This is a genomic window from Mitsuaria sp. BK037 (genome assembly GCF_014193045.1).
Lineage (GTDB): Bacteria > Pseudomonadota > Gammaproteobacteria > Burkholderiales > Burkholderiaceae_C > Roseateles.
This window is the reverse complement of the sequence record NZ_JACHYS010000004.1, coordinates 453,009-507,819: the sequence shown is the minus strand read 5'-3', so window position 1 is coordinate 507,819 and position 54,811 is coordinate 453,009. Positions and strand designations below refer to the sequence as shown.

The following is a 54,811-nucleotide window of genomic DNA, read 5'->3' as shown; positions in this document are numbered from 1 at the left end:
AACAGATCCATCGCGACCCAGTCCGGCGGCGTGGTGCCGTCGGCGAGCACGAGGATCTCGCTCGGCCCCGCGATCATGTCGATGCCGACCTGGCCGAAGACATGTTTCTTCGCGCTGGCGACGTAGGCGTTGCCCGGTCCGGTGATCTTGTCCACGCGCGGCACGGTGGCCGTGCCGTAGGCCAGCGCCGCCACCGCCTGCGCGCCGCCGATGGTGAAGGCGCGGTGTACGCCCGCCACGTAGGCCGCCGCCAGCACCAGCGGATTCTTCTCGCCGCGCGGCGTGGGCACGACCATCACGATCTCGGGCACGCCGGCGACCTGCGCCGGGATCGCGTTCATCAGCACGCTCGACGGATACGCGGCCTTGCCGCCCGGCACGTAGATGCCGACACGATCCAGCGGCGTGACCTTCTGGCCCAGCAGCGTGCCGTCCTCGTCGCGATAGCTCCAGCTCTCGCCACAGGCCTGCTTCTGGCGCTCGTGATAGCGGCGCACCCGCTCGGCGGCCTGGGTCAGGGCTTTCGCCTGCTCCGCGGGCAGGCCGTCGAAGGCGGCCCGCAGCTCCTCGCGCGTCAGCTCCAGCGCGCCGAGCGTCGCGGCGTCCAGGTGGTCGAAGCGGGCGGTGTACGCCAGCACCGCGGCATCGCCACGGGCGCGCACGTCGGCCAGGATCTCGGCGACGCGCGACTCGATCGCGGCGTCGGTCTCGGCGGACCAGTGCAGCACGCGCTGGAATTGCGCGTCGAAGTCGGCGTCGGTGGTGACGAGGGTGCGAAGTTGAAGGGCTGGGCTCATGGCGGGGCTCCGGGCAGGCGTCGGGGGCGGTCGGTCGGACGATCGATCAGGCGGTCGATCAGGCGTTCGGGATGGCCGACCCGATCGCGTCGATCAGCGGCTTGAGCGCCTCGCGCTTGAGCTTGAGCGCCGCCTGGTTGACGACCAGGCGCGAGGAGATGTCCATGATCCGCTCCACCTCGACCAGCCGGTTGGCCTTGAGCGTGCTGCCGGTGGACACCAGGTCGACGATGGCGTCGGCCAGCCCGGTCAGCGGCGCCAGCTCCATCGAGCCGTAGAGCTTGATGAGGTCCACGTGCACGCCCTTGTCGGCGAAGTGCTGGCGCGCGATCGAGGTGTACTTGGTCGCCACACGCAGCCGCGAGCCCTGGTGCACGGCGTTCTCGTAGTCGAAGTCGTCCCGCACCGCGACGCTCATGCGGCACTGCGCGATGCGCAGGTCCAGCGGCTGGTAGAGGCCTTGGCCGCCGTGCTCGATCAGCACGTCGCGGCCGGCCACGCCCAGGTCGGCGCCGCCGTACTCGACGTAGGTCGGCACGTCGGTCGCGCGCACGAGCACCACGCGCACCTCGGCCTGGTTGGTCGGGAGGATCAGCTTGCGGGAGCTGTCCGGGTCTTCCAGCACGGAGATGCCCGCGGCCGCCAGCAGCGGCAGGGTCTCTTCGAAGATGCGGCCCTTGGAAAGTGCCAGGGTGATCATGCGGTGTCCTCGGTGAACGCGCGCTCCACGCGGAAGCGCTTCGGGCTGTTCAGCGGGACGGCAGCGGGTTCACCGGACGGGCCACACCGCCACCCGCCTCGCAGCCGGGTGGCTTTCAGTGATGGTGATGCGCGCTGCCTTGCTGCGCGAACTCGGCGGGGGTCAGCGTCTTCATCGACAGCGCGTGGATCTGCTCGCGCATGCGATCGCCCAGTGCCTGGTACACGCGCTGGTGGCGCTTGATCCGGCTCAGGCCCTCGAACTCGGCCGACACGATCGTCGCGAAGAAATGGCGTCCATCGCCCTCGACCTGGAGCTCGCTGCAAGCGAGACCCTGGGCGATGTAGCTCTGGACTTCTGCGGGGGTCGGATCGGCCATGATGGGGCGGGATTCTACTCGGGCGCCTCGCGCGGGCGCTTTCGTGCTTGGAGAGGCCCGGCTTGCGAGGGCCGGGCCGGCGCGGTCGTCGCGACGGTTCAGTGGCGGATCTTGTAGCCGCGGCGCAGCAGCTCCAGCGCGACGGCGGCCACCGCGGCGAAGGCGATCGCCACGACGCCCAGGCTCACCCACGGCGAGGCGTCGCTGACGCCGAAGAAGCCGTGGCGGAAGCCGTCGATCATGTAGAAGAACGGGTTCAGGTGGCTGACGCCCTGCCAGAACGCGGGCAGCGAATGCACCGAATAGAACACGCCCGACAGGAAGGTCATCGGCATCACGATGAAGTTCTGGAAAGCGGCCATCTGGTCGAACTTCTCCGCCCACAGGCCGGCGATCAGGCCGAGCGAGCCCATCAGCCCCGCGCCCAGGATCGCGAAGGCCAGCACCCACAGCGGCTTGGCCATGCCCGGCGGCGCGAACCACACGGTGGCGACGAACACGCCCGCGCCGACCATCAGCCCGCGGATCACCGACGCCCCGACGTAGGCCAGGAACCAGGCCCAGTGCGACAGCGGCGTGACCAGCAGGAACACCAGGTTGCCGGTGATCTTGCTCTGGATCAGCGAGGAGCTGCTGTTGGCGAACGCGTTCTGCAGCACGCTCATCATCACCAGGCCCGGGATCAGGAAGCTGGTGTAGCCCACGGTGCCGTAGACCTTGACGTGGTCCTCCAGCACGTGGCCGAAGACCAGCAGGTAGAGCACCGCGGTCAGCACCGGCGCGCCCACGGTCTGGAAGCCGACCTTCCAGAAGCGCAGCACCTCCTTGTAGAAGAGCGGACGGGCGCCCTCGAGGCGGATCGGGAAATGGCTGGCGCTCATGCGCGGCCCCCTTGCATGATTTCCAGGAAGACGTCCTCGAGGTCGGCGCGGCCGATCTCCAGGTCCTCGATGGGCACGGCGGCCTGGCGCAGCGTGGCCAGGATCTGCTCGACCTCGGCCGCGTCGTGCGCGGTGAGCTGGACGATGCGGCCGGTGACGCGGGCGCGCTCGGCCAGCGCCAGCGGCAGCGCGGAGTCGGTCTTGAACTGCAGCATCGTCGAGGCGGTGCCGGCGAGCAGCTCGGAGGTGCGGTTCAGCGCGACGATCCGGCCCTGCTTGAGCATCGCGATGCGGTGGCACAGCGCCTCCGCCTCCTCGAGGTAATGCGTCGTGAGCAGGACGGTGTGGCCCTCGCGGTTCAGGCGCGCGATGAACTGCCACAGCGTCTGGCGCAGCTCGACGTCGACGCCGGCGGTGGGCTCGTCCAGCACGATGACCGGCGGCCGGTGCACCAGCGCCTGCGCCACCAGCACGCGGCGCTTCATGCCGCCGGAGAGCTGGCGCATGTTGTTGTGGGCCTTGTCGGCCAGGCCGAGGTTGAGCAGCAGCTCGTCGATCCAGTCGTCGTTGTGGCGCACGCCGAAGTAGCCGGACTGGATGCGCAGCGTCTCGCGCACGCTGAAGAACGGGTCGAAGACCAGTTCCTGCGGCACGATGCCCAGCTTCTTGCGGGCCTCGGCGTAGTCGTCGACGACGTCATGGCCCAGCACCGACACCTGCCCGCCGCTGGCGCGCGACAGGCCGGCCAGGATGCTGATCAGGCTGGTCTTGCCGGCGCCGTTGGGGCCGAGCAGGCCGAAGAACTCACCGGGCTGGATGTCGAAGCTGACGCCGTCCAGCGCGCGGAACTGGCCGGCCCGGTAGGTCTTGCTGACATTGCTGAATCGCAGGGCGGGCGGACCGCCGGCCGGCGCGGGCATGGCGGCCGGCTGTTGTTGGGGGCTTGCGGGCATGGGCGCGGATTGTAGGGAGCGGGGCCGTCCCGTGCCCGCCTGGGGTCATGACAGAATGCGCCCACCTCCCCCCACCACGCCCACGGGCCCATGGCCACCAAGAAGCCGCGCCGCACCGCCGAACGCATCCTCGAAGTCACGCTGGACCTCTTCAATCGCTTCGGCGAGCCGAACGTCTCGACCACGCTGATTTCGGCGGAGCTCGGCATCTCGCCCGGCAACCTGTACTACCACTACCCGGCCAAGGACGAGTTGATCAACGCGCTGTTCAACCGCTACGACAAGTCGCTGTCGGAGCTGCTGGGCGCGGTGGGCAATGTGCGGAACGTGGAGGATGCCTGGCTGTTCTTCCACATGCTGTTCGAGCTGATCTGGCAGCACCGCTTCCTGTACCGCGACCTCAACGACCTGCTGTCCAAGAACCGCAAGCTGGAGACGCACTTCCAGCATGTGCTGGAGCAGAAGACGCAGGCGATGGTGGGCCTGCTGGGCGGGCTGCAGGCCAGCGGCGCGCTGACCATGCAGGTGCGCGAGGCCGTGCCCACCGCCAACGCGATGGTGGTGCTGCTGAGCTACTGGCTGAGCTACGAATACGTGCGCGATCCGCGCAACGCGCTGGAGCCCGACCGCGCCGGCGAGGCGCTGATGCGCGGCGCCTTCCACGTGCTGGGGCTGCTGCTGCCCTACCTGGAGCCGACCTCGCGGGACCATCTGTTCCAGCTGGCGGGCAAGTACCAGGCGCCCGCGGACGGCACGGCCTGACCCCCGGGAGGCGCCCTTGCGCTTTGGCGGACTAGCATCCGGTCCCGCGGCGGTCCTCCGAGGAAACCCTGGCATCGTGCGCAGCCGGCCCCCCTGGTCGCGGTTGGCGTCGAAAAACGACACCCTATAAATTAGGGATATCGCATTCAACGACCTCTAGGGACCGACTCCATGACGCGCATCCTGATCTCCGCCGCCCTGCTGGCCCTGGCCGCCCCGATGGCGCATGCCACCGCCGAGAACGCCGACGCCAAGGCCCTGCGCGCCGAGTGCGCCAGCCAGCACGCGGTGCGCTTCGAGCAGCCGGCCGCCGCCAACGAGTACCGCTTCGTCTACAACCGCGGCGAGTACCGCGGCGAGGCCACCTCCGGCCAGCCCGTCGCCTGCGCCCAGACGCAGTACGCCGAGTACCTGGCCAGCGCCGACCCGGTCAAGGTGATGTCCGCCTACCCGACCGCCGCCGGCCGTCCGCAGCCGGCGAAGAAGGCCGCCAAATAAGGCGTCCTGCCCCAGCGACGAACGCCGCCCCCGGGCGGCGTTCTGCATGGCGCGGACGGCGGGCCGGCGCTCAGTCCTTCGTCTCCCACGGGAGCATCAGCGCCAGCGTGAGCAGGTGCTGGAACTCGGGCTCGAAGTGGGCCACGATGGCCTGCGGATCGGGGCACAGGCCGGCGTCGGCGATGAGGCCAAACTGCACTTGGCCGGCGTAGGTCAGGATGCTGATGCCCAGGCTCATGTCGCCGGCCTGCGGCGCCCAGAACATGACGCGCTCGACCGCCGAGTCGCACAGCCGCAGCGTCTGCGCCGGGCCCGGCACGTGGGTCATCAGCGCCGTCGCCTTGCGCGACAGGGTCTTGAGCATCGCCCGCTGCGCCGCCTTCTCGACCGTGCCGGAGGTCGCCATCAGCCCCAGCGACAGCGCCGGCTGCAGGCTGTTCTTGAGCGCCTGCGTCTGCGCGTGCACCGCGTAGAGCCGCTTGACCGGATTCGTGATGCCCACCGGCATCGGCAGCGGCACCATGCCGAAGCGGTTGCCCAGTTGCCAGGCCGTCTCCAGCGGCCGCAGGTTGACCGGCACCAGCGCGCGGATCTCCTGGCCCTCGGTGTCGTCGCCGTGGCCGCGCAGATAGAGCCCGATCGCGCCGGCGACGCAGCTCAGCAGCACGTCGTTCACCGACACGTTCATCGACTTGCCCACCGCCTTGACGGCGTCCAGCGCCAGCGGCGCACCCCAGGCCACCCGCTTGGCGCGGCCGGCCTTGCCCTTGAGGCGGGTCTTGGCGTCATCGGGCGCCTCGGTCAGCGCCGCCGCGTCCTCCAGCACCTGGCGGCCGAGCCGCTCGGCCGGCGAGGCGGCCGCGGCGCCCGAGCGGTCCGAGCCGGCGCGTTCCTGGATCTCGCGCACCGTCCAGGCATGGATCGGCTTGACCATCGCGTCGGCGAGCCATTCGGGCTCGGCCTCGTCGGCGCTCGCGACCGAGCCGGCCTTCGCTTTCGCCGCCTTCGCCGTCTTCCCCGCCGGGGCCTTCTTCGGTCCCGCCACGGCCTGCGCCGGCGGCGCCGCGCCGCCATCGGTGATCGACAGCAGCACCGCGATCAGCGCGATGCCGTCGGCGATGCAGTGATGCACGCGCGCGATCAGCGCGCTGCTGCCGTCGTAATGCTCGATCAGGTGCAGCTGCCACAGCGGCCGCGACGGATCGAGCGGCTCGGCGGCCAGCTCGGCCAGGCGGTCCTGCAGCGCGCCTTCCAGCGGTCGGCCGCGGCGGCGCGGCAGCGTCTCGGGCACCACGTGGCGGGCGATGTCGACCTCGGCGTCCTCCACCCACCAGGCGCTGTCGCCGGTTTCGACGACGCGCTGCCGGAAGCGCGGGAAGCGCAGCAGCCGCTCGGCGACGCGGCGACGCAGGTCCTCGAGCGCGATGGTCGGCTTCAGCAGCAGCACCCCGTGGATGATCATGCGGTTGGCCTCGGTGTCCAGGCGCAGCCAGGCGGTGTCGACCTTGGACATCGGCTCCGCGTCACGCGGGAGGCCGGCAGGCTTCGCGGCCCTCGCGGACGACGCCGACCGCGCGGGCGGTGCGGCCGTCTTCGACGGCGTGGACTTGGCGCTCCGGCGGGAGGGCGACGGGCGCGACGCGGCGGAAGTGGGCAATGCGGTCTCCTGGCGGAAGGGGTTCTGGCGGCGGGCGATGCGCTCCCGATGATGCGTCATCTAGAGAGGCGGCCCCAGTCCGCGCCGGGAGGTGGGCTGGGTAACATCGCGGCCGTCCGTCCCGATTGTCGCCAACGGGACGCCCTGCTCATCGCCATGGGAGACACACATGAGCCTCAAGGACCAGTTCGACGCGGCCGTCGCCGATTCCAAGACCCTGCCCGAGCGGCCGGACAACCAGACCCTGCTGAAGCTGTACGCGCTGTTCAAGCAGGCCACCGCCGGGGATGTCGAGGGCGATCGCCCCGGCATGACGGACTTCGTCAACCGCGCCAAGTGGGACGCCTGGAAGACGCTGGAAGGCAAGACCAGCGACGAGGCGATGCAGGACTACATCGACCTGGTCGAAGGCCTGAAGTAAGCCGCTCTCCAAGCGGCTTCGGCCTCAGCGGGACAGCGCCGCCCGGCGCTCGTCCTTGGGAAGCTTGGCCAGTCGCTGGACTTCCGCGTAGAAGCGCGGCCAGTCCCCGTCCAGGCGCTCGAACAACCGGAGGAAGTCCGGCACCAGGTCCGTGTAGCTGCCCTGGATCGCCAGCGCCGGCGTGTTCAGGCCCGAGACCCAGCGATCGAAGCGCGTGTCACCGCCCCAGCGGTCCCGCTTCATCGCCTCGTAGTCGGCGCGCAGCCGCGCGAAGGCCGCGGCCTTGCCGGCGCGCTTCTCGTCGTCGCTGGCGGTGCTGCGGAAGACCTCGCGCAACTGCTCGCGCGTCGCCTTGAGCAGCGCCTGGACCTCGTCCTGCCGGCGGCGCGACTGCTCGTCCTCGCGCAATGCGTCCGGGCGGTCCTTCAGCCAGCGCGCGACGCCGATCTGCTCGACCGCGGTCGCGAAGCTCTCGTTGAAAGTGGTGTCGTCATTCGCGTAGGCCACCTGGTGCGCGAGCTCGTGGAAGATCATCCGCGCAAGCTGCCCCTCCGGATACCGGATGAAGGTGTTGAGCAGCGGATCGCCGCCCAGCCAGTTGCTCCAGCCCAGCGAGGAATAGGCCGGCACGCCATACACGTAGGGCTCGTAGCCGTCCTGGCGCAGCTGCTGCGCGAGCGCGCGCGCGGCCTGCGGATCGAAGTAGCCGCGGTAGCCGGCGCAGCCCATGATCGGGTAGCACCAGGTCTTGAGCTGCAGGCTCAGCTCCGGCGTCGCGACGACGTTCCACACCGCAGCGCCGCGCTTGAGGTCGGCGTAGCGGCGGTAGCTGTCGTTGTCCGGCAGCTTCAGCTCCGACGACGCATAGGCGCGCAGCGCCTGCGACAGCACCAGCTGCTGGCGGACTTCCGGATCCAGGTCGGGCTGCGCGAGCCAGTCGTCGACCGGCTTGGCCGCGCGCACCAGCGACAGATGGCCCGACAGCGACTGCCCGTAATAGGACAACTGCGCGCAACCGCCCAGCGCGAACAGCGCCAGCAGCAGCGGCGCGAGGCACAGCGCCTTCAGTCCGCGAGGGATCCGCGTCGCGATCGGCGTCGTGATCCGCGTCGTCATCGGCGTCGCCGTCCGTGCGCGGCGCTCAGGCCGCGGCGACCTCGACCAGGCAGTCGTAGAAGCACGGCGCGCGGCCCATGTCGGTGAGCCGCTGGTGCGTCACCTCGTTGACATTGCGGCCGTCGGCGCCGAGCTTGCGCCACCAGATGCCCAGTCCGTGCACGACGCCCTCGCGCGCGCGAGCGCTGACGTCCAGCCGGCAGGCATAGCTGCCGCGGTCGTTGAAGACCCGCACCAGCTGTCCATCGGCCAGGCCGCGCGCGGCGGCGTCACCGGCGCTCATCTCGAGCACCTGCTCGCCTTCGATGTCGCGCAGGCTCTTCACGTTCACGAAGGTGCTGTTCAGGTGGTTGCGCGCCGGCGGCGAGATCATCGCCAGCGGGTACCGCGCCGCCAGCGCCGGCGCGCTGGACCGGCTCTCGTAGTTGGCCACGTAGTCCGCCCCGCGCGCATCGGCCTTGCCGCTGGCCGACGGGAAGCCGCCCTCGGCGAACGGCGCCTCCTTGAGCGGCAGCTTGAACCAGCCGCGCTCGCGCAGCTGGGCCAGGTCGATGTCGTCGCGGAAGGCCTGGCGCAGCAGCGCCTCGTCGTCGTCGTGGAAGGCGGGCTCGTCGAAGCCCATGGCCGCGGCGAGCTCGCGGAAGATCCGCGTGTTGGACCGCGACTCGCCCAGCGGCGCGACCGCCGGCTCGTTGACCAGCACGTCGGTGTGGCCGTAGCTGGTGTGGATGTCCAGGTGCTCGAGCTGCGTGGTCGCCGGCAGCACGTAGTCGGCCAGGTCGGCGGTATCGGTCAGGAAGTGCTCCAGCACCACGGTGAACAGGTCGGGCCGCTGGAAGCCCGCCACCACCTTGGGCGACTCCGGCGCCACCGCCACCGGGTTGCTGTTGTAGACGACCAGCGCCTCGATGCGCGGCCCGAAGTCGGGCGAGGCCTCGCGCAGCAGGTCGTCGCCGATGGTGCTCATGTTGATCGTGCGGGAGGGCCGGCCGGCGCGCAGCTCGGGACGCTCCAGCGCCGGGTTCTTGAAGGGCGCGAACCAGCCCGAGCTCGACAGCAGCAGCCCGCCCGCGCGATAGCGCCAGGCGCCGGTCAGGCAGGGCAGCAGCGCGATCAGGCGCACCGCGTTGCCGCCGCCGCGCACGCGCTGCATGCCGTAGTTCAGCCGGATCGCCGCCGGCGCCAGCGTCGCGTAGTCGCGCGCCAGGCCGCGCACCTCCTCCGCGGTCAGGCCGCATTCGGCGGCCGTGCGCTCGGGGGGCCAGGCCAGCGCCTTCGCGCGCAGTTCCTCCCAGCCGTCGACATGCCGGGCGATGTAGTCGTGGTCCAGCCAGTCCTGGGCGATCAGCTCGTGCATCAGGCCCAGCGCCAGCGCGCCGTCGGTGCCGGGCAGCAGCGCCAGGTGCTGGTGGCACTTGTCCGCGGTCTCGGTCTTGCGCGGGTCGATGCAGATCAGCTTCGCGCCCTCGCGCTTGGCCTGGTTCGCGAAGGTCCAGAAATGCAGGTTGGAGGCGATCGAGTTGCTGCCCCAGATGAGGATCAGCTTCGATTCGGCGAAGTGCGGCAGGTGCATGCCGACCTTGTGCCCGTAGGTGGTCGTCAGCGCCGCGCCGCCGGCCGAGGCGCAGATCGTGCGGTCCAGGCAGGACGCGCCGAGCCGGTTGAAGAAGCGATCCGCCATGGCCTCGCCCTGCAGCAGGCCCATGGTGCCGGCATAGCTGTAGGGGAGGATGGCCTGCGGGTCGCGCGCCGCGATCGCCTTCAGGCGGCCGGCGATCTCGGCGATCGCCTGGTCCCAGCCGATGCGCTCGAAGCGCGGCGGCTCGTGCTTGGCGTTGACGCGCTTGAGCGGGTGCAGCACGCGCTCCGCGTGGTAGGTCCGCTCCGGGTAGCGCGAGACCTTGGTGCACAGCGCGCCGTGGGTGCTGGGATGGTCCGGCTGGCCCTGCACCTTGACGACCTTGCCGTCCTCGACGGTGATGCGCAGGGCGCAGGTGTCGGGGCAGTCGTGCGGGCAGGCGCCCTTCACCACCCGCGACGGCGGTGCGGGCGTCCGGGCGAGGGCCGGATCGTCGTGGTGATGGGCCGGTGGCGGAAGATTCACGGTCGGTTCTTGGAGAGCGGGCGAGGAACGTCAACTATTGCACAGGCGCCACACGCTTGCGCTTTCTTACCGAACATGGTGACGACGCTTGGCGCACGAACCGCTAAGCTCGCTTGCTGGGGGCCGAAATAGGTCGTGTCGAGCCTCCTGGCGTCAGTCGCTCAGGCGGGCGCCACAACATCTATCGCACCCCCTGGGAGCTTCTCTTGGATCGCCGCCAACTCCTCGCCTCCGCCAGCGCCCTGGGCGCGCTCGCCACCCTGCCCATCCCGACGGCCGTCCGCGCGCAAGGCAAACGCCTCGTGCTGGGCCAGTCGGCGCCGCTGACCGGCGCGGCCTCGCAGTTGGGCCTGCAGATGCAGGCCGGCGCGAAGCTCTTCTTCGACGCGCAGAACGCCGCCGGCGGCATCAACGGCACCCTGATCGAGCTGCGCACGCTGGACGACGGCTACGAGCCGGACCGCTGCAAGGCCAACACCGAGAAACTGATCGCCGACGACGTCTTCGCGCTGTTCGGCTACGTCGGCACGCCGACCTCGCTGGCTGCGCTGCCGCTGGTCAACCAGGCCAAGATCCCGTTCGTGGCGCCCTTCACCGGCGCCGAGGCGCTGCGCGATCCCTTCAGCCCCTGGGTCTATCACGTGCGCGCCTCGTATTACGACGAGACCGCCCTGATCGTGAAGCAGCTGGCCCACCTGGGCTTGATGCGGATCTCCGTCTTCCACCAGAACGACGCCTACGGCAAGGCCGGCCTGGACGGCGTGCTGCGCGCGATGAAGCCGCTGTCGATCCAGCCGCTGGCCACCTCCACCGTCGAGCGCAACAGCGTCGACGTCGCCAAGGCGGTCAAGGACCTGGTGCAGAACGGCGCGCCACCCGAGGCCATCGTCATGATCAGCGCCTACAAGAGCTGCGCCGCCTTCATCCGCGCCGCGCGCAAGGCCGGCTACGGCGGCGTGTTCTACAACGTCTCCTTCGTCGGCACCCAGGCGCTGCTGGAGGAACTGGGCAAGGACGCGATGGGCGTGGTGGTCAGCCAGGTCATGCCCTACCCGTTCGGCACCCAGGTCGGCGTGGTCCATGAATACCAGCAGGCCGCCACCAAGGCCGGCCAGAAGTTCAACTACACCGCCATCGAGGGCTACATCGGCGCCAAGGTCATCAGCGAGGGCATCCGCCGCGCGACCCGCCCGACCCGCGAGGGCCTGGTCGCCGGGCTGGACAGCCTGCAGAACTACAACCTCGGCGGCTTCAACGTCAACTTCCGGCCCAACAAGCATGTCGGCTCGAGCTTCGTCGAGATGACCCTGCTGACCAGCGATGGACGCGTGAAGCGTTGATCCGGCCTTGATCCGGCAGTGACGCGGCGCTGATCGCCCGGACGGGCGCGGCGGCGTCGGGCACCTTCGCGGTGCGGCGGGTACACTGGCCCGACACAGCGGCGCCGCCCTGAGCGGCGCCGCGGCCTTTCTGGCTCGCGGCAAGCCCGACGCGCTGTCGCGATGACATCGGAGTGCCCGCCCATGAAGCTGATCGAACCCATCCTGGCCGACGCGCCGGCCATCGCCAAGCTGCGACGAGACCTGCACGCGCATCCCGAACTCTGTTTCCATGAAGACCGCACCTCGGACGTGGTCGCGAAAGCGCTGACCGACTGGGGCATCGAGGTCCACCGCGGCCTGGGCAAGACCGGCGTGGTCGGCATCATCCCCGGCCGCGACGGCGGCAGGAGCGGCCGCACGCTAGGCCTGCGCGCCGACATCGACGCGCTGCCCATCACCGAGCACAACACCTTCGCGCACGCCAGCAAGCACCCCGGCAAGATGCATGCGTGCGGCCATGACGGCCACACCGCGATGCTGCTGGCCGCGGCCAAGCACCTGGCCGCGCATCGCGACTTCGACGGCACCGTCTATGTCGTCTTCCAGCCCGCCGAGGAGGGCGGCGGCGGCGCCCGCGAGATGATCAAGGACGGCCTGTTCCGCAAGTTCCCGATGGAGGCCATGTTCGGCGTCCACAACTGGCCGGGCATGGCCGCCGGGCAGTTCGCGCTCAAGACCGGACCGGTCTTCGCCTCGAGCAACGAATTCAAGATCGTGATCAAGGGCAAGGGCGCGCACGGCGCGATGCCGCACCTGGGCACCGACCCGGTGGTCGTGGCCGCGCACCTGGTGCAGGCCTTCCAGACCATCATCACCCGCAACAAGCGGCCGATCGACGCGGGCGTGATCTCGGTGACGATGATCCACGCCGGCGAGGCGACCAACGTGATCCCCGAGCGCTGCGAGCTGCAGGGCACGGTGCGGACCTTCACGCTGGAGACGCTGGACCTGATCGAGCGCCGCATGCGGCAACTGACCGAGGCCACGGGCACCGCCTTCGAGGTCGAGTGCGAGTTCAGCTTCCACCGCAACTACCCGCCGACGATCAACCACCCGGCCGAGACCGAATTCGCCCGCGGCGTGCTGACCGAGATGCTGGGCGCGGCCAATGTGCAGGAGTTCGAGCCCACGATGGGCGCCGAGGACTTCAGCTACTACCTGCAGGAAGTGCCGGGCTGCTACTTCCTGATCGGCAACGGCGACGGCAGCCACCGCGAGGGCGGCCACGGCCTGGGGCCCTGCATGCTGCACAACCCGAGCTACGACTTCAACGACGAGCTGATCCCGCTGGGCGGCTCGATGTGGGTCCGGCTGGTCGACGCGTGGTTCAAGCGGCCGCGCCCGGCCCAGGCCTGAGGGCCGCCGCCGCGCCCCGCTCCCCCTCCGACTCCAGCCCCACGCCCGATGACCGCCCCGATCGCGCCCGACCAAGAGAAGACCGTCCGCGAGGACACCCAGCGCTGGCTGCAGCGGGCCGTGATCGGCCTGAACCTGTGCCCGTTCGCCAAGAGCGTGGAGGTCAACCAGCGCCTGCGCACGGTGGTCAGCGCGGCGCACACGCCGGAGGAACTGCTCAAGGACCTGGCGCGCGAGCTGCTGGCGCTCAACCGCGCCGATCCAGAGGAGACGGAAACGACGCTGCTGGTCCATCCGTGGGTGCTCAACGACTTCCTGGACTTCAACGACTTCCTGGGCGCGGCCGACGCGCTGGTCGAGGACCTGGACCTGGACGGCGTGCTGCAGGTGGCCAGCTTCCACCCCGACTACCAGTTCGAGGGCACCGACGCGGACGACGTCGACAACTTCAGCAACCGCTCGCCCTACCCGACGCTGCACCTGCTGCGCGAGGAGAGCATCGAACGGGCCGTCGAGACCATGCCGGACACCGACGCGATCTACGAAGCCAACATCGACACGCTGCGGCGCATCGGCCGCAAGGGCTGGGACGCGCTGGACCTCGAGGCCAAGCTGCCGCTGGCCCAGCGCACCACGCGCGAGGACTGACCGGTCGAGTGGCGAGGCGCCGCGCCGCCTTGCTCCCTCTCCCGCTTGCGGGAGAGGGGCGGGGGTGAGGGCTGCGATCGTGGCACGTCCGATGTCCTGATTTGACCGCGACTGGTCCTGCGACGGCGCGACGCCGCGCACCTGCGCCGGCACGATGGCGTCCATCACCCACTGCTCGATGGAGCCCTCGATGACCGCCGCCACCGCCTTCCGCCCCGACGCCGACACCGCCGTCCTGCTGATTGACGTCCAGGAATCCTTCCGCCACCGCCCCTACTGGGACCCGGCCGGCTTCGAGCCCTACATGGCCCGCACCAACGCGCTGCTGACCGGCGCCGCCGCGCGCGGCCTGCCGATCGTGCGCATCCTCCACACCGACGGCCCGGCCACGCCGGACAACCCCTTCTCGCTCGTCAGCGGCCATGTGCGTCCAATGGCCGAGCTGGCCAACGTGCCCATCGCCGCCGAGTTCCTCAAGCGCCGCCACAGCGCGCTGGCCGGCACCGGCCTGTCGATCTGGCTGACCGAGCACGGCATCCGCCGCCTGATCGTCGCGGGCATCCGCACCGAGCAGTGCTGCGAGACGACGACGCGCCACGCCAGCGACGAGGGCTGGACCGTCGACTACGTGACCGAGGCGACGCTCACCTTCCCCATCCGGCATGCCAGCGGCGTGGTCGTCGGCGTGGACGAGCTCAAGCTGCGCACCGAGGTGGCGCTGCAGGACCGGTTCGCGCAGATCGTCGACGTCGAGGCGGCGCTCGATCGCGCCACCCAGCGCAGCGCCGTCGCGGCCTGATGGTCGGCGGGTCCACGGCGCGGCGCGCTCGCCCGCGCCGGGAGCCCGCTCTCCCTTGAGCCCCATTCCCGAATGCCCCGGGGGCATACTGCCGCGATGTCCTTTCCTGACTCTCCCCTGGCCGCGCGCCGACCGGACGACAACCCGGTCGACGTCTGGATCCTGGTCGAGCGCCACACGCTGCTGCTGGACCTGGCCGGCGCGGCCGAGGCGCTGCGGCTCGCCAACCAGGCCTTGCGCCGCCGCGGCGAGCCGGAAGCCTTCCGGCTGCGCTACTGCGCCGCGTCGCCGACGGCCTCGAGCTCGGTCGGCCTGACGCTGGCCGCGCTGGAGCCGCTGCCGGCGCTGGGGCCGCGCGACTGGCTGATCCTGAGCGGCCGCCGGCATGCGCATCCGGACGACCCGGCGCCGGGCGCCGTCGAGCGCGAGGAGGAACTGCGCATCGAGCGCTGGCTGCATCGCGAGGGCACGGCGCTGCTGGCCGGCGGCGAAGGCCGGCTGCTGAGCATCTGCGCCGGCGCGCTGCTCGCGGCGCGGGCCGGGCTGCTCGAGGGCCGGCGCTGCACCACGCACCATGAATCGCTCGACGCGCTGCGCGCCGCCGCGCCCGGCGCGGACGTGCAGGCCAACCGGGTGTTCGTGCTCGACGGCCCGCTGGCCAGCAGCGCCGGCATCACGGCCGGCATCGACCTGGTGCTGGCCCTCATCGCCGAGCACTGCGGCGAGGCGCTGGCCGCGTCGGTGGCGCAGGTGATGGTGGTCTACCTGCGGCGCGGCGCGCAGGACCCGGAGCTGTCGCCGATGCTGGCGCACCGCCACCACCTGCATCCCGCGCTGCACCGGGTGCAGGACGCGATCTGCGGCGACCCGCGCGCGGACTGGAGCCTGGCTCGGATGGCCGAGGTCGCCCATGTCACGCCGCGCCACCTCACCCGGCTCTTCACCCAGCACGGCGGCACCACGCCGCTGGACTACCTGCGCGCGATCCGGCTTGAACTGGCCCGGCGTGAGCTGGCGCGGGGCCAGCGGCCGGCGCAGGCGGCACTGGCTGCCGGCTTCAGCTCGGACCAGCAGCTCCGGCGCACGCGACGACGGATGAGCGCGCCGGCCTGAGCCGCTGCGTTCCCCACCGGAGCGGGTCCCGCGCCGGCCCGCTGCGAGTCCGGCCCAGGGCGGGCCCCCGAGGCCCCCTCCGGCCTGCGGATTGCCCGCAAGTTGCGAGGGATTGCCGGCCGTTGACCCGCTGAAGGCCGGTCGATCGCCTCACCCCGCTTAGCACAAACCCGAGAAAGCCAAGTCAAGCGGGATTCGTGCACATCTGTTAACTTGCGCGCCCACATCGAACGAGGAGCGGGTTTTGAGCGATTGGCTGAAGCGACTGGAGGCCCTGGATCCGGCCCGTCTGGCGGGCATGCGCCGCGGCGTGGAGAAGGAAAGCCTGCGCGCGCTGCCGACCGCCGCCTCGCTGGCGCTGACGCCGCATCCGACCGCGCTCGGCTCCGCGCTGACCCATGAGACGGTCACCACCGACTTCAGCGAGTCGCAGCTGGAGCTGATCACCGGCGTGCATGCCTCCGCCGAGGCCTGCCTGGCGCAGCTGACCGAGATCCACCAGGCCGTCTACCGCAGCCTGGGCGAGGAACTGATGTGGGCGTCGAGCATGCCCTGCCTGCTGCCCGCCGATGAAACCATCCCCATCGGCCGCTACGGCGCCTCCAACATCGGCCGCGCCAAGAGCGTCTACCGCATGGGCCTGGGCCACCGCTACGGGCGGCGCATGCAGACCATCTCCGGCATCCACTACAACTGGTCGATGCCGGGCCTGGACAACGCCGACCACTTCGCGCTGATCCGCAACTTCCGCCGCCATTCCTTCCTGCTGCTGACGCTGTTCGGCGCGTCGCCGGCGCTGTGCGCCAGCTTCGTCGCCGGCCGCGAGCACGGCCTGCAGCCGCTGACCGACGGCACGCTGCACATGCCCCACGGCACCTCGCTGCGCATGGGCCGGCTCGGCTACCAGAGCGACGCGCAGGCCTCGCTGGCGGTCAGCTACAACAGCCTGGACGGCTACGCCGCCTCGCTGCAGGACGCGCTGACCCGCCCCTACCCCGCCTACGAGAAGGTCGGCGTGGTCAATCCGGGCGGCGAATACAACCAGCTGTCGACCACGCTGCTGCAGATCGAGAACGAGTTCTACGGCACGATCCGCCCCAAGCGCACCATCCGCTCGGGCGAGCGTCCGCTGCATGCGCTGCGCGAGCGCGGCGTCGAATACATCGAGGTCCGCTGCATGGACCTGGACCCGTTCGAGCCGGTCGGCATCGCCGCCAGCACGATGCGTTTCCTGGACATCTTCCTGCTGCACTGCTGGCTGACCGACAGCCCCAACGACACGCCGGACGAACTCGGCGCGCTGGCCCGCAACCAGCACCGCACCGCCTCGGCCGGACGCGAACCCGGCCTGAAGCTGGAGCGCCGCGGCGGCGAGATCGCGCTGCGCGACTGGGGCCGCGAGCTGCTGACCGACTTCGCGCCGATCGCCCGCAAGATCGACGAGGCGCTCGGCGGCTCGCTGTACCGCGAGGCGCTCGCCCAGGCCGTCGAGCGCTGGGAGCGGCCGGACGAGCTGCCGTCGGCGCGGGTGCTGGCGGCGATGAGCGCCGGGCACCGGTGCTCGCACCTGGACTTCGTCGCGGCCCGCTCCGAGGCCGCCCGCGCCCATGTGCTGGCGCAGCCGATGCCCGAGGGCCTGATGGCCCGCTTCGAGCAGTCGGCGCGGGCCTCGCTGGAGACGCAGGCGGCGATCGAGGCGGCCGACACGGTCGACTTCGAGACCTTCCGCCAGCAGTACCTCGATCCGGCGCAGCTGCGCGGCTGAGGCCGCCGGCTCAGCCCGGCAGGGCGGAGCTGCGCAGCTCGTCGTGCCGGCGCTGCAGCTCCTGGCGCAGCTTCTTGCGCTCGATCGCGGCTTCCCAGCGGCGCTTCTCGTCGGGGGAACTCGGCGACAGCGGCGGCACCGGCACCGGCCGGCCGTCCTCGCCGACGGCCACCATCGTGAAGAAGCAGCTGTTGGCATGCCGCACCACCTGGTCGCGGATGTTCTCGGTGACGACCTTGATGCCGATCTCCATCGACGAGGTGCCGGTGTAGTTCACCGAGGCCAGGAAGCTGACCAGCTCGCCGACATGGATCGGCTGGCGGAACATCACCTGGTCCACCGACAGCGTCACCGTGTAGCGACCGGCAAAGCGGCTGGCGCAGGCGTAGGCGACCTGGTCGAGCAGCTTCAGGATGGTCCCGCCGTGCACGTTGCCGGAGAAGTTGGCCATGTCCGGCGTCATCAGCACGGTCATCGTCAGTTGGTGGGAAGGCAGGTCCATGGCGAAGGCTCCGGAACGGATCGTGAAGGAAGGGGCGGCCGCCATGGTGCCAGAGTCGGCGGCGACCCCCCTCCCCCGGAGGCGCAGCGGCCGTCCGTCCCCCGCCCGGCGCCGCGCGCCGCGCTCTCCCGTCCGGCGCTTGCCGCTGGCTCGCCCGTCGGTTAGGGTGCGCGCCAGGAGGTCCCATGGCCCAGGTCCAGCAGCCCAGCATCGCCGACACGCGCGGTGCCCAGATGTTTCCCACGCTCGGCGTCGCCGACATCGCGCGCGTCGCGCGCTTCGGCCGGTTCCGGCGCTATTCCCAAGGCGAGTGGGTCGTGCGTGCCGGCGATGCCGGCATGGGCATGACCCTGATCCTCAGCGGCGAGATCACCGTCTCCCAGCGTGACAGCCTCGGCCACGTGACGCCGATCCACCGGCATGGCCCGGGCGGTTTCCTGGGCGAAGTCGGCCAGCTCAGCGGCCGGCCCTCGTTCATCGACGCGATCGCGGAAACCGAGGTCGAGGCGGTCGAGGTCAGCCCGCCGCAGCTGCGCGCGCTGCTGATCGCCGAGGCCGACCTGGGCGAGCGCCTCACCCGCGCCTTCATCCTGCGCCGTGTCGGCCTGATCGAGGCCGGCGCCAGCGGCGCGACGCTGATCGGACGGGCCAAGGCCGCGCCGGTGATGCGGTTGCGCAGCTTCCTCGGCCGCAACGGCTATCCGCACCAGCAGCTCGAGCCCGACCAGAACGACGACGCCAAGGCGCTCGCCGACCAGTACATGACCGAAGGCGTGCAGATGCTGGTCATCTGCCCCGGCGGCGACGTGCTGGTCGACCCGACCGACGAGGAGGTCGCCCGCTGCATGGGCATCGTCGACATGCGCGAGCGCCCCGAGCTCTACGACGTGGCCATCGTCGGCGCCGGCCCGGCGGGCCTGTCGGCCGCGGTGTACGCGGCGTCGGAGGGGCTGTCGGTGCTGGTGATGGACTGCCGCTCGTTCGGCGGCCAGGCCGGCGCGAGCTCGCGCATCGAGAACTACCTCGGCTTCCCGACCGGCATCTCGGGCCAGGCGCTGGCGGGCCGGGCCTTCGTCCAGGCCCAGAAGTTCGGCGCCGACATGCTGATCCCGGCCAAGGTCACCGAGATGAGCTGCGAGCGCCACGGCGAGGACGACGAGCTGCGCCTGGCGCTGGAGGACGGCCGTACGGTGCGGGCGCGCACCGCGGTGATCGCCACCGGCGCGCGCTACCGCCGGCCCGACCTCGACGCGCTGGCGCGCTTCGAGGGCCGGGGCGTCTGGTACTGGGCCTCGCCGATCGAGGCCCGCATCTGCAGCCGGCAGACGGTCGTGATCGTCGGCGGCGGCAACTCGGCGGGCCAGGCGGCGGTGTTCCTGGCCAACCACGCGGCCAAGGTGATCATGCTGGTCCGCGGCCCGGGGCTGGCGGCGACGATGTCGCGCTACCTGATCGACCGCATCCAGGGCACCGCCAACATCGAGCTGCTGCCGCACCAGGAGCTGTGCGAGCTCGAAGGCGGCGACTCGCTGGAGGCCGTCTGCTGGCGCGACCGTCGCAACGGCCAGCAGCGCCGGCTGGCACTGCAGCACCTGTTCATGTTCATCGGCGCGGAACCCGAGACCGGCCTGATCTCGCAGTGCGGCCTCGAACTGGACCAGGCCGGCTTCATCATCACCGGCCGCGCCTGCGCCTGCCCGCTGTCGCAGTACAAGCCGGAGCTGCTCGAGTCGAGCATCCCGGGCGTCTTCGCGGTCGGCGACGTGCGCTCGGGCTCGGTCAAGCGGGTCGGCGGCGCGATCGGCGAAGGCGCGCAGGTGGTGGCCAGCATCCACCAGTACCTCGCCCGCCAGGACGCCGAGCGCGCCGAACGCACCAGCCCGGCGGCGGCCGCCCGCGCGACCGTCTAGCGGTCGCCCGGCCTTCGCCCCCCCTGCCGCCCCCAAAAGGGGCGGCAGCGCTTTCAGCCTCCGCTTTCCCACCGCCCAAACGGGAGATCCCGCCACCCAGCCGGGCTGCGCTTCGCTCTAGAATGCGAATAATTGTTATTTGCAAGCTGAGCGTCCGCCGATGTGGTCTCCCGAATCCCGCCGTCTCTGGTCCTGGCCGATCGCGCTGGGCGTGCTGAGCACCTCCGGCCTGCTGTCGGCGCTGGTGTCGGACGCCTGGGGCGACGTCTGGTCGTGGATCGGCCTGGGCGTGCCGGTGGCGGTGATCGCCTGGTTTGCCTGGCGGCCCCGCAAGGCGGCCTGACGCCCGTCACCCATACCGTGCCGGCCCGGCGCCGGCCGCTGTCCCTCCCCGAAGAAGAACTCCCTCCAGGTCCCCGTCCCATGAATCACTTCCCGAAGCGCCCGCTGGCGCTCGCCATCGCCCTGGGCCTGTGCGCCCTCGCCGCCCCTGCCGCCTTCGCGCAGGACGCTCCCAAGGACAAGGACGGCGACGCGCCCTCCCAGCTGCCGGTGGTGACCGTCAGCGCCACCGCGGACAAGCAGGGCCTGTCCAAGGCCTATGCCGGCGGCCAGGTGGCGCGCGGCGGGCGCGCCGGGATCCTGGGGACCAAGGACAACCTCGAGACCCCGTTCTCGATCACCGCCTACACCAACGAGCTGATCCAGGACCGCCAGGCCAGGAGCGTCGCCGAGGTGCTGCAGAACGATCCCGGCATCCGTGCCGCGCGCGGCTTCGGCAACTTCCAGGAGGCCTACTTCATCCGCGGCTTCATCCTGAATTCGGACGACGTCGCCTACAACGGCCTCTACAGCCTGCTGCCGCGCCAGTACATCGCCTCGGAGCTGTTCGAGCGCGTCGAGGTGCTGCGCGGCGCCTCCGCCTTCCTGATGGGCGCGAGCCCCAACGGCAGCGGCATCGGCGGCAACATCAGCCTGCTGCCCAAGCGCGCGCCGGTCGAGCCGCTGACGCGCCTCACGGTGAACGCCGGCAGCGGCGGCGCGGGCGGCGCGGCGCTGGACGTCGCGCGGCGCTTCGGTCCGGACAAGGCCACCGGCGTGCGCTTCAACGCCGCCTACCGCGACGGCGGCACCGCGGTCGACGACGAGAAGGCGCGGACCAGCGTCGTCGCGCTGGGCGTGGACTGGCGCAGCCGCGACGTCCGCCTGAGCGCCGACCTGGGCTGGCAGGACAACCAGCTCACCCGCACGCGCCCCAGCGTCACCGTCAACGGCCTGAGCGCGATGCCGGCGCTGCCGGACAACAAGGCCAACTACGCCCAGCCCTGGACCTATTCCAACGAGCGCGACACCTTCGGCACGCTGCGCGGCGAATGGGACCTCAACGACGCCGTCACCGCCTGGGCCGCCTACGGCGCGCGCCGCAGCAAGGAAGCGAACCGGCTGGGCAACCTCACGGTCACCGACGCCGCCACCGGCGACGGCACCTTCTACCGCTTCGAGAACGGCCGCAAGGACAGCGTCGACACCGGCGAAGCGGGCCTGCGCGGCAAGCTGCGCGCCGGCTCGGTCGGGCATGAATGGGTGGTCTCGGCCTCGGTGTTCTCGCTGGACACGAAGAACGGCTACGCGATGGACTTCCTGAACACGCAGCCGACCAACCTCTACACGCCGGCCCGGAGCGCGCTGCCCGCGTTCTCGGACAGCGTGTACGTCGGCAACAGCGTCGACGACCCGCGGCTCAACACCCGCATCCGCAACCGCAGCGTCGCCATCGGCGACACGCTGTCGCTGCTGGACGACTCGCTGCTGATCACGCTGGGCCTGCGTCACCAGACGCTCAAGGTCGACTCGATCAGCGCCACGGTCCGCTTCCTGGACACGATCACGCCGGGCGGCGTCGTCACCACCTACGACCGCAGCAAGACCAGCCCGGTCGCCGGCGTCGTCTACCGCATGTCCAGTCAGCTGTCGGTCTACGGCAACTACATCGAGGGCCTGAACAAGGGCGACAGCCTGGCCGCGCAGAACGGCCAGCCGGCGCGCGACCTGGCGCCCTACGCCTCCAAGCAGAAGGAAGTCGGCCTGAAGTACGACGGCGGACGCCTGGGCTTCGGCGCCTCCTACTTCACCACCGACAAGCCGCGCGCGGTGCTGGCGCAGGACACCGCCCAGGGCGAGGACCGCCATCGCGGCGTCGAGCTGACCGCCTTCGGCATGGCCACGCGCGAGCTCAAGGTGCTGGGCGGCCTGACCTGGCTGGACGCCAGGCAGCACGGCACCGGCGTGGCCGCCACCGAAGGCAAGCGCACGCTGGGCATCGCGCGGGTGCAGGCCAACCTGGGCGCCGAATGGGAAGTCCCCGCGCTGCAGGGCCTGGCGCTCGACGCGCGCGTCGTGCACACCGGCAAGGTCTTCGCCGACAGCGCCAACACCCTGCGCGTGCCGGCCTGGACCCGCCTGGACGCGGGCGCGCGCTACCTGTTCGAGGTGCAGGGCACGCTGCTCACGCTGCGCGCGCGGATCGACAACCTCACCAACCGCAAGTACTGGGCGTCCGCGGGCGGCTATCCGGACCAGAGCTACCTGGTCGTCGGCCAGCCGCGCAGCGTCAACCTGAGCCTGGCGGCCGACTTCTGAGGACACGACGATGCTGAGCTCGCGCGCCATCCGCGTCTGGAGCTGGTTCCACAAGTGGACCAGCCTGGTCTGCACGCTGTTCATGCTGCTGCTGTGCCTGACCGGGCTGCCGCTGATCTTCCATCACGAGATCGGCCACCTGCTCGGCGACGAGATCGAGGCCCCCGCGCTGCCCGCCGCCATGGACGCGCAGCGGGTCTCGCTGGATGTCATGGCCAAGGCCGCGAACGCGGTGCATCCGACCCGCGTCATCCAGTACGCCGGCGAGAACGAGGACGACCCGCGCCTGTGGTGGTTCACGCTCGCCCCGACGCCGGCGCCGACCGAGGACTTCAAGTCCGTCGCCGTCGACGCCCGCACCGGCCTGGTGGTGCGCGAGTACCGCGTCGGCGAGGGCTTCATGGACCTGATGCTGCGCCTGCACGTGGACATGTTCGCGGGCCTGCCGGGCAAGCTCTTCCTCGGCTTCATGGGCCTGCTGCTGCTGATCGCGCTGGTCAGCGGCGTGGTGCTGTATGCGCCGTTCATGCGCAAGCTGGACTTCGGCGCGGTGCGCAAGGACCGCTCCACCCGCGTCAAGTGGCTGGACCTGCACAACCTCGTGGGCATCGTCACGCTGGTGTGGTGCTTCGTCGTCGGCGCGACCGGGATGATCAACACCTGGGCCGACCTGCTGGTGAAGTACTGGCAGTACACCGAGGTCTCCACGCTGCTGGCCCCCTACCAGGGCCAGCCGCTGCTCGCGGCCAGGGACCGCGGACCGCTGCAGGCCTCGCTCGACACCGCGATGCATCACGGCCGGCAGCGCAAGGTCTCGTTCATCGCCTTCCCGGGCACGGCCTTCTCCAGCCCGCACCACAACACGATCTTCCTGAAGGGCACGACGCCGCTGACCTCGCGGCTGCTGCAGCCGCTGCTGGTGGACGCCCGGACGGCGCAGCTGACGGCCGCGCCGGAACTGCCCTGGTACCTCACCGCGCTGCTGGTCTCGCAGCCGCTGCACTTCGGCGACTACGGCGGCATGCCGATGAAGATCCTGTGGGCGCTGCTGGACGTGGCGACCATCGTCGTGCTGGGCAGCGGCCTCTACCTGTGGCTGCGCAAGCCGCAAGGCGCCCGCAAGGGCGCCCCGGGCGGCGCCGCGGCCGACGCCTCGTCGGACCCGGACGACGCCCCGAACCCCGAAACCGCGGCCGCCTGATCGCCAGTCCGCACCTGCCCTGCCCGCCCATGCCCGACTCGCACAAGCCCGACTCCCCCAAGCACCAGATCGAGAGCCTGCAATCCAGCGGCCTGAAGGCGACGCTGCCCCGCATCAAGGTGCTGCAGATCTTCGAGCAGTCGAACCAACGCCACCTCAGCGCCGAGGACGTCTACCGCCAGCTGCTGCTGGAGGAGGCCGACATCGGCCTGGCGACGGTGTACCGGGTGCTGATGCAGTTCGTCGAGGCGGGGCTGCTGGCGCGGCAGCATTTCGAGTCGGGCAAAGCGGTGTTCGAGCTCAATTCCGAACAGCACCATGACCACATGGTCTGCCTGGCCTGCGGCCGGGTGGAGGAGTTCTACGACGCCGGCATCGAGCAGCGCCAGCGCGAGATCGCCGAGGAGCGCGGCTACGAGCTGGTGGAGCATGCGCTGGCGCTGTACGGCCTGTGCTCCAACCCGGCGTGCCGGGCCCGGCGCCAAAGGTGATGGACGCGTCGGTCGGCGGGTCGCCGTGGCGCGAGGCGCACAATCCGGCGATTCCCTGTTGAATACTGTATGGGCATACAGTACATTGCCATCCATCGCAGCCACTTCCGGCTGCAGCAGGAGATGGCAATGCAGATGCTCAAGCAAACGGTCTGGACCTCGTTGAACAACGCGGATGCCTGGGTGGTCTGCATCGGCGTCATGTCCTGCCTGGGACTGGCGACCGGTCTGCTGGGTTGACAGCCTAGCGTCCGCCGCCGCCTTCGTTCCGTCCGCGGAGCCGGGGTCCCCTGTCAAGGGGACCTTTCTTTTCAGTTCTCAAGTCTTCGTCCGCTGCCCCCTGGGGCCGCGGACTTTTTTTTGGCGGCTTCAAAGCGGCGTCAGCACGGCTTCGCCCGCCTCCCAGCGCCGGGCGTTCTCGAGGAACAGGTCGACGGTCGCCTGCACCGACTCGGGCGACCATCCGGCGATGTGCGGCGTGAGGATCACGTTGGGGAAGCCGAGCAGGGCCTCGGGCGGCTTCGGTTCCGATTCATAGACATCGAGCGCCGCGCCGCCGAGCTCGCCGGCCGCGAGCGCCGCGGCCAGCGCGGCCGTGTCGACCAGGCTGCCGCGCGCGATGTTGACGACGTGCCCCTGCGGACCGAGCGCCTTCAGCACCTCGGCGTTGACGATGTGCCGGGTGGCGGGGCCGCCGGGCGCGGCGACGATGAGGAAGTCGGCCCATCCGGCCAACGCCAGCGCCGAGTCGAAGTAGCGCGAGCCCAGCGCGTCATGGCGTTCCCGGCGGTTGTGATAACCGACCTCCATGTCGAAGGCCAGCGCCCGCTTGGCGATGCGCAGCCCGATGGTGCCCAGGCCCAGGATGCCCAGCTTGCGGCCGTTGACGCCGGGGCGCAGCGGCAGCGCGTCGCGCCAGACGCCGGCGCGCAGTGCGGCTTCCTGTTGCGGGAGCGCCCGCACCGAGGCCAGCAGCAGCGCCATCGCATGGTCCGCGACGCAGGAATCGTTGGTGCCCGCGCCGTTCCAGAGGGTAAGGCCGCGGGCCCGGGCGGCCGCCAGGTCGATGGCCTCGTAGCCGGCGCCCTGCGCCGCGACGGCGCCCAGCCGGGGCATCGCCGCCATCTCGTCGGCGCGCAGGCCGACCGCGCCGATGGTCACGACCAGCTCGATCTCCGCGCCCTGCCCGGCGACCGCCTGGGCGCGCGCCTCGGCGGTCGGCGCGTAGATCACGTCATACCGCTGGCGGAACTGGGCCAGATGCTCCTCCGCCGTTGGCATCAGCACCAGCAGCTTGCGGCGCGAGGACGTGGGAGCAGGCATCGAGGGATTGGCGGACACGGCGACCTCATGGGGCTGGAAGTTCGCCGGCCATGATAGGAGCGCCCATCCCCCGGGCCACCGGAGCACGGACGCGTTTCGCACGCGGGGCGCCGGGACCGCCCGTTCGGGAAAGATCAGGGCCGCTCGCCGCGCGCCATCCGGGCCTCGATCTCCGCGAGCGCCCGCGGCAGCTGCGCGACCGAGTCGATCACCAGGTGCGCACCCGAGGCCGTCAGCCGCCGCGCCGCGGCGTCACGGCGCGCGGCGAGCTCCGCGTCGGGCAGCGCCTGCAGCTGCTCGAGCGTCAAGCCGGTCTCGTTGCCCGACAGGCTCAGGCCCACCGTCCACATGCCGGCGCGCCGGCCTTCCTCGATGCCGGGCGTCGTGTCGTCCACCTTCACGCAGGTGCGCACGTCGCCGATGCCCAGCGCCAGCACGTTGGCCAGGGCCATGAACGGGCCCGGGCGGCCGCCCGCGGCCAGCTCGTCGCCGGCGACGACGTGGTCCGCCCAGACGCCATCGGCCTTGGCTTGCGGCAGCAGCACGTCCATCACCTGGCGCGGATAACCCGAGCACGAGCCGATCTTCAGCCCCGCGCCGCGCAGCGCGGCGAGCACGTCCACCGCGCCCGGGATCGGCGCCGAGTAACGACCGACATGCGCGATCTGCATCGGCATGAAGCGCTCATAGATCGCGTCGATGTCCGCGTCGCTCGATGCGCGGCCGAAACGCGCGTGCCATTGCGCCTGCAGGCCGTCGTCCTCCAGCAGCGTGCGGATGTGGTCGCGCTTGGACAGCCCCATCGGGCCGCGCGCCTCGTCCAGCGTCAGCGCGATCCCGAAGGTCGCGAAGGCGTCGACGAAGATCTGCGTCGGCGCCAGCGAGCCGTGATCGACCAGCGTGCCGGCCCAGTCGAAGATCACCGCCTGCAGGCGCGAATGGCGCCGGGCCTCGGCGGTCGTGGCGGTCGACGCGCCGTGGCTCGTCGAGTCCGTCGAATCCGTTGAAACAGGGGTGGCAATCGAAACGTCGTTCATGCGAGGGCCTGGATGAAGTTGCGTCCGCGAGGGCCGCGCAGCGCTTGAGCGACGCGCGCGTCCCAGTCGTCGGGGGAGATGCCGTAGTCGGCGGGATCGGTGGACACGCCCAGCGCGGCCAGGAAACGTTCCAGCGCGGCGACCGCGCCGTCGGCATCGACCGCGTCGAAGATCGACAGCAGCCGCGCGTCCAGCGCCGCGTCGCGCCCGAAGGCCAGGCGCATCACGCGCGGCAGGCTGAACGAACAGGCGATGCCGTGCGCCGTGCCGCGCGTCAAGGTGATGTCGTAGGACAGCGAATGCGCCAGCGCGGTCCGGGTGTTGGAGAAGGCCATGCCGGCCTGCAGCGCCGCGACGGCCAGCGCCTCCCGCAGGTCGAGCCGGCCCGGCTCGCGCAGCAGCGCCGGCAGCGTCGCGACGATCGCCCGCGCGGCGCTCGCCGCCAGGCTGGAGGACACCGGATTGCGATGCACGTTCCACAGCGCCTCCAGCGCATGCGACAGCGCGTCCAGTCCGCTCGCGAGCGTGGCGCCCACCGGCAGGCTCACCATCAGCGACGGATCGACGATCGCCGCCTCCGGCCAGGTCCAGGGCAGGTGCAGCGAATGCTTGCGGCCGCGCGCGGCGTCCCACAGCGTCGCCCAGGGCGTGACCTCGCTGCCGGTGCCGGCGGTGGTCGGCACCGCGATCAGCGCGCGATGCGGCGCATCGGCCGACAGCGGCGCCGCCTTCGGATCGACGAGGTGATCGAGCAGTTCATCGAAGCGGCCCGACGGCGTCGCCGTCAGCATCGCCTTGGCGCAGTCGATGCTGCTGCCGCCGCCCAGCGCGATCACGCAGCGCGCGCCGCGGTGCTCGCGCCAGAGTCGCTCGTACAGCGGCGCGAGCCAGCGCAGGTCGGGATTGGGGCGGATGTCGGTCTCGACCGCGACGAGGCGATCGCCGAGCAGCTCGCGCACCCGGCCGACGAGACCGAGCGCCTCGGCCTCCGGGAAGGCGATCAGCAGCGCGTCGCGCGCGCCGACTAGGCGCGGCAGTTGCGCCAGCGCGCCGTTGCCGGCCCGCACGTCGACGGGGTTGTGGAAGGTCCAGGGGGTCATGGGCGGGTCCTCGCGCTCAATGCCGCCCGGCATCCTGGATCGCGCGGCGCAGCCGGCTCGACACCAGGTCGGCGCTGACGACCATCGCCGTGATCACGAGGATGCAGGTCGCGGTCTCGGGATACTTGAAGAGCTTGAGGCTGCCCACCAGCTCGAAGCCCAGCCCGCCCGCGCCCACCATGCCCAGCACCGTCGCCGAGCGCAGGTTGACCTCGAAGCGATAGAGCACCACCGCGATCCAGGCGGTGATCACCTGCGGCAGCACACCGAAGGCGATCACCTGCAGCGGCCGGGCGCCGGTGGCGCGCAGCGCCTCGAGCGGGCCGTCGTCGATCTCCTCGATGGCCTCGGCGAAGAACTTGCCCAGCATGCCCGCGCCATGCACCGCCAGCGCCAGCACGCCGGGGAACGGCCCCAGCCCCACGGCCGACACGAACACCAGCGCCAGGATCAGTTCATTGATGCTGCGCGTCACGTTCAGGCCCTGGCGGGTGAGGTGATACAGCCAGCGGGGTCCCTGCAGGTTGCGCGCCGCGAGGAAGGACACCGGGATCGCGCCGATCACGCCCAGCAGCGTGCCCCACACGGCGATCTGGACCGTCTCCAGCGCCGGCGCCCACAGCCGCTCCAGGATGCGCCAGTCCGGCGGCCAGGTGCGGCCGAGGAAATCGGCGATCTGCGGCAGGCCGCTCGCCAGCTCGGCCGGGCTCAGCTGCGCGCCCCGGGCGCTCCACTGCAGCGCCCACAGGCCCGCGACCATCAGCGCCAGCAGCTTCGTCCAGCCGCCCGGCGTGGTGGGTAGCGCCACCAGCCAGCGGGTGCGATCGCGGGCGGCGCGGTCCACAGCGGTCATCGTCGTCATGCGGTTCTCCAGGTCGGGGCGGTAGCGGCCGGCGGCGCCGACGCGGCCATCGAGGCGATGCGCTCCGGGTCATTCGCTGGCGCATTCATCGAGGCATTCACCGGCACGTTCACCGGCGCGATCAGCTGCAGGCCCGCCTGCGCGGCGCTGCCCGCGTAGAGCGCCTCGAGTTCCGCCTCGGAGAGCTCCCGCGGCAGCCGGTCGAAAAGCACGCGCCCCTGCGAGAGCCCGACGATGCGATCGCCGAATTCGCGCGCGTAGTCGACCTGGTGCAGGTTGCAGACCACGGTGATGCCGAGCTCGCGGCAGGCCTGCTTCAGGTAACCGAGCGCCTGGCGCGCGGTGTGCGGGTCCAGGCTCGCGACCGGCTCGTCGGCCAGGATCACCTGCGGCTGCTGCGCCAGCGCGCGGGCGATGCCCACGCGCTGCATCTGCCCGCCCGACAGCGCGTCGGTGCGCGACGCCGCCTTGTGGGCGAGGCCGACGCGGTCCAGGCAGGCCATGGCCAGCGCGATGTCGGACGCGCGGAACAGCTGCAGCACCGAGCGCCAGACGGCCATCGCGCCGAGCCGCCCGCTGAGCACGTTCTTCAGCACGCTGAGCCGCGGCACGACCTGGTGGTGCTGAAACACCATCGCCACGCGCCGACGCAGCGCGCGCAGCTCCGTGGCGCGTTCGGCGCCGCGCGCGTCCAGGCCGGCGATCGTCATCGTCCCGCCGTCGGCCTGGACCAGGCGGTTCATGCAGCGCAGCAAGGTGGACTTGCCGGCGCCGGACGGGCCGAGCACCACCAGGAACTCGCCGGGCCGCACGTCCAGGTCGACGCCGCGCAGCACGGCGTTGTCGCCGAAGCGCTTGGTGACGCCACGCAGCGTGATCACTTCATGCTCCGCAGGTCGAGCTTGAGCACCTTGGCGGTGTCGCGGACCACGTCGTAGGCGGCGTCGCTGGTCGGCTGGAAGCCGTTGAGCACGCCCTGGTCGCCCCACTTCACGTCCTTGAGGTTGGCCAGCGCCTTGGCGAGCTTCTCCTTGAGCGCCGGATCGAGGTCCTTGCGCCAGACCATCGGCGATTCGGGAATCGGCCTGGACGACCACAGCACGACGAAGTCGTCCTGCTTGACCGTCCCCTTGGCGACGGCGCTGTTGAAGATGCGGTCCGCGACGGCGGCCGCGTCGACCTTCTTGTTAGCGACCGCCAGGATGCTGGCGTCATGCGAGCCCGAGAACACGACGCGGCCGAAGTAGGTCTCCGGATCCAGTCCCGTCTGCTGCAGCCCTGCCTTGGGGAACAGGTGGCCGGAGGCGGAACTCGGATCCACGAAGGCGAAGTTGCGGCCCTTGAGCTCGGCGACGCTGCGCAGGCCGCTGTCCTTGCGGGCGAGGATGACGCTCCGGTAGGCGCTCTGGCCGGTCTTCTTCGTCACCGCGACGGAGAAGGCCTCGACCTCGGCCACCGAGCTCGCCAGCACGTAGGAGAAGGGGCCGAGGTAGGCCACGTCCAGCTTCTTCGCGCGCAGCGCCTCGATGAAGCCGTTGTAGTCGGTGGCCACGAAGGGCTTCACCGGCATGCCCAGCTGCTGCTGCAGCGCGTCCAGCACCTGCCGGCTGGACTCGATCATGGCCTGGGAGTCCTCGGCCGGGATCAGGCCGATGGTCAGCGCCCGCGGCTGGGCCGATGCGTGCCGCGGCAGGCCCGCGCAGACGGTGAGGACCAGGGCGGCACCCAGTGCGGCGCGGCGCGCGGCGGAGAAGCGGGGATGGGACATGGCGGCATCCAGGAGTGGTGAGCGGATGCCGGCACTCTATGAATCCAACATGACAGCAGATCCATCGATCCCATGTTGATTTCTCGACCGAAGCATTCATGCGATCTATGGATCGTCCGCTCGGTCTCTCCGGGCGGCGCCGCAGGGCCGGAGCGTCGAAGGGCCGGAGGGGCTGCGCCTACTCCGGCCCTGGTCAGCTTGCCTTCAGCCGGCGCCTTCAGTGGCTGCCGCAAGCGGGGTGCTTGCTCCCCGCCGTGTCGTTGACCAGGCCGAGGAAGTCCAGCACGTGAGGCGTCAGCGCGCCGGTCTGGGGCAGCGGCGTGCCGGTCAGGTCGCCCTGGCAGTAGGCCGGCTTGGTGGGATTGCGGTAGCGGTTGGTCATCACCAGCGCCGCATCGCGCTCGCCAGCGCTTTGGCCGCCATGGCCGCTGCCGGTGCCGCCATGGTCGGAGACGACGACGATCAGCCACTCCTCCTGCGCATAGGTCGGGCGCGCCGCGAGGGCGTCCAGCACCTGCTGGATCTGCGCGTCCTCGCCGGCGATCCTGGACTGGTAGTAGGCGTTGTAGGGGTCGTAGCTGGCGGCATGGATGTCGACGTTGTGCAGGTAATAGAAGATCGCGGTCGGCGGGTTCGTCCACGACAACCAGCCCTTGACCGCATCCGTCGCCTGCTGCGAGTTCTTCGCTGCGTTGGCCACGACGAAGTCCGCCCCCACGGGCTTGAGGTTGCCGGTGATGTTGGCCCAGTCACCGACCACCGCGATCGTGGCGGTCGGATAGGCCTGCTTGATGCGGTCGAAGACATGCGGCTTGCGCAGCGGCAGGCTGGCGTCGTTGCCGGTGACGCCATGCTGGTCCGCCCAGTAGCCGGTGAACAGCGTGCCCCAACCCGGGCCGCTGTAGGTGGACTGCGAACCGCCGGCCAGCACGTTGCCGTGGAAGGCGCCCACCGCGGCGAGTTGGCTCAGCGCCGGCGTGGTCGCGCAACCGGCGCAGAACAGCGCGTCGCCACGCAGGCCGTCGATGCCGATCACCAGCACATGGCGCCGGCCGTAGGGGCCCACGATCGGGTTGGGTACGCCGGGACCGGGGATCAGCGCGTAATGGTCATACGGGTTGCCGGCGTAGTCGGTCTTGAGCCCGCCCACGTCGGCCGCGCGCTTGTCGCTGAGGTCGCACTGCTGCGAGGCCTTGTAGTAGTCGAAGCTCACGCACCACGACTTGCGCGCATCGGCCAGGCAGGCCGCGGCGCAGGCCTCGGGCGAGACGCCGTTCAGGTGCTCGCGGTTGTAGCCGGAGATCGCGGCGTTGAGCGTGCGCGTGAACGAGGCCAGCGGGCTCGGGGCCGATTGCGCCTGCGCGGGCGGCGGGGCCGTGGCGAGCAGCGCCGCGATCGACGCGGTGAACAGGGCGGTGGACAGCGCGGCGAAGCGCGCAGGCGAGCGATGCGCCGGCGGGCGCGGGAAACGGGTCCGGGTCATGGGCACTCCAGGTCGGGTTGAGGGGGAACTGCCCGCGCAGCGTAGGAACGTCACGTGACCGTCACTCGATCGAATCAATATGACCAACCGCAGGAAATCATCGAGAGCGTCTATACATGTCCGCCGCCAAGCTCCGCGCCTTCCTCGCCGTCGCCCGCCATGGCAGCTTCAGCGCGGCGGCGCGGGCGCTCGGGCTCTCGCAGCCGACCCTGACAACGCAGGTGCAGGGCCTGGAGCAGCAGCACAAGGTGGAGCTCTTCCACCGCCGCGGCCATCGCATCGAGCTGACCAGCGTCGGCCACCAGCTGCTGCCGATCGCCCGGCAGCTCGCCGCGCTGGAGGTCGAGGCCTACAACCTGCTGCATGACTGCGGGGAGCTCACCCGGGGGCAGCTCAAGCTCGGCGCGGTGGGTCCCTTCCACGTCATCGAGATGGTCGACGCCTACCGCCAGCGCTATCCCAAGGTGGACGTCTCCATCCGGCTGGGCAATTCGGCGCAGGTCTTCGGCGACCTGGAGAACTACGTGATCGACGTCGGCGTGCTGGCGCGCTTCCACGACGCGCCGGGCTTCGAGACCATGGCCTACGCGCGGCACGCGATCATCCTCTTCGTTCATCTCGACCACCCCTTCGCCGCGCGGGAGCACGTGTCGCTGCGGGAGCTGGCCGAGCAGCCGCTGCTGCAGCGCGAAGCCGGATCGAGCACGCGCCGCGCGCTCGAGTCGGCGCTGCGCCAGGCGGGCATCACGCCGCGCGTCGCGATGGAGATCGGCAGCCGCGAGGCGCTGCGCGAGGCGGCCGCGCGCGGCATCGGCATCGGCGTCGTGTCCGAGGCGGAATTCATCCCCGACGCGCGCTTCCGCCCGGTGCGCATCGAGGGCGACCCGGCCTTCACCGAGACCCACCTGTACTGCCTGAAGGAGCGCCGCGACAGCCTGCTGCTCGGTTCCTTCTTCGAGGTGGCGCAAAGCCTGCGCCGCTGAGGTGCGGGCGGCGCGCGGGTAACGCGCGGGTAGCGCGCGGCCAGACAGCGGACAGACAGCGGACAGGTTTCTGAAGGCCGCCCCAGGCATCCTGCGGACCTTCGCGCGGGGGGCCCCAGGGGGTCGTCTGTTCCCTGGAATCCATGTAGAGAAGAGAGCGCGCATGGACCGCCGCCAATTCTTCCCCCGCCCCGTGGTCGAGGCGGGCACCAATCGCTGGGACTGGGCGCTGCTGCCGCTGGTGCTGGGCCTGCTCGTGCTGCTGGCCTACGGCGCGGCGCAGATGACGCGTCCCTTCGCGCTGGGCGATCCGCTGCCCCTGTCGCTGGACCCGTCCCACCTGCCCTACTACCTGCTGCGCACCAACCTTCGGATGCTGGCCGCGATGGTGCTGGCGCTGCTCTTCAGCGCGGTCTTCGCGGTGCTCGCGGCCAAGGTGCGCGCCGCCGAGAAGGTGCTGGTGCCGATGCTCGACATCCTGCAGTCCATCCCCATCCTGGGTTTCCTGTCGATCACGGTGACCGGCTTCATCGCGCTGTTCCCCGGCAACCTGCTGGGTGTCGAGTGCGCGGCGATCTTCGCGATCTTCACCTCGCAGGCCTGGAACATGGCCTTCAGCCTCTACCAGTCGCTGCGCACCGTGCCTTCGGAGCTCGACGAAGCGGCGCGGGTGTTCCAGCTCTCCGGCTGGCAGCGCTTCTGGCGGCTGGAGCTGCCCTACGCGATGCCCGGGCTGCTGTGGAACATGATGATGTCGATGTCGGGCGGCTGGTTCTTCGTCGTCGCGTCGGAGGCCATCTCGGTATCCGACCAGAGCATCAAGCTGCCCGGCGTCGGCTCCTACATCGCCATGGCGATCGAGGCGCGCGACCTCGGCGCGATCGGCTGGGCGATCGTGGCGATGCTCGTGGGCATCGTGCTCTACGACCAGTTGGTGTTCCGGCCGCTGGTCGCCTGGGCCGACAAGTTCCGCTTCGAGGACAGCGGCACCGACAACGCGCCCAACTCCTGGATGCTGAACTGGCTGCGCCGCACCGCGTTCACGCGCCGCGCCGCGGCGTGGCTGGTGGACCGGCTCGAGGGCAGCCTGATCTGGTTCCGCCGACACCATGACGGCACCTCGATCCGCGCGCGCCCGCGCATCGCCGTGGCCGCGTGGCAGCGCGCCTGGGACGCGGTGCTGGCTGCCGCGGTGATGGTGGCGCTGTACCAGCTGGTGCGCTTCGTCCATGCCGAGGTCGGCTGGTCCGAGGCGGGCCATGTGCTCGGCCTGGGCCTGGTGACGCTGGCGCGGGTGCTGGTGCTGATCGCGCTGGCGGCGCTGGTGTGGGTGCCGGTGGGCATCTGGATCGGGATGAATCCGCGCTGGTCCGGCCGCCTGCAGGCCGTGGCGCAGTTCCTGGCCGCCTTCCCCGCCAACCTGCTGTTCCCGGTGGTCGTGGTGCTGATCGTGCGCTGGAAGCTCGATCCGGACGTGTGGCTCTCGCCGCTGATGATCTTCGGCACGCAGTGGTACCTGCTGTTCAACGTCATCGCCGGCGCGTCCAACATCCCGGCCGAGCTGCGGCACGCCGCGCGCAACCTGGGCCTGAGCGGCTGGCTGAAATGGCGCCGCTACCTGCTGCCGGCGGTCTTCCCCAGCTTCGTCACCGGCGCGATCACCGCCAGCGGCGGCTCCTGGAACGCCAGCATCGTGGCCGAGTACGTGTCCTGGGGCGACACCACGCTCAAGGCGCATGGCCTGGGCAGCTACATCGCGGAGATGACGGCCAAGGGCGACTTCCCGCGGATCGCGCTGGGCATCGGCGTGATGTGCGTCTTCGTGATGGGCCTGAACCACTTCGTCTGGCGCCGCCTGTACCGGCTGGCCGAGGACCGCATGCATCTGTGAGGAGCACCGCATGACCGCATCCATCATCGAACTCCATGGCGTCGGCAAGCGCTTCCGCTCGGCCGACGGGCATCCGCGGCCGGTGCTCGCGGACGTGGACTTCCACCTGCGCGAGGGCGAGATCGTCGCGCTGCTGGGGCAGTCGGGCTCGGGCAAGAGCACGCTGCTGCGCATCATGGCCGGGCTGGTGCCGGCCGATGCCGGCCAGGTCCGTTATCGCGGACAGCCGCTGTCGGGCCCGGCGCGCGGCATCAGCATGGTGTTCCAGTCCTTCGCCCTGTTCCCCTGGCTCACGGTGCAGCAGAACGTCGAGCTGGGCCTGGAGGCGCGCGGCGTGGCCAAGGCCGAACGCGCGGCCAAGGCCGAGGCGGCGATCGCGCTGATCGGCCTGTCCGGCTTCGAGGGCGCCCTGCCGCGCGAGCTGTCGGGCGGCATGCGGCAGCGCGTGGGCATCGCGCGCGCGCTGGTGACGGAGCCGGACGTGCTGCTGATGGACGAGGCCTTCTCGGCGCTGGACGTACTGACCGGCGAGCGGCTGCGGGAGGACATCCTGGAGCTGTGGGACGGCGGGCACATGCCGACGCAGGCGATGCTGGTGGTGTCCCACAACATCGAGGAGGCCGTCATGATGGCCGACCGCGTGCTGATCTTCGCGAGCGATCCCGGACGCATCCGCTGCCAGTTGTCGGTGCAGTTGCCACGACCGCGCGATCCCGAGAGCGCCGACGTGCGCGCGCTGATCGACGAGGTCTACGCGCTGATGACCGCCGGCGCGGCGCGCCCGACGCGCGCGGCCGGCACGGTGGATGCGGCGGTCGCCCCGGCCCCGCTGGCCGAGCGCCTGCCCGCCGCCGACGTGGCGCGCATGGACGGCCTGCTGGAGCTGCTGGCCGATCCGCCCTTCGACGGCCGCGCGGACCTGCCGCAGCTCTGCGAGGAAGCCGGCCTGCCCGACGCGGAGCTGCTGCCGGTGGCGCATGCGCTGGCGCTGCTGGGGCTGGCGCAGCTCGACAGCGGCGACCTGCAGCTCACCTCGCTGGGCCGGCGCTACGTCGAGGGCTCGCATGGCCTGCGGCGCGATCTCTTCGGGCAGCAGCTGGTCACCCACGTGCCGCTGATCGCGCACATCCGCCACAGCCTGGAGCAGGAGCCCAGCGGCGAGATGCCCGACAAGCCGGTGCTGCGGCTGCTGAGCGAGCACCTGGACGATGCCGAGGCCGGCGCCGTGCTGCAGACGGCGGTCAGCTGGGCGCGGCATGGCGAGGTGTTCGAGTACGACTACAACACCGGCGCGCTGCGCCTGCCGACCGGCGAAGAGGAGCCCGCGACGCGGTGAGCGGTCGCCGGCCTCGCCAGGAGGCCGGTGGCCCTTGCCACCGGGATGAGCGTCAGGCGCGCGGCGCCGGGCTCGGTAGAGTCGGGGCTCCGCGACTGCGAGCCGCCCCGATGAAGCGCACCGCCCGCCCCCGTTGGAAGTCCCTCGGTGTCGATCGCCTGCTGCGCCATGCGCTGCGGCACTGGCACGCCGACGAGGGCTGGCGCGCGATCGAAGCCCTGCAGCGACGCGGATCGCCCGCGGTACTGGCGCGGGTCGTCGCGCTGTGCGCGAGCCCGAACGTCCGGCGACGGGCCGTGGGCGTCTCGATCGCCGCGCAGCTCAGTCGCCACACGCAGGCTGGGCTCGCCTTGTACGCCGAGGAGGAGACGCAGCGCCTGCTGCTGCGCGGCCTGGCCGATCCGCATCACGACGTGGTCCGCGCAGCGGTGGGCGGGCTGGGGCTGCGGCCGCATGGCGAGAGCGTCCAGGCGCTGCTGCGACTGGCCTCGCATCCCGACGCCAGGATGCGCTGGCAGGTCGCGGTGGCGCTGGGGTCCTACGAGGAACCCGAGACGATCGCGGGGCTCATCCGCCTGAGCGCGGACCCGTCGGACGAGGTGCGCGACTGGGCCACCTTCGCGCTCGGCTCGCTGCGGATGGAGGACTCGCCGGAAATCCGGGCGGCGCTGCGGCGCAACCTCGACGACGCCGACCTCGACGTGCGCGGGGAAGCGCTGGTCGGCCTGGCCCGGCGGCGTGACGACGGCATCGTCGAAGCGCTGATCAAGCGGCTCACGCCCGATTGCCATGTGTACGAGCTGGACGCGGCGGAGGCGCTGGCGGACCCGCGGCTGGTCACCGCGCTGGAAGCACTCGCGCAAGGCGACACGTCCCCCGAGGAGGATCCCTGGCATGAGCGCCTTCGGGCGGCGCTCGACGCGTGTCGCGGCCCGCGCTAGCGTCCCGGCTCCGCCCGATTCAGTCAGTCCGCGGCGCACGCGCTCCGTGTGAGTTCAGATGCCGACTGCGCGCACAATCGGCCACTCCGCCACCGCGCCGTCGCCCCATGCTCCCCCGCATCAGCGAAGAGATCACCTTCCGCAAGCTCGAGATCCTGATCACGTTCCTGGAGAGCGGCAGCCTGGCGCGCGCCGCGGAGCGACTGGGCACGAGCGCGGTCAGCGTGCATCGCGCGCTGCATTCACTGGAGGCCGGCACGCGCTGCGCGCTGTTCCGGCTGGAGGGCCGCAACCTGCAGCCCACCGACGCGGCCCATGCGCTGGCCGACGTCGCGCGCGAAATCCTGCAGCGCATGGATGAAGGCATCAATGCCACGCGCGCCATCGCCGGCTACGGCGCCGAGCGCATCCGCATCGGCTCGCTGTACTCGCTGACCAGCGGCACCGTGCCGTCGATGATCATGGCGCTCAAGGCCCGCAAGCCCGAGGTGCAGGCCGAGCTGATCCTGGGCTCCAACTCCGACCTCACCCAGCGCCTGCGCGACGGCACGCTCGACGCCGCCGTCATGGGCCTGCCCGAGTCCGCACCGGAACTCGAGACCCACGCCCTCTTCGACGACGACGTCTTCTTCGCCGCGCCGGCCCAGTCGCCCTACGCCGCGCTCGCCGCCATCGACCTGCGGGACTGCGCCGAGGAGCGCTTCGTCAGTCTGCAGGAAGGCTTCGTCACCTACAGCCGCTTCGTCGACGCCTTCCGCATCGCCGGCTTCGAGCCGCAGATCGTGATGAAGACCAACGACATCTTCTCGTTGATGAACCTGGTCGGCGGCGGCATCGGCTGCACGCTGCTGCCCGGGCGCGTGCGCGCCGTGCTGCCGCCCAGCGTCCGGCTGATCCCGCTCCAGGAACGCTACGCGGTGCGCCAGACCATCGCGCTGTGCTTCCTGCGCGCCCGCGAGCGCGACCCCAACCTGCTGGCCCTGCTCGCCGCCAGCCGCACGCTGCGCCTGGGCGGGCACTGAGCCGTCCCGGGCGGACTCGATCATTCCGCTGCGCGTAATCGTCAGGCGCGGCGGTTGATTGATCGGGCACGGCGGTGCCCGTACCGTCCGTGCCCATGGACCGCATCAACCTGGACACCAAGGCCCGCGACCGCGCCGCGCGCATCGGCGCGGCTCGCGAGGCGCTCGGCACGCGCCTGACCGGCAAGCAGGTCGAGACCGAGGCGATCGTCGACCTGCTGCACGCGGTGCTCAAGCCCGGCGACCGCGTCTGCCTCGAAGGCAACAACCAGAAGCAGGCGGACTTCCTGGCCAAGGCGCTGGTGCGGCTGGACCCGGCCCGCATCCACGACCTGCACATGGTCCAGTCGGTGCTCGCCCTGCCCGAGCACCTGGACGTCTTCGAGCGCGGCGTCGCCAGCCAGCTGGACTTCAGTTTCTCCGGCCCGCAGGGCGCGCGGCTCGCCAAGCTGCTGTCCGGCGGGCGCGTGCGCATCGGCGCGATCCACACCTACCTGGAACTGTTCTCGCGCTACTTCGTCGACCTCACGCCCAAGGTCTCGCTGATCGCCGCGCACGCCGCCGACGCGCAGGGCAACCTCTACACCGGCCCCAACACCGAGGACACGCCGGCGATCGTCGAGGCCACCGCGTTCTCCGGGGGCCTGGTCATCGCCCAGGTCAACGAACGGGTGCCCGACGGCACGCCCCTGCCCCGAGTCGACGTGCCGGCGGACTGGGTCGACTTCGTGGTGCAGGCGCCCACGCCCAACTTCATCGAGCCGCTGTTCACCCGCGACCCGGCGCAGATCAGCGAGATCCAGGTCCTGATGGCGATGATGGCCATCAAGGGCATCTACGCCGAGTACGGCGTGCAGCGGCTCAACCACGGCATCGGCTTCGACACGGCCGCGATCGAGCTGCTGCTGCCGACCTACGGCGAATCGCTCGGCCTGAAGGGCAGGATCTGCCGCCACTGGGCGCTGAACCCGCACCCGGCGCTGATCCCGGCGATCGAGGCGGGCTGGGTCGAGTCCATCCATTCCTTCGGGTCCGAGCTCGGCATGGAGGACTACATCCGCGCGCGCTCGGACGTCTTCTTCACCGGGCCCGACGGCAGCCTGCGCAGCAACCGGGCGTTCAGCCAGGCGGCGGGCCATTACGCCTGCGACCTGTTCATCGGCTCGACGCTGCAGATGGACCTGCTGGGCAACAGCTCGACGGCCACGCTGGGACGCATCGCCGGCTTCGGCGGCGCGCCCAACATGGGCGCCGACGCGCGCGGGCGCCGGCATGCGAGCCCCGCCTGGCTGAAGGCCGGCGAGGAGGCCCGCAGCCATCGCAGCGGCGCGGCCGCGACGCCGCGCGGGCGCAAGCTGGTCGTGCAGATGGTCGAGACCTTCCGCGAGCACATGCAGCCCGCCTTCGTCGAGCGCCTGGACGCCTGGGAACTGCAGCGCCAGGCCGGCATGGACCTGCCGCCGATCATGATCTACGGCGACGACGTCACCCACGTCCTCACCGAGGAGGGCATCGCCAACCTGCTGCTGTGCCGCAACGACGAGGAGCGCGAGCAGGCGATCCGCGGCGTGGCCGGCTACACCGCGGTCGGCCTGGGCCGCGACCGCCGCGCGGTCGAGCAGCTGCGCGAGCGCGGCGTCATCCGGCGTCCCGAGGACCTGGGCATCGACCCGCGCGACGCCACGCGCAACCTGCTGGCCGCGCGCGGCATGCGCGACCTGGTGCGGGCGTCCGGCGGTCTGTATCGCCCCCCGAAACGCTTTCGCAACTGGTGACGCCGCCGGACCGCGCGAGACGCCCCCGACGCCACGACGCCACGACGCCACGACGAGGACTCCCATGACAGCCATCCCACCGGGTCTCGAGACCCTGGACTTCCGCTTCGCCGGCACGCGCGCCGTGCCGGCCTTCGCGCCGGTGCTGGTCGGCGTGGTCGGCTCCGGCAACCTCGAGGTGATGCTCGAACCCGGGGACGGCGGCGACTGCGCGGTGCATGTGCAGACCTCCGCGCGCGGCTTCGCGCCGGTCTGGCAGGCGGTGCTCGACGACTTCCACCATCGCCACGACCTGGCCGGCGTGCGGGTGTCCATCAACGACATGGGCGCCACACCCGCCGTCGTCAGCCTGCGCCTGGATCAGGCGGTGCGGGAGCTGCGGCCATGACGGCGACGACGCCCACCGCCCACGCAAACGCCGTGGCCGCGAGCGCCGCGTCCACCAGCGCCGTGGCCGCGAACTCCTACGCCGAGTGCAGCGCGCGCGAGCGGCTCGCGCAGCTGCTCGATCCCGGCAGCTTCCACGAATGGCTGCCGCCCGCCGAGCGCGTCATGAGTCCGCACCTGGCGCAGCTCGGCGTGCCCTCCGCCTTCGACGATGGCGTCGCGATCGGTCGCGCGCGGCTCGACGGACGGACCGTCTTCGTCGCCGCGCAGGAAGGCGCCTTCATGGGCGGCGGCGTCGGCGAGGTGCATGGTGCCAAGCTCGTCGGCCTGCTGCGCCGCGCACTGCGGGAGCGGCCCGCCGCGGTGCTGCTGCTGCTCGATTCCGGCGGCGTGCGACTCCACGAGGCCAACGCGGGCTTGATCGCGGTCTCCGAGGTGATGCGCGCCGTGCTCGATGCGCGCGATGCCGGCATCCCGGTGATCGCGCTGATCGGCGCGGCCAACGGCTGCTTCGGCGGCATGGGGATCGTGGCGCGCTGCACCGATTTCGTCGTCATGAGCGACCTCGGCCGCCTGGCGATGTCGGGGCCGGAGGTCATCGAGGCGTCCCATGGAGTCGAGGAATTCGACGCCCGCGATCGCGCGCTGGTCTGGCGCACCACCGGCGGCAAGCATCGCTGGCTGAGCGGCGACTGTGACGCGCTGGTCGAGGACGAGGTCGTCGCGTTCCGCCGCGCGGCGATCGACGCCATGGACGCGCTGCCCACGGCCCGCGCCGTGACGCTGGAAGCGCTCGAGGCGGAACACGCGCTGCTCGCGCGGCGGTTGGCGCTGCTCGATGCGCCGGTCTCCGGCGACGAGGCGCTGGCGCTGTGGCGCCAGCTGGGTGTCGAGGACGCCGCGAGCGTGCCGGACCTGGACGTGGCCGAGGTCGTTGCGTTGCGCACCGGCGCGGCCGTCCCCGAGCACCGCTGAGCCGATGTGCCGATGTGCCGATGAACCGATGAGCCGCTGAACCGCGAAGGAGTTCGAACATGGACTGGAAGAACTTGGCCGAGGCGCTGTTCGGCTCGGACCGCGGGCTGACGCTGGACGGCGAGCTGCTGCACGGCGAGGCCGCGCTCGACGATGAACCGCTGACCGTCGTCGGCACGACCGGGCATGCGCCGATCGGCGTTCGGCTCGCACTGGCGCAGGCGCGCGTGGTGCTGGACACCGTGGCCCGCCATCCGGGCCGGCCGATCCTGCTGTTGATCGACACCCAGGGACAGCAGTTGCGGCGGCGCGATGAGCTGCTGGGCATCAACCGCGCGATGGCCCATCTGGGCATGAGCATCGACCTCGCGCGCCGGCGCGGGCATCGCGTGCTGGGCCTGGTCTACGACCAGGCGCTGTCGGGCGGCTTCATCACGTCGGGCCTGATCGCCGACGCCTGCGATGCGCTGCCGCAGGCGGAGATCCGCGTGATGCGCATTCCAGCGATGTCGCGGGTGACCAAGCTGCCGGAGGCGATGCTGACCGGGCTGTCCCGGACCAACCCGGTCTTCGCGCCGGGCGTCGAGAACTACGTCGCGATGGGCGGTGTGCGGCGCGTGTGGACCGGCGACCTGCGGGCCGCGCTGCGCCAGGCGCTGGCCGATGCGCCGACCGAGGACCGCCGTGCGCTCGATGGCGCACAGCGCGGCGGTCGCCGGCTCGCTGCGGCCGTGATGGACCGCGTGCTGGAGGCGCCATGACCCGCCTGCATCGACATCAACTCGTGCATCCGTCGCCCGCGGCCTGGGAGCGCCTGCGCGCGGGCGCTCGCGACGCGGTCGAGCGGGAATGCATGATGCTGTGGGCCGCGCGTGGCCTGCCGCTGGTGGTCACGCAGCAGCGCTGCGACGCCGGCCCGGCCGTCGACTCGACCGCTGGCGGCATCGCGACGGGCCTGTCCGCGCCGCTGCGCTGGGAATCCCGCCGGCTTGGCGTGATGCTCACGCGGAGCGAGGTGCTGTTCTTCGACGAGTTCCCCGTCGCGCGCGCGCTGACCAAACTGCTGCCCGCCGCGGCGCGGCCCGCGTGGGATCGGCTGTGCCGGTCCGCCGCTGCGGACGGCGTCCAGTCGCGCGTCTACGGCAGCTACGGCTGGCAGGCCTTGACCGGCATGGCGCATGTGCGTGCGGATTCGGATGTGGACCTCTGGGTGGGCGTCCAGGATGCGGCCCAGGCCGACACGATCGCCGCGTTGCTCGCGCGCACCGAGATCCCCGGGCTGAGGCTTGATGGAGAGCTGATCTTCGACGGCGACACCGCGGTGTCGTGGCGCGAGTGGTTGACCTGGCGCGCCGGCGGCAGCCGCTCGATCCTGGTGAAGACCCTCAGCGGCAGTCGACTGGCCAGCGATCTGGGCGAGATCGTCCGCGACATGAAGGTGGCGGCATGAGCGCGCCAGCGCAGCAGAGGCCGCTGGGCCGGCGCCCACGCGACGCCGACGCGATCCTGGCGCCCGTGGCCCGCGACCTCGGCCGCGCCGCCGCAGCCGCGCTGTACGACGAGCTGGCGCTGTCGCCCAAACCGGGTCTAGTCACCCTGATCAGCAACGGCAGCCATGACGACATGGACGCGAGGACCTTCTTTCGCAGCATCGCCGCGCTGCGCGGCTACTTCGTCCGGATTGCCAGGCTGGGCATGGCCGGCGCGGACTTCGAGGCCCTGGAGCGAGCCGGCATCGAGGCCGAGGCCCGCATGCTCGCGGCGACCGGAGGCATCAACACCCATCGCGGCGCGATCTTCCTGCTGGGGCTGCTGTGCGCGAGTGCTGGCGCGCTCATCGCCGCCGGCCGACCGCTGACGCCGGCGGCGCTGCAGGCGATGCTCGACGAGCGTTGGGGCGCGGCGCTGCATCGGCGCGCGCAGCGTCCGTCGATGTTGCCCGGCGGCATGGCCGCGCGGCGGCACGGGCTTCGCAGTGCGTCGGAAGAAGCGGCGCTCGGATTTCCCGCTGTCTTCGACGTGGGCGTGCCCGCGATGCGGTCGGCGCGCACGCGCGGCCTGTCGCACGAGCGCGCACAGCTCGACACCTTCTTCCATTTGATGGCTGCCCTCGACGACAGCAACCTCGCGCATCGCGGCGGCCTGGAGGGTCTGCGATTCGCGCAGCAGACGGCGCGCGGATTCCTCGCCGACGGCGGCGCCGCTCATCCCTTTGCCACCGCACGGGCTGAGGCACTCGGTCAGGAATTCGAGGTGCGCCGGCTATCGCCCGGCGGCTCCGCCGACATGCTGGCCGCCGTCTGTTGGATGGTTCGCATCGGCGCGGTCGATGCGGTCGATGCGGTCGACGGCCGGTGAACACCTCGGGCAGTGCTCGTGAGCGTCGCGATCGTCTTCAGCGGGCAAGGCCACCAACATCCGGCGATGCTGCCGTGGTTGCGGCATGACGCGGCGATCGCCGCGATGGCGGCACGGCTTGGCGTCGAGGACTGGCGGGCCGCGCTCGCCGACGAGGCATGGGCTCACGCCAACCGACATGCCCAGGTGCTGATCACCGCGACCGCAGTGTCGGCCTGGACTCAACTCCATGACGCGTTGTGCGTCGCGTCGATCGAGGTCGACGCCCTCGCCGGCTACAGCGTCGGCGAGCTCGCCGCCTGTGCGGCGGCCGGCGTGTTCAGTCCGGACCGAGCGGTCGCGCTGGCGTCGCGTCGGGCCGCGCTCATGGATGCCGCAGGCAGCGCGGAGCGCGGTGGCCTGTGCGGCGTTACCGGTCTCGACGCGGCCGTGGTGGACGAACTCCTGCGCGGCTCGGCGGTGACCGTCGCCATTCGCAATGGCGAGGATTCGGTGGTGATCGGCGGGCCGCTGAGCGACTCGCACGCATACGGGTCTGAGGCGCTGCCTCCGGCGGACGGATCGCTCGACGCGGTCGATGCCGCGCTGGCTGAACGCGGCGCGCGCTGCACGCGCCTGGCGGTCACGGTGGCATCGCACACACCGCTGATGCGGACGGCCGCCGAGGCTTTCGCCGTCGAGTTGGCAGGCGCGGCGATGGAAGCGCCCGCACTGCCGGTGTTCGACAGCGACGGCAATCGCAGCTGGACCGCCGAGCAGGCGCGTGACGGGCTGTCGCGACAGATCGCCACGACGGTGCGATGGGATGCGGTGATGGACCAGTTGGCGGCGCGCGCGCCGTCGTGCGTGCTGGAGATCGGCGGCGGCCAGGCGCTCGCTCGGCTCTGGCAGCGGCGTCATCCGGCGATCCCCGCGCGGTCGGCGGACGAGTTCCGCACCGTCGACGGCGTGATCGCGTGGATCGAGCGTTGCAACACCTGAGCGCGACCGGCGACCGGCAGCCAGCGGTCGGCGGTCAACGGTCGGCAATGCGATATGCGAGCGGCGACCTGCGCGCGGGTTCACCCTCGATCGTTGCGGCGCGCGTAACGGTCCGCTTGGGAGCTTGATTGAAGCGGGCTCGCGCGCTGGATACCGTGCGACCCGATGAGAAACCGATGAAGAACGGAGCGGCCGGTGCTCGACATGCCGGACCGCCGCAACAGGAGACAGCGATGACCACACACTGGATGTCGATCCTTCCGCTCGGGGCCATGTTCGTGGTGGCCACCGCCCTGCCCATCAACATGGGCGTGCTCGCCTTCGTCGGCGCCTTTCTGGTGGGCACGCTGGTGGCCGGCATGAGCGCGAAAGCGATCATGGCCGGCTTCCCGGCCGAGCTCTTCCTGACGCTCGCCGGCATCACCTACCTCTTCGCCCTCGCGCAGAACAACGGCACGATCGACTGGCTGGTGCGACTGGCCGTGCGCGCGGTGCGGGGCCGCATCGCCGCCATCCCGTGGATCATGTTCCTGGTGGCGGCGCTGCTGACCTCGGTCGGTGCGGTGAGCCCGGCGGCGGTGGCGATCATCGCGCCCATCGCGCTGGGCTTCGCGGCCCGCCACGGCATCCATCCGCTGATGATGGGCCTGATGGTGATCCACGGCGCGCAGGCGGGTGGGTTCTCGCCAATGAGCATCTACGGCGGCATCACCAACAAGATCGTCGCGAAGGCGGGGCTGCCGCTCAGCGAGGTCACCACCATGCTGGCCAGCTTCGGCGTGAACTTCGCGGTTGCGCTGGGGCTGTTCGTGGCGCTGGGCGGTTTGAAGCTGATGCGACGGGGCCGTGTCGAGGAGGACGGCGAGCTGGCGCCGATTCCTCCGGTGGCGCGCCCGCAGGGTGGGCCGCAAGTCTTCGGCGGTGCGGAGGCCGAGTCGTATGGTGAAGGGCGGCGTGTCGCGGCGAGTCGTTCGTCGATGCTGGGCCAGGTGCAGACGCAGACTTTCCAGGCCACGAGCGTGCATCAGGTCATCACGGCGCTGGGCCTGGTGCTGCTGGCGGTGCTGACGCTGGGCTACAAGCTGGACATCGGTTTCGTGTCGATCACGATTGGCCTGGTGCTGAGCCTGATGCAGCCACGGTTGCAGAAGAGTGCGCTGGGCCAGGTGTCGTGGCCGGAGATCATGTTGATCGTCGGCGTGAGCACGTATGTGGGCGTGATGGAGAAGATGGGGACGATCGACTACGTCGGTCACAGTGTCGCGAACCTGACGTCGCCGCTGATGGCTGCGCTGCTGCTGTGTTTCGTGGGCGCGGTGGTGTCGGCCTTCGCGTCGTCGACGGCGGTGCTGGGCTCGTTGATTCCGCTCGGTGTGCCGTTCCTGACGGGAGACAACGCCGGCATGGCGATTGGTTTCATCGCTGCGATGGCGGTGTCCTCGACGATCGTGGACGTGAGCCCCTTCTCGACGAACGGCGCGCTGGTGCTGGCCAATGCCAAGGGCATGGACCGCGACCGCTTCTTCCGCATGTTGCTGCTCTACGGCGCTGCCGTGACGGTGATTGCCCCGATCGTCGTCTGGTCCCTCTTCGTCCTGCTCTGACCACCGCAGTCCGTCGGGTGCTTGGCCGGGGCTGCCGGCGAAGCCGAAGCTTCGTCATCTGACTGGGGCGCCGTCTGTCTGAGCAGAGCGAGCCGAAGGTGAGCGTCGCGAGTTGGCGCCCTGAGCTTCGGCTTCGCCGGCGGCCCCGGCCAAGCGCCGAGCTCCTCGCGCTGTGCTTCCCGATCAAGCGTCCACAAACGCCGCCGCGATCATTTCCCCTGCGTTGATGGGTGACGGCTCATCGACCCTCGGTGTGTAGATGAGGTCCCCCGCGCGAATGCTGGCGCCGCTGAGCACGCAGATGCCATCGCGTTTGGACGGCACCATGTCCCAGATTTGATAGCCGTAATGGCAGGCGCCTGCGTCGGACCACGAGATGGCGGCTGTGCGCGGCGTGGGTCGATCGAGGACGTGGATGGTGGGGGGAGGCCGCAGGGAGAGGCTGGTGCTGTCGTGGTTGCGGTTGGAGCGGGCCTTGGAGGTTGAGGGGTGAGGCGTATCGGGCACGCCGCCGTTCCCGAGCCAAGACACCGTGCGCAGCCAACCGTCGCGCGTTGGATCGTTTGCCAGATTGCTGTGCATGCCGCACCGCCTTTCACGTCCGCCGACAATCGGCGTCGAAGCCTGAAATAATTCAACGGGTGATGAATATAACAAAGGCAGCCAGCGCATGAATAAGACCCCAAGGACCGTCGGGGCGCCGCGGCGTCGCGGACGGCCGAGCGCGGATTGCGCCCGCGGCGCCGATGAACTGCTGCGCGTCGCGCGGCGCACCTTTGCGCTGCGGGGATATGAAGCCACCAGCGTCCGTGAGATCGCGCGCCAGGCCGAGGTCGATCCGGCGCTGATCGCCCATCATTTCGGATCGAAGGAAGCGCTGTGGCTCGCGGTGGTGGAGCAGATCAGGGAGCTCCTCGAGCCGATGCTGGAGACGACGGCGGCGCTGCGCGCCGACGCCTCGCTGGGACCGCGGCAGCGGGTCGAGCACTGCCTGCTGGCGTTCATCGACCGCGTCTTCGAGCACCCGGACATCGGCATCTTCTTCTCGACGGCGGCGACCGAGGAAGGCGAGCGGCTCAACGTGCTGGTCGACGTGATGGTGCGGCCTTTCCACGCCGTCTGCCTGCCGCTGTTCAGCGACGCGATGGATGCCGGCGAGCTGCGCCGCAGCGATCCGGCGCTGCTGTTCTCGGTGCTGATGCAAGGCATCAGCAAGACGGTGGCGTATGCGCATGTGCTGCGCGCGGTCTCCCCGCTGCCGGACGACCCGGGCCGCTTCAAGCGCGAGCTCACGGACGTGGCACTGCACCTGCTGCGCTGATCGCTCGAGCGCGGCGATGCGCCGCCATCGCCGGTGCCGCGATGTGTCCTCGCGCATCGGATCGTCTTTCCTTCCCAGGCCGGATACACGGGCATACGAAAGCCGTATCGCCCATCGGTCCGCGCTCGAAGAATCCGCTCCATCGCAGCCTCCCGCTGCTGGCCTGGAAAGGATTCCCCATGCGATCGATCTCCCGACGTTCCCTGCTCCCGCTGGCGCTGGCCGGTGCCGCCGCCGCGGCCGCCGTGGCACTCTCCCTGCCGACGATGTCCACCGACGCGGCGGCCGCCTCGCTGCTGGGCGGCGGCCGCATGACCGGCAAGCCGGCGCCCGCCTTCGCCGGCATCAACAGCTGGGTCAACAGCCCACCGCTGAAGATGGAGGAGCTGCGCGGCAAGGTGGTGCTGGTCGACTTCTGGACCTACACCTGCATCAACTGCCTGAACGCCCTGCCCTACGTGAAGGCCTGGCATGAGAAGTACAAGGACCAGGGGCTGGTCGTCGTCGGCGTGCATTCGCCCGAATACGAGGAAGAGAAGTCGCTGGCGGGCTTGAAGGAGGCCATCACGCGGCTGGGCATCACCCATCCGGTGGCGCAGGACAACGACTTCAAGACGTGGAAGAACTACAGCAACCGCTACTGGCCGGCGCTGTATCTCGTCGACAAGCAGGGCAAGGTCGTCTACACCCACTTCGGCGAGGGCGCCTACCAGCAGACCGAAGCGCAGATCCAGGCGCTGCTGAAGCAGCCGGCCTAATCGCGACCCTCGACGGCCATCGACAGCACGTAGCCCTCGCTGCGGACCGTCTTGATGTATTTGGGCTCGCGCGCGTCGTCGCGCAGCCGCTGGCGGATGCGGCTGACGAGCAGGTCGATCGAGCGCTCGAAGAGCTCGGCCTCGCGCCCCTGCGTGAGGCCGAGCAGCTGGTCGCGGCTCAGCACCCGCTGCGGATGGTCCAGGAACACGCGCAGCAGCCGGTACTCCGCGCCGCTGAGCGGCACCACCGTGCCCTGGGCATCGACCAGGTGACGCTCGATCGTGTCCAGCACCCAATCGCCGAAGGCCAGTCGCGGCGACTCGTCCGACGAGCGCATGTTGGGCGGCAGCATGCGCGCGCGCCGCAGCACCGACTTGATCCGCGCCAGCAGCTCGCGCGCCGCGAAGGGCTTGGCCAGGTAATCGTCCGCGCCCATCTCCAGGCCAAGGATGCGGTCGGCCTCGTCGCCCCGCGCGGTCAGCATGATGACCGGCGTCGCCTTGTGCCGGCCGGCCCGCAGGTCTCGACACAGCGACAGGCCATCCTCGCCCGGCAGCATCAGGTCCAGGATCACCAGGTCGAAGGGGCCGCCGGTCTCCATCGCGATGCGCATGTGCCGGCCGGTCGGCACGGCGGTGGCGCGCAGGCCGTTGCGGGTCAGGTAGGTGGTGAGCAACTCGCGGATCTCGCGGTCGTCGTCGACGATCAGGACATGGTCCTGGGTGGGCGCGGTCGTCTGCATGGGCGTGGAAGGCGGAACGCTGGGACGGGATGAGCCGGAATGTAGCGGCCCGCGGCCCGCGTGGCGTCGGCCGGGGCAATGTTGTGTCTCCGGTGCGGGACGCGGATACACGCCCATACAAAGCCCGCCACAAATCGGAGCCGCGCGCCTATAAACCAGCCTGCGGCGCCGCCGCCGCCCTTCGACCTCATCCCCAGCGTCACCGCACCGGAGATCCCCGTGAGCCGCGTCATCGACTACTTCCTCGCTCCCCACAGCCCCTGGACCTACCTCGGCCACGAGCGCTTCGTCGCCATCGCGCGCGAGGCGGGCGCCACGGTGCGCCCGATCCCGATCGACCTGCTCAAGCTGTTCTCGGTCTCCGGCGGCCTGCCGCTGTCGCAGCGCCCCGCCCAGCGCCAGGCCTATCGTTTGCTGGAGCTGCGGCGCTTCTCGCGCCATCTGGGCATGCCGATGCATGTGGAGCCGACCTTCTTTCCCGTCGTGCCGCATACGGCGGCGCGGCTGATCATCGCGGTCGACGAGGCCGACGGCGCGGAGGCGGCGCTGCGCCTGACCGGCGCGTTGCTGCGTGCGGTCTGGGAGCAGCAACGCGACATCGCCGACGCCGCCACGCTGACCGCCATCCTGGGCGAGCAAGCCCTGCCCGCCGAGCGCCTGGCCCGCTCCGCCGCCGACGACATCGGCGCGCGCTACGACGCCAACACGCAGCGCGCGATCGATGCTAGCCTGTTCGGTGCCCCCAGCTACGTCATCGATGGCGAGCTGTTCTGGGGCCAGGACCGGCTGGACTTCGTGCAGCGCGCGCTGGCCGCCGACCGGACATGAGCGCCCTCCGCGCTCCGGGCGGCGCCAGCGCGAACCCGCCGCCGCGACCGCGCCGCTTCGGGCCCCGCACGCTCTTCGCGCGCGTGTTCTGGATGATGGTGCTGGGCATCGCGATCGCACAGGCGCTGGCCTACGTCGCGATCCGGCAGGAGCGCTCGATGGCGCTGCGCTCGCTGATGATGTCGGGCATCGAGCGCGACATCGCCACCGGCGTCGCCGTCCTCGACCGCCTGCCGCCCGCCGAGCGCGCCACGTGGCTGAACCGCCTGGAGCGGCCCAACTTCCGCTTCGCGCTCGCCGACGAGATTGATGCGCAGGCGGGACCGGTCGATCACACCGAATTCAGCGGCGCGTTCGTCGACGCGTTGACGCAGGCGTTGCGGCCCTTCCGCATCGAGCGCGTCGCGCAGGTCGGCGCGCGGCGCTATCAGTTGCTGGTCCGCCTGGGCGACGGCACCGCCGTCACCGTGCATGCGCGCCGCGTCGACATGCCCATCCCCGAGTGGGTCACCTGGGTGCTGGTGGCGCAGTTGGTGGTGTTGACCTTCTGCACCTGGATGGCGGTGCGGCTGGTGACGCGACCGCTGAACGCGCTGGCGACGGCGGCCGACGATCTCGGCCCGGACCTCACGCCGCGCCTGATCGCCGAGGACGGCCCGGCCGAGGTGGCCCATGCCGCGCGCGCCTTCAACGCGATGCAGCAGCGCATCGCCGGCTACACCGCCGAGCGGGTGGAGATCCTGGCGGCGATCTCGCACGACCTGCAGACGCCGATCACGCGGATGCGGCTACGCGCGGACCTGATGGCCGACGAGGCGCTGCGCGACAAGTTCCGGCAGGACCTCGACGCGATGCACGCGCTGGTCCGTGAAGGCGTGACCTACGCGCGGACACTGCACGGGACTTCCGAGCCGACCGCGCGCCTGGACACCGACGCATTGCTGGCGAGCATCGTCGGTGACTACGAAGACGCCGGCGAGTCCGTGACGCTCGACGGCGCGGCGGGCGCGCCCATCGTGGCGCCGCCGCAGGCGCTCAAGCGCATCCTGGTCAACCTGATCGACAACGCCCTGGCCTTCGGCGGTGCGGCGGAGATCCAGGTCCGGCGCGACGACGTGCAAGACCCGGCCCCGCGCTTGACGATCGCCGTGCTGGACCGGGGGCCCGGCATCCCGGAGGACCAACTGGGCGAGGTCTTCAAACCCTTCCACCGGCTGGAAACCTCCCGCAATCGCGAGACCGGCGGCACCGGGCTCGGGCTGGCCATCGCCCAGCAACTCGCCACCGCGATGGGGGGACACCTCTCCCTCCATAACCGCCCGGGTGGGGGCCTGGAGGCCAGGCTGAGCCTCCCCGCCTCGCCGCCGACGGCACTGTCCACGACTTCTGTGGACAAGTCTGTTGGCTCAACGGGCAGGGACGGTGCAAGCCGTTGATTCATCACGGAATTCATTGCACTGCCGCGAAATGAGGCAGTGATCCGAATGAGCCATACGGAACGACCTGCGACGGTGCTGCGGCTATCCCCGCGCGCTGTGGACAAGCCTGTTGGCTGCCGCTGCAGGAGCGACGCAAGCTCTTGTCATGCCAGGGAAATTCTTGCTTCGCCTTAAAAACAGGCAGGCCGGCGAGCGGGGCGATTGACGAGCGTCAGGTCTTGACGGCCGGGCCGGGAACCTTAAGCAAGCCACGTTCCCGTCCTGGAGTTGCTCACAGTGCCCACGGGTTGTGCACCGGCGGCTCAGTCTGTCCACGGCTGCTGTGGACAACTCTGTTGGCTGCCCGCGCACGGATGTCGCAAGTGCTTGTCACGGCAAGGAAATGATTGCGGTGCTGCGGAATGAGGCAGCCCCCACAACGGTGGCGTCGGACGCGCGTCTCCCCGCTCGTCAGGCGGTATCGCCAGTCAGCGACTCGACGATCAGCTGCAGGCCCTTCAGCGCCGGCGCGGGATCGTCCGCGAACTGCGCCTGCACGATCGCGCCATCGACGGCCAGGGCGAGCGCGGCCGCCAGCTTCCGGCGTTGCCGCGAAGCGGGCAAGCGCCCGACGATCGCGTCCGTCATGTCCTGCTTGTGGCGCCGCGTGATCTCGACCACCTCGGGCAGCGCGGGTCCCATCTCGCCCACCCCGTTGAGGAACGCGCAGCCGCGGTAGTCGCCCAGGGCCTCGCCACGGAACCATTCGCCCATCGCCGGCACCAGCGCGAGCGCGCCTGGATGCCTGTCGCCATGGCGAGCGAGCGCCTCGCTGAACCACGCCATCCAGCGCGCGTGCCGCATGTCGAGGTAGGCCACGATCAGGTCGTTCTTGCTGGGGAAGTGCCGATAGAAGGTGACCTTGGTGACGCCGGACGCGGCGATCACGCGGTCAATGCCGGTCGCGCGGATGCCCTCGCCATAGAACAGGTCGTGGGCGGTGCGCAGGATGCGATCGCGGGCGGGCAGCTCGCCGATGTCCACGCTGCCATCGATGTCGTTCATGCGGCCATTGTAGACAGACCTGTCTACCTCCGACAGAATGCCGACGTAGACAGACCTGTCTACATGATGTCTCCCAATGAAAGGCCAACGACATGGACTCCCGCCCGCCCCTGCCCCCGTTCACCCGCGACACCGCGATCCAGAAGATCCGTCTGGCCGAGGACGCCTGGAACAGCCGCGACCCGGCGCGCATCGTGCTCGCCTACAGCCCGGACACGCAGTGGCGCAATCGCGCCGAGTTCCCGCGCGGCCGCGCGCAGGCGCAGGCCTTCCTGGAGCGCAAGTGGACGCGTGAACTGGACTACCGCCTGATCAAGGAACTGTGGGCCTTCGAGGGCCACCGCATCGCCGTTCGATTCGCCTACGAATGGCGTGACGACGCCGGCAACTGGTTCCGCAGCCACGGCAACGAGAACTGGGAATTCGACGCGCAAGGGCTGATGACCCACCGCCACGCCAGCATCAACGATCAGCCGATCCAGGCCGCGGACCGCAAGTTCTTCTGGCCGCAGGGCCGCCGCCCCGACGACCATCCCGGCCTGAGCGACCTGAGCCTGTGATCCTCGGCGACGGCACCCGGCCATCATCAGCGGCCGCGGCCGTCAGCGTCCGCCGCCGTGCTCGCGCCATTCGGTCGGCGCGCGCCCGGTGTGCTTCAGGAAGAAGCGCGTGAAGTAGGCCGGATCGGCGAAGCCCAGGCCGTCGGCGATCTGTCGGACCATCAGGTTGGTGTAGCCCAGCTCGCGCTTGGCCTCCAGCAGCACGCGCTGGTGCAGGACGGCGAGCGCCGAGCAGTGCAGATGGCGACGACACAGGCGGTTCAGCTGCGTCGGCGTGATGCCCAGCGGCGCCGCCAGCTCGGCCACCGGCGGCTGACGCCGGTAGTGACGCTCAACCTGCTCGCGATAGCGGGCCAGGTGCTGCAAGGCGCGGCCCTCGCCGGCCGCATGGGTCGCCGGCTCCGCGGCGCCGAAACGCGCCGCCTGCGTCGCCAGCAGTGCCACCGCGTGGTCCAGCGCCGGACCGCGCCAGGCCGCCGCGCCGGCGTAGTCTTCCCTCAGCCCATGGCCGACCGCGAACAGCGCGCGCGTCACCGTCGCGCCGCGTTCCAGCGGCACCAACCGCGGCTCGGCGAGGCTCTCCAGCAAGTCCGGCAGGTGATCGAGCAAGTCCCGCAGCCGGCCCTGGTCCAGCGTCACGACCAGCCCTTCCGTCTCCGGTGCGAAGCGGAAGCCGTGCACCGCCAGCGCCGGCACCCACACCAGCGCGGGCGCACGCAGTTCGCGCTCGTCCTCGTCCATGCGGACCACGACCCGGCCGCGCTCGATCAGCAGCAGCTGCACCAGCGCGCCATGCCGATGCGGCTGGATTTCCCAATTGTGCAAGCGGCTGCGCTCGGCGATCGATTCGAGGTGCAGCCCGTCCAGGGCGGGCGCTTGTCCTTCCTCGCCGTAGAGGGAATACACCGGCGTCGCGCCGGCGCGTGATCGGGAAGAGGACTTCGGGCGCGATTCGGGCATAGGTTCGGATTGTGCAAGCGCGCGTCGGCGCCGTCCATTCACCGCGGATCGTCCGCGCCGTAGGCTGCGCCCATCGGAGACAACACCACGCGCCTCGCCAGAAGGCCGGATTGCCATGAAGACCTTGCGAACCCAGGTGCTGATCGTCGGCGCCGGACCCTCGGGCCTGCTGCTGGGCCAGTTGCTGCACCGCGCCGGCATCGACACGCTGATCGTCGAGCGCCAGACTGCCGACCACGTGCTCTCGCGCATCCGGGCCGGCGTGCTGGAGCAAGGCACCGCCGACCTGATGGACGAAGCTGGCGTCGGCGCCCGCATGCATGCCGAGGGGCTGGTCCACGACGGCTTCGAGCTGGCGGTCGGCGGCGTGCGGCACCGCATCGACCTGCGGCAGCTCACCGGCGGGCATGGGGTGCTGGTCTATGGCCAGACCGAGGTCACCCGCGACCTCATGGCCGCGCGCGACGCCGCCGGGCTGCCCACGCTGTACGAGGCGGCCGAGGTCCGCATCGACGGCTTCCACACCGCGACGCCCCGCGGGCGATGCACGGTGCGCGGCGAGGCGGTCGAGATCCATGCCGATTTCATCGCCGGTTGCGACGGCTTCCACGGCGTGTGCCGCGCGAGCGTCCCGCCGGACGCGATCCGCCTCTACGAGAAGGTCTATCCCTTCGGCTGGCTAGGCCTGCTCAGCGACACGCCGCCGGTGGCCGACGAACTGATCTACAGCCGCCATGCGCGCGGCTTCAGCCTGTGCAGCATGCGCTCGCCGACCCGCAGCCGCTATTACCTGCAGGTGCCGCTGGGCGAGCGCGTGGAGGACTGGACCGATGCCCGCTTCTGGGACGAACTGCGCCTGCGGCTGGATCCCGAGGCGGCGGCCGCGCTGGTCACCGGTCCGTCGCTGGAGAAGAGCATCGCGCCGCTGCGCAGCTTCGTCGCCGAGCCGATGCGCTTCGGTCGCCTGTTCCTGGCCGGCGACGCGGCCCACATCGTGCCGCCGACCGGCGCGAAGGGACTGAACCTCGCGGCCTCAGACGTCCGCTACCTGTCGCAGGCCCTGATCGAGCACTACCGCGAGCGCAGCGATGCCGGACTGGACCACTACTCCGCCCGCTGCCTGGCCCGCGTGTGGAAAGCCGAGCGCTTCTCCTGGTGGCTGACCAGCCTGATGCACAACTTCGACCAGGAACCGGCCTTCCAGGCCAAGCTACAGGAGGCGGAGCTGGACTACGTCCTCGGGTCGGAGGCGGCCCG

The 54,811-nt window shown here is 70.8% G+C and carries 54 protein-coding genes (2 of these 54 only partly in view); 34 read left to right on the top strand and 20 right to left on the bottom strand.

The features are described 5' to 3' along the window. From hisD to FHT37_RS23190, 5 genes are all read right to left on the bottom strand, one after another. A protein-coding gene (gene hisD / locus FHT37_RS23210) for a histidinol dehydrogenase (RefSeq protein WP_183485074.1) crosses the window boundary here: on the bottom strand, positions 1-797 show its 5' portion. The gene continues 523 nt to the left of window position 1, outside the view; only the first 797 of its 1,320 coding nucleotides appear in the window; its start codon is at positions 795-797; its stop codon lies off the left edge, out of view. A 58-nt stretch (positions 798-855) separates the two neighbouring features. Then, complete coding sequence (gene hisG / locus FHT37_RS23205; protein ID WP_147240828.1) at positions 856-1,497, bottom strand: ATP phosphoribosyltransferase; 642 nt, start codon at positions 1,495-1,497, stop codon at positions 856-858. 115 nt (positions 1,498-1,612) lie between these two features. Continuing rightward, entirely contained in the window at positions 1,613-1,876 is a 264-nt protein-coding gene (locus FHT37_RS23200; RefSeq protein ID WP_091721214.1) for a BolA family protein, read from the bottom strand. A gap of 98 nt (positions 1,877-1,974) precedes the next feature. After that, positions 1,975-2,757: an ABC transporter permease gene (locus tag FHT37_RS23195; protein ID WP_091721209.1), complete on the bottom strand. Its 783-nt coding sequence runs from the start codon at positions 2,755-2,757 to the stop codon at positions 1,975-1,977. Further along, positions 2,754-3,710, bottom strand: coding sequence for an ABC transporter ATP-binding protein (locus FHT37_RS23190; protein WP_255489936.1), 957 nt, complete (start codon positions 3,708-3,710; stop codon positions 2,754-2,756). The genes FHT37_RS23195 and FHT37_RS23190 overlap by 4 nt, the downstream gene beginning before the upstream one ends. A gap of 90 nt (positions 3,711-3,800) precedes the next feature. Between FHT37_RS23190 and FHT37_RS23185 the strand changes: the two genes are divergently transcribed. Together FHT37_RS23185 and FHT37_RS23180 are read left to right on the top strand one after the other, a co-directional pair. Next, complete coding sequence (locus FHT37_RS23185) at positions 3,801-4,472, top strand: TetR/AcrR family transcriptional regulator (RefSeq protein ID WP_091721202.1); 672 nt, start codon at positions 3,801-3,803, stop codon at positions 4,470-4,472. Positions 4,473-4,643: 171 nt separating this feature from the next. Next, positions 4,644-4,970 (top strand): hypothetical protein, encoded by a 327-nt coding sequence (locus FHT37_RS23180; RefSeq protein ID WP_183485071.1) that lies wholly within the window; start codon positions 4,644-4,646, stop codon positions 4,968-4,970. Positions 4,971-5,040: 70 nt separating this feature from the next. On the opposite strand, the gene FHT37_RS23175 is transcribed toward FHT37_RS23180, so the two are convergent. Then, complete coding sequence (locus tag FHT37_RS23175; protein WP_183485069.1) at positions 5,041-6,483, bottom strand: wax ester/triacylglycerol synthase family O-acyltransferase; 1,443 nt, start codon at positions 6,481-6,483, stop codon at positions 5,041-5,043. Positions 6,484-6,796: 313 nt separating this feature from the next. On the opposite strand from FHT37_RS23175, the gene FHT37_RS23170 reads away from it, so the two are divergent. Continuing rightward, positions 6,797-7,048 carry an acyl-CoA-binding protein gene (locus FHT37_RS23170; protein ID WP_091721188.1) on the top strand — a complete coding sequence of 84 codons (252 nt, stop codon included), beginning with the start codon at positions 6,797-6,799 and terminating at the stop codon, positions 7,046-7,048. Between the two features lie 24 nt (positions 7,049-7,072). On the opposite strand, the gene FHT37_RS23165 is transcribed toward FHT37_RS23170, so the two are convergent. Continuing rightward, on the bottom strand, positions 7,073-8,164 hold the full coding sequence (locus FHT37_RS23165) for an aminopeptidase (RefSeq protein WP_183485066.1): 1,092 nt from the start codon (positions 8,162-8,164) through the stop codon (positions 7,073-7,075). A gap of 25 nt (positions 8,165-8,189) precedes the next feature. Beyond that, positions 8,190-10,268, bottom strand: a complete 2,079-nt coding sequence (locus FHT37_RS23160; RefSeq protein ID WP_183485063.1) for a molybdopterin oxidoreductase family protein — start codon at positions 10,266-10,268, stop codon at positions 8,190-8,192. 206 nt (positions 10,269-10,474) lie between these two features. On the opposite strand from FHT37_RS23160, the gene FHT37_RS23155 reads away from it, so the two are divergent. The 6 genes from FHT37_RS23155 to gshA all read left to right on the top strand — a co-directional run bounded on the left by FHT37_RS23155 (position 10,475) and on the right by gshA (position 17,331). Then, a complete protein-coding gene (locus FHT37_RS23155; protein WP_091721178.1) occupies positions 10,475-11,608 on the top strand; it encodes an ABC transporter substrate-binding protein in 1,134 nt (377 codons plus the stop codon). A gap of 183 nt (positions 11,609-11,791) precedes the next feature. After that, the gene (locus tag FHT37_RS23150) at positions 11,792-13,006 is read left to right on the top strand and encodes a M20 aminoacylase family protein (RefSeq protein ID WP_183485060.1); all 1,215 of its coding nucleotides are present in this window, start codon (positions 11,792-11,794) and stop codon (positions 13,004-13,006) included. A gap of 48 nt (positions 13,007-13,054) precedes the next feature. Next, complete coding sequence (locus FHT37_RS23145) at positions 13,055-13,654, top strand: DUF1415 domain-containing protein (protein ID WP_091721170.1); 600 nt, start codon at positions 13,055-13,057, stop codon at positions 13,652-13,654. Between the two features lie 190 nt (positions 13,655-13,844). Continuing rightward, positions 13,845-14,453 carry a cysteine hydrolase family protein gene (locus FHT37_RS23140; protein ID WP_183485057.1) on the top strand — a complete coding sequence of 203 codons (609 nt, stop codon included), beginning with the start codon at positions 13,845-13,847 and terminating at the stop codon, positions 14,451-14,453. A 96-nt stretch (positions 14,454-14,549) separates the two neighbouring features. Continuing rightward, positions 14,550-15,566, top strand: coding sequence for a GlxA family transcriptional regulator (locus FHT37_RS23135; protein ID WP_183485054.1), 1,017 nt, complete (start codon positions 14,550-14,552; stop codon positions 15,564-15,566). A gap of 298 nt (positions 15,567-15,864) precedes the next feature. Beyond that, positions 15,865-17,331 (top strand): glutamate--cysteine ligase, encoded by a 1,467-nt coding sequence (gshA, locus tag FHT37_RS23130; protein WP_254783375.1) that lies wholly within the window; start codon positions 15,865-15,867, stop codon positions 17,329-17,331. A gap of 10 nt (positions 17,332-17,341) precedes the next feature. Here the strand turns inward: gshA and FHT37_RS23125 are convergent, their stop codons facing one another. After that, entirely contained in the window at positions 17,342-17,833 is a 492-nt protein-coding gene (locus tag FHT37_RS23125) for an acyl-CoA thioesterase (protein WP_183485051.1), read from the bottom strand. 185 nt (positions 17,834-18,018) lie between these two features. Here FHT37_RS23125 and FHT37_RS23120 point away from each other — a divergent pair, with 185 nt between their 5' ends. From FHT37_RS23120 to FHT37_RS23095, 6 genes are all read left to right on the top strand, one after another. Further along, positions 18,019-19,743, top strand: a complete 1,725-nt coding sequence (locus FHT37_RS23120) for a cyclic nucleotide-binding domain-containing thioredoxin-disulfide reductase (protein ID WP_091721150.1) — start codon at positions 18,019-18,021, stop codon at positions 19,741-19,743. Positions 19,744-19,903: 160 nt separating this feature from the next. Further along, entirely contained in the window at positions 19,904-20,086 is a 183-nt protein-coding gene (locus FHT37_RS23115) for a hypothetical protein (RefSeq protein ID WP_091721147.1), read from the top strand. A gap of 80 nt (positions 20,087-20,166) precedes the next feature. Then, positions 20,167-22,383, top strand: a complete 2,217-nt coding sequence (locus FHT37_RS23110; RefSeq protein ID WP_183485048.1) for a TonB-dependent siderophore receptor — start codon at positions 20,167-20,169, stop codon at positions 22,381-22,383. A 13-nt stretch (positions 22,384-22,396) separates the two neighbouring features. After that, complete coding sequence (locus FHT37_RS23105) at positions 22,397-23,584, top strand: PepSY-associated TM helix domain-containing protein (RefSeq protein ID WP_409072722.1); 1,188 nt, start codon at positions 22,397-22,399, stop codon at positions 23,582-23,584. Between the two features lie 29 nt (positions 23,585-23,613). Further along, the gene (gene fur / locus FHT37_RS23100; RefSeq protein ID WP_091721138.1) at positions 23,614-24,075 is read left to right on the top strand and encodes a ferric iron uptake transcriptional regulator; all 462 of its coding nucleotides are present in this window, start codon (positions 23,614-23,616) and stop codon (positions 24,073-24,075) included. Positions 24,076-24,144: 69 nt separating this feature from the next. Further along, positions 24,145-24,315 carry a hypothetical protein gene (locus FHT37_RS23095; protein ID WP_183485043.1) on the top strand — a complete coding sequence of 57 codons (171 nt, stop codon included), beginning with the start codon at positions 24,145-24,147 and terminating at the stop codon, positions 24,313-24,315. 129 nt (positions 24,316-24,444) lie between these two features. Here the strand turns inward: FHT37_RS23095 and FHT37_RS23090 are convergent, their stop codons facing one another. The 7 genes from FHT37_RS23090 to FHT37_RS23060 all read right to left on the bottom strand — a co-directional run bounded on the left by FHT37_RS23090 (position 24,445) and on the right by FHT37_RS23060 (position 31,648). After that, on the bottom strand, positions 24,445-25,398 hold the full coding sequence (locus FHT37_RS23090) for an NAD(P)-dependent oxidoreductase (RefSeq protein WP_183485729.1): 954 nt from the start codon (positions 25,396-25,398) through the stop codon (positions 24,445-24,447). Between the two features lie 134 nt (positions 25,399-25,532). After that, entirely contained in the window at positions 25,533-26,435 is a 903-nt protein-coding gene (gene phnX, locus FHT37_RS23085; RefSeq protein ID WP_183485040.1) for a phosphonoacetaldehyde hydrolase, read from the bottom strand. Beyond that, entirely contained in the window at positions 26,432-27,535 is a 1,104-nt protein-coding gene (gene psrA / locus FHT37_RS23080) for an iron-containing alcohol dehydrogenase PsrA (RefSeq protein ID WP_183485037.1), read from the bottom strand. The genes phnX and psrA overlap by 4 nt, the downstream gene beginning before the upstream one ends. A gap of 16 nt (positions 27,536-27,551) precedes the next feature. Further along, positions 27,552-28,397 carry a phosphonate ABC transporter, permease protein PhnE gene (gene phnE, locus FHT37_RS23075; protein WP_221211201.1) on the bottom strand — a complete coding sequence of 282 codons (846 nt, stop codon included), beginning with the start codon at positions 28,395-28,397 and terminating at the stop codon, positions 27,552-27,554. Then, complete coding sequence (gene phnC, locus FHT37_RS23070) at positions 28,394-29,278, bottom strand: phosphonate ABC transporter ATP-binding protein (RefSeq protein WP_183485034.1); 885 nt, start codon at positions 29,276-29,278, stop codon at positions 28,394-28,396. Before phnC ends, phnE begins: the two co-directional genes overlap by 4 nt. Beyond that, a complete protein-coding gene (phnD, locus tag FHT37_RS23065) occupies positions 29,275-30,165 on the bottom strand; it encodes a phosphonate ABC transporter substrate-binding protein (protein ID WP_183485031.1) in 891 nt (296 codons plus the stop codon). Before phnD ends, phnC begins: the two co-directional genes overlap by 4 nt. A gap of 217 nt (positions 30,166-30,382) precedes the next feature. Continuing rightward, positions 30,383-31,648 (bottom strand): alkaline phosphatase family protein, encoded by a 1,266-nt coding sequence (locus tag FHT37_RS23060; RefSeq protein WP_183485028.1) that lies wholly within the window; start codon positions 31,646-31,648, stop codon positions 30,383-30,385. A gap of 116 nt (positions 31,649-31,764) precedes the next feature. On the opposite strand from FHT37_RS23060, the gene FHT37_RS23055 reads away from it, so the two are divergent. The 13 genes from FHT37_RS23055 to FHT37_RS22995 all read left to right on the top strand — a co-directional run bounded on the left by FHT37_RS23055 (position 31,765) and on the right by FHT37_RS22995 (position 45,901). Next, a complete protein-coding gene (locus FHT37_RS23055; protein WP_091721117.1) occupies positions 31,765-32,631 on the top strand; it encodes a LysR substrate-binding domain-containing protein in 867 nt (288 codons plus the stop codon). Between the two features lie 163 nt (positions 32,632-32,794). Further along, the gene (locus FHT37_RS23050; protein WP_183485026.1) at positions 32,795-34,522 is read left to right on the top strand and encodes an ABC transporter permease subunit; all 1,728 of its coding nucleotides are present in this window, start codon (positions 32,795-32,797) and stop codon (positions 34,520-34,522) included. A 10-nt stretch (positions 34,523-34,532) separates the two neighbouring features. Next, on the top strand, positions 34,533-35,858 hold the full coding sequence (locus FHT37_RS23045; RefSeq protein ID WP_183485023.1) for a nitrate/sulfonate/bicarbonate ABC transporter ATP-binding protein: 1,326 nt from the start codon (positions 34,533-34,535) through the stop codon (positions 35,856-35,858). A gap of 110 nt (positions 35,859-35,968) precedes the next feature. Beyond that, entirely contained in the window at positions 35,969-36,799 is an 831-nt protein-coding gene (locus FHT37_RS23040) for a HEAT repeat domain-containing protein (RefSeq protein ID WP_183485020.1), read from the top strand. Between the two features lie 107 nt (positions 36,800-36,906). Beyond that, positions 36,907-37,821 (top strand): LysR substrate-binding domain-containing protein, encoded by a 915-nt coding sequence (locus tag FHT37_RS23035; RefSeq protein ID WP_091721103.1) that lies wholly within the window; start codon positions 36,907-36,909, stop codon positions 37,819-37,821. A gap of 95 nt (positions 37,822-37,916) precedes the next feature. Then, positions 37,917-39,596, top strand: coding sequence for a malonate decarboxylase subunit alpha (gene mdcA, locus FHT37_RS23030; protein ID WP_183485017.1), 1,680 nt, complete (start codon positions 37,917-37,919; stop codon positions 39,594-39,596). 64 nt (positions 39,597-39,660) lie between these two features. Next, complete coding sequence (gene mdcC / locus FHT37_RS23025; RefSeq protein WP_183485014.1) at positions 39,661-39,984, top strand: malonate decarboxylase acyl carrier protein; 324 nt, start codon at positions 39,661-39,663, stop codon at positions 39,982-39,984. Then, a complete protein-coding gene (locus FHT37_RS23020; RefSeq protein ID WP_183485011.1) occupies positions 39,981-40,958 on the top strand; it encodes a biotin-independent malonate decarboxylase subunit beta in 978 nt (325 codons plus the stop codon). The genes mdcC and FHT37_RS23020 overlap by 4 nt, the downstream gene beginning before the upstream one ends. Before the next feature lie 59 nt (positions 40,959-41,017). Continuing rightward, positions 41,018-41,719: a biotin-independent malonate decarboxylase subunit gamma gene (locus FHT37_RS23015; RefSeq protein WP_183485008.1), complete on the top strand. Its 702-nt coding sequence runs from the start codon at positions 41,018-41,020 to the stop codon at positions 41,717-41,719. Further along, positions 41,716-42,408 carry a malonate decarboxylase holo-[acyl-carrier-protein] synthase gene (gene mdcG / locus FHT37_RS23010; RefSeq protein WP_183485005.1) on the top strand — a complete coding sequence of 231 codons (693 nt, stop codon included), beginning with the start codon at positions 41,716-41,718 and terminating at the stop codon, positions 42,406-42,408. The genes FHT37_RS23015 and mdcG overlap by 4 nt, the downstream gene beginning before the upstream one ends. Then, the gene (mdcB, locus tag FHT37_RS23005) at positions 42,405-43,316 is read left to right on the top strand and encodes a triphosphoribosyl-dephospho-CoA synthase MdcB (RefSeq protein ID WP_183485002.1); all 912 of its coding nucleotides are present in this window, start codon (positions 42,405-42,407) and stop codon (positions 43,314-43,316) included. Before mdcG ends, mdcB begins: the two co-directional genes overlap by 4 nt. 18 nt (positions 43,317-43,334) lie before the next feature. After that, positions 43,335-44,297 (top strand): acyltransferase domain-containing protein, encoded by a 963-nt coding sequence (locus FHT37_RS23000; protein WP_183484998.1) that lies wholly within the window; start codon positions 43,335-43,337, stop codon positions 44,295-44,297. A gap of 233 nt (positions 44,298-44,530) precedes the next feature. Then, positions 44,531-45,901, top strand: a complete 1,371-nt coding sequence (locus FHT37_RS22995) for an SLC13 family permease (RefSeq protein ID WP_183484996.1) — start codon at positions 44,531-44,533, stop codon at positions 45,899-45,901. 183 nt (positions 45,902-46,084) lie between these two features. Here the strand turns inward: FHT37_RS22995 and FHT37_RS22990 are convergent, their stop codons facing one another. Then, entirely contained in the window at positions 46,085-46,483 is a 399-nt protein-coding gene (locus tag FHT37_RS22990; protein WP_183484993.1) for a DUF3331 domain-containing protein, read from the bottom strand. Positions 46,484-46,571: 88 nt separating this feature from the next. Here FHT37_RS22990 and FHT37_RS22985 point away from each other — a divergent pair, with 88 nt between their 5' ends. Together FHT37_RS22985 and FHT37_RS22980 are read left to right on the top strand one after the other, a co-directional pair. Beyond that, positions 46,572-47,222, top strand: coding sequence for a TetR/AcrR family transcriptional regulator (locus FHT37_RS22985; RefSeq protein WP_183484990.1), 651 nt, complete (start codon positions 46,572-46,574; stop codon positions 47,220-47,222). Between the two features lie 179 nt (positions 47,223-47,401). Continuing rightward, positions 47,402-47,980 carry a thioredoxin family protein gene (locus tag FHT37_RS22980; RefSeq protein ID WP_183484987.1) on the top strand — a complete coding sequence of 193 codons (579 nt, stop codon included), beginning with the start codon at positions 47,402-47,404 and terminating at the stop codon, positions 47,978-47,980. On the opposite strand, the gene FHT37_RS22975 is transcribed toward FHT37_RS22980, so the two are convergent. After that, positions 47,977-48,723: a response regulator gene (locus FHT37_RS22975; protein ID WP_091721057.1), complete on the bottom strand. Its 747-nt coding sequence runs from the start codon at positions 48,721-48,723 to the stop codon at positions 47,977-47,979. The two genes, FHT37_RS22980 and FHT37_RS22975, sit on opposite strands and share 4 nt — an antisense overlap. Before the next feature lie 219 nt (positions 48,724-48,942). Here FHT37_RS22975 and FHT37_RS22970 point away from each other — a divergent pair, with 219 nt between their 5' ends. Both FHT37_RS22970 and FHT37_RS22965 read left to right on the top strand, forming a co-directional pair. Then, the gene (locus FHT37_RS22970; RefSeq protein ID WP_183484984.1) at positions 48,943-49,551 is read left to right on the top strand and encodes a 2-hydroxychromene-2-carboxylate isomerase; all 609 of its coding nucleotides are present in this window, start codon (positions 48,943-48,945) and stop codon (positions 49,549-49,551) included. After that, the gene (locus FHT37_RS22965; RefSeq protein WP_183484981.1) at positions 49,548-50,987 is read left to right on the top strand and encodes an ATP-binding protein; all 1,440 of its coding nucleotides are present in this window, start codon (positions 49,548-49,550) and stop codon (positions 50,985-50,987) included. The genes FHT37_RS22970 and FHT37_RS22965 overlap by 4 nt, the downstream gene beginning before the upstream one ends. A gap of 453 nt (positions 50,988-51,440) precedes the next feature. Here the strand turns inward: FHT37_RS22965 and FHT37_RS22960 are convergent, their stop codons facing one another. Further along, positions 51,441-52,034, bottom strand: coding sequence for a TetR/AcrR family transcriptional regulator (locus FHT37_RS22960; protein ID WP_183484978.1), 594 nt, complete (start codon positions 52,032-52,034; stop codon positions 51,441-51,443). A gap of 92 nt (positions 52,035-52,126) precedes the next feature. Here FHT37_RS22960 and FHT37_RS22955 point away from each other — a divergent pair, with 92 nt between their 5' ends. Next, a complete protein-coding gene (locus FHT37_RS22955) occupies positions 52,127-52,594 on the top strand; it encodes a nuclear transport factor 2 family protein (protein WP_183484975.1) in 468 nt (155 codons plus the stop codon). 42 nt (positions 52,595-52,636) lie between these two features. Here the strand turns inward: FHT37_RS22955 and FHT37_RS22950 are convergent, their stop codons facing one another. Beyond that, positions 52,637-53,554 (bottom strand): helix-turn-helix domain-containing protein, encoded by a 918-nt coding sequence (locus tag FHT37_RS22950; protein ID WP_175538155.1) that lies wholly within the window; start codon positions 53,552-53,554, stop codon positions 52,637-52,639. Positions 53,555-53,678: 124 nt separating this feature from the next. Here FHT37_RS22950 and pobA point away from each other — a divergent pair, with 124 nt between their 5' ends. Beyond that, positions 53,679-54,811, top strand: the 5' portion of a protein-coding gene (gene pobA / locus FHT37_RS22945) for a 4-hydroxybenzoate 3-monooxygenase (RefSeq protein ID WP_183485723.1). It continues 40 nt past the right edge of the window; only the first 1,133 of its 1,173 coding nucleotides appear in the window; it begins with the start codon at positions 53,679-53,681; its stop codon lies off the right edge, out of view.

What these genes read in the sequence shown, in the direction of transcription:
- FHT37_RS23095 (WP_183485043.1), top strand. Translation starts at nt 24,145, where the DNA reads ATGGGCATACAGTACATTGCCATCCATCGCAGCCACTTCCGGCTGCAG.
- phnD (WP_183485031.1), bottom strand. Translation starts at nt 30,165, where the DNA reads ATGTCCCATCCCCGCTTCTCCGCCGCGCGCCGCGCCGCACTGGGTGCC.
- FHT37_RS22960 (WP_183484978.1), bottom strand. Translation starts at nt 52,034, where the DNA reads ATGAACGACATCGATGGCAGCGTGGACATCGGCGAGCTGCCCGCCCGC.
- FHT37_RS23045 (WP_183485023.1), top strand. Translation starts at nt 34,533, where the DNA reads ATGACCGCATCCATCATCGAACTCCATGGCGTCGGCAAGCGCTTCCGC.
- phnX (WP_183485040.1), bottom strand. Translation starts at nt 26,435, where the DNA reads ATGAACGACGTTTCGATTGCCACCCCTGTTTCAACGGATTCGACGGAC.
- FHT37_RS23110 (WP_183485048.1), top strand. Translation starts at nt 20,167, where the DNA reads ATGAATCACTTCCCGAAGCGCCCGCTGGCGCTCGCCATCGCCCTGGGC.
- FHT37_RS22955 (WP_183484975.1), top strand. Translation starts at nt 52,127, where the DNA reads ATGGACTCCCGCCCGCCCCTGCCCCCGTTCACCCGCGACACCGCGATC.
- FHT37_RS22980 (WP_183484987.1), top strand. Translation starts at nt 47,402, where the DNA reads ATGCGATCGATCTCCCGACGTTCCCTGCTCCCGCTGGCGCTGGCCGGT.
- FHT37_RS23050 (WP_183485026.1), top strand. Translation starts at nt 32,795, where the DNA reads ATGGACCGCCGCCAATTCTTCCCCCGCCCCGTGGTCGAGGCGGGCACC.
- FHT37_RS22990 (WP_183484993.1), bottom strand. Translation starts at nt 46,483, where the DNA reads ATGCACAGCAATCTGGCAAACGATCCAACGCGCGACGGTTGGCTGCGC.
- FHT37_RS23055 (WP_091721117.1), top strand. Translation starts at nt 31,765, where the DNA reads ATGTCCGCCGCCAAGCTCCGCGCCTTCCTCGCCGTCGCCCGCCATGGC.
- hisG (WP_147240828.1), bottom strand. Translation starts at nt 1,497, where the DNA reads ATGATCACCCTGGCACTTTCCAAGGGCCGCATCTTCGAAGAGACCCTG.
- FHT37_RS23140 (WP_183485057.1), top strand. Translation starts at nt 13,845, where the DNA reads ATGACCGCCGCCACCGCCTTCCGCCCCGACGCCGACACCGCCGTCCTG.
- FHT37_RS22950 (WP_175538155.1), bottom strand. Translation starts at nt 53,554, where the DNA reads ATGCCCGAATCGCGCCCGAAGTCCTCTTCCCGATCACGCGCCGGCGCG.
- FHT37_RS23060 (WP_183485028.1), bottom strand. Translation starts at nt 31,648, where the DNA reads ATGACCCGGACCCGTTTCCCGCGCCCGCCGGCGCATCGCTCGCCTGCG.
- FHT37_RS23180 (WP_183485071.1), top strand. Translation starts at nt 4,644, where the DNA reads ATGACGCGCATCCTGATCTCCGCCGCCCTGCTGGCCCTGGCCGCCCCG.
- FHT37_RS23200 (WP_091721214.1), bottom strand. Translation starts at nt 1,876, where the DNA reads ATGGCCGATCCGACCCCCGCAGAAGTCCAGAGCTACATCGCCCAGGGT.
- fur (WP_091721138.1), top strand. Translation starts at nt 23,614, where the DNA reads ATGCCCGACTCGCACAAGCCCGACTCCCCCAAGCACCAGATCGAGAGC.
- FHT37_RS23190 (WP_255489936.1), bottom strand. Translation starts at nt 3,710, where the DNA reads ATGCCCGCAAGCCCCCAACAACAGCCGGCCGCCATGCCCGCGCCGGCC.
- FHT37_RS23170 (WP_091721188.1), top strand. Translation starts at nt 6,797, where the DNA reads ATGAGCCTCAAGGACCAGTTCGACGCGGCCGTCGCCGATTCCAAGACC.
- FHT37_RS23135 (WP_183485054.1), top strand. Translation starts at nt 14,550, where the DNA reads ATGTCCTTTCCTGACTCTCCCCTGGCCGCGCGCCGACCGGACGACAAC.
- psrA (WP_183485037.1), bottom strand. Translation starts at nt 27,535, where the DNA reads ATGACCCCCTGGACCTTCCACAACCCCGTCGACGTGCGGGCCGGCAAC.
- FHT37_RS23040 (WP_183485020.1), top strand. Translation starts at nt 35,969, where the DNA reads ATGAAGCGCACCGCCCGCCCCCGTTGGAAGTCCCTCGGTGTCGATCGC.
- FHT37_RS22965 (WP_183484981.1), top strand. Translation starts at nt 49,548, where the DNA reads ATGAGCGCCCTCCGCGCTCCGGGCGGCGCCAGCGCGAACCCGCCGCCG.
- FHT37_RS23015 (WP_183485008.1), top strand. Translation starts at nt 41,018, where the DNA reads ATGGACTGGAAGAACTTGGCCGAGGCGCTGTTCGGCTCGGACCGCGGG.
- FHT37_RS23115 (WP_091721147.1), top strand. Translation starts at nt 19,904, where the DNA reads ATGTGGTCTCCCGAATCCCGCCGTCTCTGGTCCTGGCCGATCGCGCTG.
- mdcG (WP_183485005.1), top strand. Translation starts at nt 41,716, where the DNA reads ATGACCCGCCTGCATCGACATCAACTCGTGCATCCGTCGCCCGCGGCC.
- FHT37_RS23175 (WP_183485069.1), bottom strand. Translation starts at nt 6,483, where the DNA reads ATGTCCAAGGTCGACACCGCCTGGCTGCGCCTGGACACCGAGGCCAAC.
- FHT37_RS23090 (WP_183485729.1), bottom strand. Translation starts at nt 25,398, where the DNA reads ATGCCTGCTCCCACGTCCTCGCGCCGCAAGCTGCTGGTGCTGATGCCA.
- phnE (WP_221211201.1), bottom strand. Translation starts at nt 28,397, where the DNA reads ATGACGACGATGACCGCTGTGGACCGCGCCGCCCGCGATCGCACCCGC.
- FHT37_RS23125 (WP_183485051.1), bottom strand. Translation starts at nt 17,833, where the DNA reads ATGGACCTGCCTTCCCACCAACTGACGATGACCGTGCTGATGACGCCG.
- mdcA (WP_183485017.1), top strand. Translation starts at nt 37,917, where the DNA reads ATGGACCGCATCAACCTGGACACCAAGGCCCGCGACCGCGCCGCGCGC.
- FHT37_RS23120 (WP_091721150.1), top strand. Translation starts at nt 18,019, where the DNA reads ATGGCCCAGGTCCAGCAGCCCAGCATCGCCGACACGCGCGGTGCCCAG.
- FHT37_RS23165 (WP_183485066.1), bottom strand. Translation starts at nt 8,164, where the DNA reads ATGACGACGCGGATCACGACGCCGATCGCGACGCGGATCCCTCGCGGA.
- FHT37_RS22995 (WP_183484996.1), top strand. Translation starts at nt 44,531, where the DNA reads ATGACCACACACTGGATGTCGATCCTTCCGCTCGGGGCCATGTTCGTG.
- FHT37_RS23195 (WP_091721209.1), bottom strand. Translation starts at nt 2,757, where the DNA reads ATGAGCGCCAGCCATTTCCCGATCCGCCTCGAGGGCGCCCGTCCGCTC.
- FHT37_RS23145 (WP_091721170.1), top strand. Translation starts at nt 13,055, where the DNA reads ATGACCGCCCCGATCGCGCCCGACCAAGAGAAGACCGTCCGCGAGGAC.
- FHT37_RS22985 (WP_183484990.1), top strand. Translation starts at nt 46,572, where the DNA reads ATGAATAAGACCCCAAGGACCGTCGGGGCGCCGCGGCGTCGCGGACGG.
- gshA (WP_254783375.1), top strand. Translation starts at nt 15,865, where the DNA reads ATGCGCCGCGGCGTGGAGAAGGAAAGCCTGCGCGCGCTGCCGACCGCC.
- FHT37_RS23035 (WP_091721103.1), top strand. Translation starts at nt 36,907, where the DNA reads ATGCTCCCCCGCATCAGCGAAGAGATCACCTTCCGCAAGCTCGAGATC.
- FHT37_RS23150 (WP_183485060.1), top strand. Translation starts at nt 11,792, where the DNA reads ATGAAGCTGATCGAACCCATCCTGGCCGACGCGCCGGCCATCGCCAAG.
- mdcC (WP_183485014.1), top strand. Translation starts at nt 39,661, where the DNA reads ATGACAGCCATCCCACCGGGTCTCGAGACCCTGGACTTCCGCTTCGCC.
- FHT37_RS23185 (WP_091721202.1), top strand. Translation starts at nt 3,801, where the DNA reads ATGGCCACCAAGAAGCCGCGCCGCACCGCCGAACGCATCCTCGAAGTC.
- FHT37_RS23020 (WP_183485011.1), top strand. Translation starts at nt 39,981, where the DNA reads ATGACGGCGACGACGCCCACCGCCCACGCAAACGCCGTGGCCGCGAGC.
- FHT37_RS22975 (WP_091721057.1), bottom strand. Translation starts at nt 48,723, where the DNA reads ATGCAGACGACCGCGCCCACCCAGGACCATGTCCTGATCGTCGACGAC.
- mdcB (WP_183485002.1), top strand. Translation starts at nt 42,405, where the DNA reads ATGAGCGCGCCAGCGCAGCAGAGGCCGCTGGGCCGGCGCCCACGCGAC.